General features: G+C 69.3%; 47 protein-coding genes and 1 tRNA gene (2 of these 48 only partly in view). 36 read left to right on the forward strand and 12 right to left on the reverse strand.

Annotated features, from left to right (window positions below; genetic code table 11):
• The 3 genes in view from ABIC25_RS05225 to ABIC25_RS05235 are tightly spaced (at most 45 nt apart) and all read left to right on the forward strand, a layout consistent with a single transcriptional unit that may run on beyond the window.
• Window positions 1-651, forward strand: partial view of a daunorubicin resistance protein DrrA family ABC transporter ATP-binding protein gene (locus tag ABIC25_RS05225; RefSeq protein ID WP_004021151.1) — the 3' portion only. The gene continues 351 nt to the left of window position 1, outside the view; the window shows 651 of its 1,002 coding nt (coding positions 352-1,002); its start codon lies off the left edge, out of view; its stop codon occupies window positions 649-651.
• Complete coding sequence (locus ABIC25_RS05230) at window positions 648-1,475, forward strand: ABC transporter permease (RefSeq protein ID WP_004021150.1); 828 nt, start codon at window positions 648-650, stop codon at window positions 1,473-1,475. Before ABIC25_RS05225 ends, ABIC25_RS05230 begins: the two co-directional genes overlap by 4 nt.
• 45 nt (window positions 1,476-1,520) lie before the next feature.
• Window positions 1,521-2,399: a glycosyltransferase family 2 protein gene (locus tag ABIC25_RS05235; protein ID WP_354560290.1), complete on the forward strand. Its 879-nt coding sequence runs from the start codon at window positions 1,521-1,523 to the stop codon at window positions 2,397-2,399.
• Window positions 2,400-2,424: 25 nt separating this feature from the next.
• On the opposite strand, the gene ABIC25_RS05240 is transcribed toward ABIC25_RS05235, so the two are convergent.
• Window positions 2,425-3,744 (reverse strand): glycosyltransferase, encoded by a 1,320-nt coding sequence (locus tag ABIC25_RS05240; RefSeq protein WP_354560343.1) that lies wholly within the window; start codon window positions 3,742-3,744, stop codon window positions 2,425-2,427.
• 113 nt (window positions 3,745-3,857) lie between these two features.
• Here ABIC25_RS05240 and ABIC25_RS05245 point away from each other — a divergent pair, with 113 nt between their 5' ends.
• Genes ABIC25_RS05245 through ABIC25_RS05260 form a run of 4 tightly spaced genes read left to right on the forward strand, consistent with a single transcriptional unit; the run spans window position 3,858 to window position 9,419 of the window.
• Complete coding sequence (locus ABIC25_RS05245) at window positions 3,858-5,243, forward strand: glycosyltransferase (RefSeq protein WP_354560291.1); 1,386 nt, start codon at window positions 3,858-3,860, stop codon at window positions 5,241-5,243.
• Window positions 5,240-6,718: a hypothetical protein gene (locus tag ABIC25_RS05250; RefSeq protein ID WP_354560293.1), complete on the forward strand. Its 1,479-nt coding sequence runs from the start codon at window positions 5,240-5,242 to the stop codon at window positions 6,716-6,718. The genes ABIC25_RS05245 and ABIC25_RS05250 overlap by 4 nt, the downstream gene beginning before the upstream one ends.
• A 32-nt stretch (window positions 6,719-6,750) precedes the next feature.
• Window positions 6,751-8,124: a hypothetical protein gene (locus ABIC25_RS05255; RefSeq protein ID WP_354560294.1), complete on the forward strand. Its 1,374-nt coding sequence runs from the start codon at window positions 6,751-6,753 to the stop codon at window positions 8,122-8,124.
• Entirely contained in the window at window positions 8,121-9,419 is a 1,299-nt protein-coding gene (locus tag ABIC25_RS05260) for a glycosyltransferase (RefSeq protein ID WP_354560295.1), read from the forward strand. The genes ABIC25_RS05255 and ABIC25_RS05260 overlap by 4 nt, the downstream gene beginning before the upstream one ends.
• Before the next feature lie 61 nt (window positions 9,420-9,480).
• Here the strand turns inward: ABIC25_RS05260 and ABIC25_RS05265 are convergent, their stop codons facing one another.
• From ABIC25_RS05265 to ABIC25_RS05280, 4 genes are all read right to left on the reverse strand, one after another.
• Window positions 9,481-13,317: a multifunctional oxoglutarate decarboxylase/oxoglutarate dehydrogenase thiamine pyrophosphate-binding subunit/dihydrolipoyllysine-residue succinyltransferase subunit gene (locus tag ABIC25_RS05265; RefSeq protein ID WP_248645571.1), complete on the reverse strand. Its 3,837-nt coding sequence runs from the start codon at window positions 13,315-13,317 to the stop codon at window positions 9,481-9,483.
• Between the two features lie 183 nt (window positions 13,318-13,500).
• On the reverse strand, window positions 13,501-17,418 hold the full coding sequence (locus ABIC25_RS05270; protein ID WP_354560344.1) for an ABC transporter ATP-binding protein: 3,918 nt from the start codon (window positions 17,416-17,418) through the stop codon (window positions 13,501-13,503).
• The gene (locus ABIC25_RS05275) at window positions 17,412-18,170 is read right to left on the reverse strand and encodes a hypothetical protein (protein ID WP_101819002.1); all 759 of its coding nucleotides are present in this window, start codon (window positions 18,168-18,170) and stop codon (window positions 17,412-17,414) included. The genes ABIC25_RS05270 and ABIC25_RS05275 overlap by 7 nt, the downstream gene beginning before the upstream one ends.
• A complete protein-coding gene (locus tag ABIC25_RS05280) occupies window positions 18,167-19,237 on the reverse strand; it encodes a glutathione S-transferase family protein (RefSeq protein ID WP_004021140.1) in 1,071 nt (356 codons plus the stop codon). The genes ABIC25_RS05275 and ABIC25_RS05280 overlap by 4 nt, the downstream gene beginning before the upstream one ends.
• Before the next feature lie 150 nt (window positions 19,238-19,387).
• Between ABIC25_RS05280 and ABIC25_RS05285 the strand changes: the two genes are divergently transcribed.
• The 4 genes from ABIC25_RS05285 (at window position 19,388) to ABIC25_RS05300 (ending at window position 25,297) form a co-directional block, all read left to right on the forward strand.
• Window positions 19,388-20,914, forward strand: coding sequence for an MFS transporter (locus ABIC25_RS05285; protein WP_004021139.1), 1,527 nt, complete (start codon window positions 19,388-19,390; stop codon window positions 20,912-20,914).
• A 79-nt stretch (window positions 20,915-20,993) separates the two neighbouring features.
• On the forward strand, window positions 20,994-22,184 hold the full coding sequence (locus ABIC25_RS05290) for an exonuclease SbcCD subunit D (protein WP_239403673.1): 1,191 nt from the start codon (window positions 20,994-20,996) through the stop codon (window positions 22,182-22,184).
• On the forward strand, window positions 22,181-25,165 hold the full coding sequence (locus ABIC25_RS05295) for an AAA family ATPase (protein ID WP_354560297.1): 2,985 nt from the start codon (window positions 22,181-22,183) through the stop codon (window positions 25,163-25,165). Before ABIC25_RS05290 ends, ABIC25_RS05295 begins: the two co-directional genes overlap by 4 nt.
• A gap of 56 nt (window positions 25,166-25,221) precedes the next feature.
• Window positions 25,222-25,297: transfer RNA gene (locus ABIC25_RS05300), tRNA-Arg, on the forward strand.
• A 121-nt stretch (window positions 25,298-25,418) separates the two neighbouring features.
• Here ABIC25_RS05300 and ABIC25_RS05305 read toward each other — a convergent pair.
• Entirely contained in the window at window positions 25,419-25,787 is a 369-nt protein-coding gene (locus ABIC25_RS05305; protein WP_354560299.1) for a VOC family protein, read from the reverse strand.
• A 140-nt stretch (window positions 25,788-25,927) separates the two neighbouring features.
• Between ABIC25_RS05305 and ABIC25_RS05310 the strand changes: the two genes are divergently transcribed.
• Window positions 25,928-26,818 (forward strand): alpha/beta hydrolase, encoded by an 891-nt coding sequence (locus tag ABIC25_RS05310; RefSeq protein WP_354560300.1) that lies wholly within the window; start codon window positions 25,928-25,930, stop codon window positions 26,816-26,818.
• Window positions 26,819-26,833: 15 nt separating this feature from the next.
• On the opposite strand, the gene ABIC25_RS05315 is transcribed toward ABIC25_RS05310, so the two are convergent.
• From ABIC25_RS05315 to ABIC25_RS05325, 3 genes are all read right to left on the reverse strand, one after another.
• Entirely contained in the window at window positions 26,834-27,262 is a 429-nt protein-coding gene (locus tag ABIC25_RS05315; RefSeq protein ID WP_239403669.1) for an SAM-dependent methyltransferase, read from the reverse strand.
• A gap of 80 nt (window positions 27,263-27,342) precedes the next feature.
• Window positions 27,343-28,221 carry a DUF305 domain-containing protein gene (locus tag ABIC25_RS05320; RefSeq protein ID WP_354560302.1) on the reverse strand — a complete coding sequence of 293 codons (879 nt, stop codon included), beginning with the start codon at window positions 28,219-28,221 and terminating at the stop codon, window positions 27,343-27,345.
• Window positions 28,222-28,297: 76 nt separating this feature from the next.
• Window positions 28,298-29,122: a thioredoxin-like domain-containing protein gene (locus tag ABIC25_RS05325; protein ID WP_033205431.1), complete on the reverse strand. Its 825-nt coding sequence runs from the start codon at window positions 29,120-29,122 to the stop codon at window positions 28,298-28,300.
• A 149-nt stretch (window positions 29,123-29,271) separates the two neighbouring features.
• Between ABIC25_RS05325 and argS the strand changes: the two genes are divergently transcribed.
• The 6 genes from argS to rho all read left to right on the forward strand — a co-directional run bounded on the left by argS (window position 29,272) and on the right by rho (window position 38,220).
• Complete coding sequence (gene argS / locus ABIC25_RS05330; protein ID WP_354560303.1) at window positions 29,272-30,924, forward strand: arginine--tRNA ligase; 1,653 nt, start codon at window positions 29,272-29,274, stop codon at window positions 30,922-30,924.
• Complete coding sequence (gene lysA, locus ABIC25_RS05335; RefSeq protein ID WP_354560305.1) at window positions 30,921-32,342, forward strand: diaminopimelate decarboxylase; 1,422 nt, start codon at window positions 30,921-30,923, stop codon at window positions 32,340-32,342. The genes argS and lysA overlap by 4 nt, the downstream gene beginning before the upstream one ends.
• Entirely contained in the window at window positions 32,339-33,679 is a 1,341-nt protein-coding gene (locus ABIC25_RS05340; protein WP_064571526.1) for a homoserine dehydrogenase, read from the forward strand. The genes lysA and ABIC25_RS05340 overlap by 4 nt, the downstream gene beginning before the upstream one ends.
• Window positions 33,672-34,757: a threonine synthase gene (thrC, locus tag ABIC25_RS05345; RefSeq protein WP_004021239.1), complete on the forward strand. Its 1,086-nt coding sequence runs from the start codon at window positions 33,672-33,674 to the stop codon at window positions 34,755-34,757. The genes ABIC25_RS05340 and thrC overlap by 8 nt, the downstream gene beginning before the upstream one ends.
• Window positions 34,738-35,748, forward strand: coding sequence for a homoserine kinase (thrB, locus tag ABIC25_RS05350; protein ID WP_064571525.1), 1,011 nt, complete (start codon window positions 34,738-34,740; stop codon window positions 35,746-35,748). The genes thrC and thrB overlap by 20 nt, the downstream gene beginning before the upstream one ends.
• A gap of 339 nt (window positions 35,749-36,087) precedes the next feature.
• A complete protein-coding gene (gene rho / locus ABIC25_RS05355; RefSeq protein WP_354560307.1) occupies window positions 36,088-38,220 on the forward strand; it encodes a transcription termination factor Rho in 2,133 nt (710 codons plus the stop codon).
• Window positions 38,221-38,325: 105 nt separating this feature from the next.
• Here rho and ABIC25_RS05360 read toward each other — a convergent pair whose 3' ends face one another.
• Together ABIC25_RS05360 and ABIC25_RS05365 are read right to left on the reverse strand one after the other, a co-directional pair.
• Entirely contained in the window at window positions 38,326-39,273 is a 948-nt protein-coding gene (locus tag ABIC25_RS05360; RefSeq protein ID WP_248645193.1) for a heme transporter, read from the reverse strand.
• Between the two features lies 1 nt (window position 39,274).
• The gene (locus ABIC25_RS05365; RefSeq protein ID WP_354560309.1) at window positions 39,275-40,477 is read right to left on the reverse strand and encodes a sulfite reductase subunit alpha; all 1,203 of its coding nucleotides are present in this window, start codon (window positions 40,475-40,477) and stop codon (window positions 39,275-39,277) included.
• Window positions 40,478-40,789: 312 nt separating this feature from the next.
• Here ABIC25_RS05365 and rpmE point away from each other — a divergent pair, with 312 nt between their 5' ends.
• The 16 genes from rpmE to ABIC25_RS05445 all read left to right on the forward strand — a co-directional run bounded on the left by rpmE (window position 40,790) and on the right by ABIC25_RS05445 (window position 55,345).
• The gene (rpmE, locus tag ABIC25_RS05370) at window positions 40,790-41,002 is read left to right on the forward strand and encodes a 50S ribosomal protein L31 (protein WP_010842972.1); all 213 of its coding nucleotides are present in this window, start codon (window positions 40,790-40,792) and stop codon (window positions 41,000-41,002) included.
• Between the two features lie 135 nt (window positions 41,003-41,137).
• Window positions 41,138-42,214 (forward strand): peptide chain release factor 1, encoded by a 1,077-nt coding sequence (gene prfA / locus ABIC25_RS05375; protein WP_064571521.1) that lies wholly within the window; start codon window positions 41,138-41,140, stop codon window positions 42,212-42,214.
• A gap of 5 nt (window positions 42,215-42,219) precedes the next feature.
• The gene (gene prmC, locus ABIC25_RS05380) at window positions 42,220-43,095 is read left to right on the forward strand and encodes a peptide chain release factor N(5)-glutamine methyltransferase (protein WP_354560311.1); all 876 of its coding nucleotides are present in this window, start codon (window positions 42,220-42,222) and stop codon (window positions 43,093-43,095) included.
• Window positions 43,096-43,132: 37 nt separating this feature from the next.
• Window positions 43,133-43,792: an L-threonylcarbamoyladenylate synthase gene (locus ABIC25_RS05385; protein WP_004021247.1), complete on the forward strand. Its 660-nt coding sequence runs from the start codon at window positions 43,133-43,135 to the stop codon at window positions 43,790-43,792.
• On the forward strand, window positions 43,789-45,048 hold the full coding sequence (glyA, locus tag ABIC25_RS05390; RefSeq protein ID WP_004021248.1) for a serine hydroxymethyltransferase: 1,260 nt from the start codon (window positions 43,789-43,791) through the stop codon (window positions 45,046-45,048). The genes ABIC25_RS05385 and glyA overlap by 4 nt, the downstream gene beginning before the upstream one ends.
• Before the next feature lie 51 nt (window positions 45,049-45,099).
• Complete coding sequence (locus ABIC25_RS05395; protein WP_004021249.1) at window positions 45,100-46,296, forward strand: glycosyltransferase family 4 protein; 1,197 nt, start codon at window positions 45,100-45,102, stop codon at window positions 46,294-46,296.
• Window positions 46,297-46,580: 284 nt separating this feature from the next.
• The gene (locus ABIC25_RS05400; protein WP_004021250.1) at window positions 46,581-46,994 is read left to right on the forward strand and encodes a hypothetical protein; all 414 of its coding nucleotides are present in this window, start codon (window positions 46,581-46,583) and stop codon (window positions 46,992-46,994) included.
• Entirely contained in the window at window positions 46,991-47,740 is a 750-nt protein-coding gene (atpB, locus tag ABIC25_RS05405) for a F0F1 ATP synthase subunit A (RefSeq protein WP_004021251.1), read from the forward strand. Before ABIC25_RS05400 ends, atpB begins: the two co-directional genes overlap by 4 nt.
• Before the next feature lie 135 nt (window positions 47,741-47,875).
• A complete protein-coding gene (locus tag ABIC25_RS05410) occupies window positions 47,876-48,127 on the forward strand; it encodes a F0F1 ATP synthase subunit C (RefSeq protein ID WP_004021252.1) in 252 nt (83 codons plus the stop codon).
• Between the two features lie 47 nt (window positions 48,128-48,174).
• Window positions 48,175-48,663: a F0F1 ATP synthase subunit B gene (locus ABIC25_RS05415; RefSeq protein WP_004021253.1), complete on the forward strand. Its 489-nt coding sequence runs from the start codon at window positions 48,175-48,177 to the stop codon at window positions 48,661-48,663.
• Window positions 48,664-48,665: 2 nt separating this feature from the next.
• Window positions 48,666-50,090, forward strand: a complete 1,425-nt coding sequence (locus ABIC25_RS05420) for a F0F1 ATP synthase subunit B/delta (protein ID WP_248645197.1) — start codon at window positions 48,666-48,668, stop codon at window positions 50,088-50,090.
• An 89-nt stretch (window positions 50,091-50,179) separates the two neighbouring features.
• Window positions 50,180-51,808 (forward strand): F0F1 ATP synthase subunit alpha, encoded by a 1,629-nt coding sequence (gene atpA / locus ABIC25_RS05425; RefSeq protein ID WP_004021255.1) that lies wholly within the window; start codon window positions 50,180-50,182, stop codon window positions 51,806-51,808.
• 45 nt (window positions 51,809-51,853) lie between these two features.
• Window positions 51,854-52,777: a F0F1 ATP synthase subunit gamma gene (locus ABIC25_RS05430; RefSeq protein WP_004021256.1), complete on the forward strand. Its 924-nt coding sequence runs from the start codon at window positions 51,854-51,856 to the stop codon at window positions 52,775-52,777.
• A 70-nt stretch (window positions 52,778-52,847) separates the two neighbouring features.
• On the forward strand, window positions 52,848-54,296 hold the full coding sequence (gene atpD, locus ABIC25_RS05435) for a F0F1 ATP synthase subunit beta (RefSeq protein ID WP_004021257.1): 1,449 nt from the start codon (window positions 52,848-52,850) through the stop codon (window positions 54,294-54,296).
• A 9-nt stretch (window positions 54,297-54,305) separates the two neighbouring features.
• Window positions 54,306-54,686 carry a F0F1 ATP synthase subunit epsilon gene (locus ABIC25_RS05440; RefSeq protein ID WP_004021258.1) on the forward strand — a complete coding sequence of 127 codons (381 nt, stop codon included), beginning with the start codon at window positions 54,306-54,308 and terminating at the stop codon, window positions 54,684-54,686.
• Between the two features lie 218 nt (window positions 54,687-54,904).
• The gene (locus ABIC25_RS05445) at window positions 54,905-55,345 is read left to right on the forward strand and encodes a DUF2550 domain-containing protein (protein ID WP_004021259.1); all 441 of its coding nucleotides are present in this window, start codon (window positions 54,905-54,907) and stop codon (window positions 55,343-55,345) included.
• Here ABIC25_RS05445 and ABIC25_RS05450 read toward each other — a convergent pair.
• Complete coding sequence (locus ABIC25_RS05450; RefSeq protein WP_248645198.1) at window positions 55,342-55,986, reverse strand: cob(I)yrinic acid a,c-diamide adenosyltransferase; 645 nt, start codon at window positions 55,984-55,986, stop codon at window positions 55,342-55,344. The genes ABIC25_RS05445 and ABIC25_RS05450 overlap by 4 nt on opposite strands.
• Before the next feature lie 110 nt (window positions 55,987-56,096).
• Here ABIC25_RS05450 and murA point away from each other — a divergent pair, with 110 nt between their 5' ends.
• Together murA and mdo are read left to right on the forward strand one after the other, a co-directional pair.
• Window positions 56,097-57,353 (forward strand): UDP-N-acetylglucosamine 1-carboxyvinyltransferase, encoded by a 1,257-nt coding sequence (murA, locus tag ABIC25_RS05455; protein WP_064571519.1) that lies wholly within the window; start codon window positions 56,097-56,099, stop codon window positions 57,351-57,353.
• A 139-nt stretch (window positions 57,354-57,492) separates the two neighbouring features.
• Window positions 57,493-57,671, forward strand: partial view of an NDMA-dependent methanol dehydrogenase gene (gene mdo / locus ABIC25_RS05460; RefSeq protein ID WP_004021262.1) — the beginning only. Its footprint extends 1,093 nt past the window's final position; the window shows 179 of its 1,272 coding nt (coding positions 1-179); it begins with the start codon at window positions 57,493-57,495; its stop codon lies beyond the right edge, outside the window.

Raw genomic sequence — 57,671 nt, forward strand, 5'->3', positions numbered from 1 at the left:
CGGGCCGACGAACTGCTGGACGAGTTCGGTCTCGGCACGGTCGCGACCCGGCGCGTGGGGCACTTCTCCGGCGGTATGCGCCGTCGCCTCGACCTCGCGGCGTCGCTGATCACACGTCCGCGCCTGCTCTTCCTCGACGAGCCCACCACCGGGCTCGACCCCCGCACGCGGGCACAGATGTGGCAGACGGTGCGCGACATGGTGGCGCGCGGATCGACCGTCCTGCTCACCACCCAATATCTCGACGAGGCCGATGAACTCGCCGATCACATCGCGGTCATGGACCGTGGCCGGGTGGTCGCCGACGGGACGGCGGACGACCTGAAGGCCGGCGTCGGCGACATGAGTGTGCGACTCGAGCTCGCCGACGCCGACGATCTGACGGCGGCGGCCCAGGTGTGCGCGCCGTTCACCTCGAGCGGGGAGCCGACGATCGCTCGCCGCGAGGGGGTCCTCGTGCTGCCGATGGCCGACATCGACCCGCTCGCCGACATCCTCGGTGCTCTCCGCGCCCGTGGGCTCGCACTCACGTCGGTCAACGTGGTCCGGCCGACCCTCGACGAGGTGTTCTTCGCGCTGACCGACGGAGGCGACCCCACCCGAACCGCACCGGCTGCAGCGGAGATCGATTCGACGGGAGTGCGGGCATGAGCACCGGTTCGCTGCACACGAACTCGCTTGCCGCCGAGCCCGCGCCCGAGCCCCCCGACCGGGTCCGGCCGACCGCGGCGGTGATGCAGTCCCTCACGATGACGCACCGGGGTCTGCTGAAGATCAAACACAATCCGCAGCAGCTGTTCGACGTCATCGTCCTGCCCATCGTGTTCACGGTCATGTTCTCTTCGATCTTCGGCGGGGCGATCGCCGGGAACGTCGTGGGATATCTCCCGCTGCTGATCCCCGGGGTACTGGTCCAGGTGTGTGTCGCGGCGTCGGTGGTCACCGGCGTCCAGTTGCGCGAGGACCTCGATCGCGGGGTCTTCGACCGGTTCAAGTCGCTGCCGATCGCGCGCATCGCACCACTGGCCGGCGCGCTGATGGCGAACACCCTGCGCTACGTGGTCGCCTCGGCCATCACGGTGTGCGTCGGGGTGATCATGGGATACCGGCCGGCGAGCCCTGTGGGTGTCGCGGTCGCGTGCGTCCTGATCGTGGTGGTGGCTTTCTCGTTGAGCTGGATCTTCGCGCTTCTCGGCGTGCTGCTCGACAAGGCGTCGACCGTCCAGGGTGTCTCGATGCTCGTGCTGATGCCGATCACCTTCGTCTCCAACGCGCTCGTCCCGGTCGACACCATGCCCGGGTGGATGCAGGCCTGTGCGTCGGCGAACCCGGTCTCACATCTCGTGACGGCGGCGCGCGGACTGGCCGCCGGCGAGAACGTGGGGACCGACATCGTCTACACGCTTCTCGGCGCGGCGGCTGTCCTCGCCGTGGTGGTGCCGGTGACCCTGCGGACCTACATGCGGCGGACCTGAGTGTCCGCGCCGATGACCGATCGATCAGCGCGAGGAGCAGACACCATGAGCACGCCGATCACCTTCTCGGTGGTGGTACCGGTCTACAACGAGGAGGACACGATCGGCGAGTGTCTCGCCCGGTTGGCGGCACAGTCCGACCGGATCACCGAGATCGTGGTGGTGGACAACAATTCGACCGACGGCAGCCGTGCGGTGATCGACGCCTGGCGTTCGACTCACCCGTGGATCCGCGTGATCGACGAGGCCCGACAGGGGCTGGTGTACGCGCGGAACTCCGGACTCGATGCCGCGACGGGAGATCTCGTCGCCCGCATCGACGCCGACACCCGGGTGCCTCCGGACTGGGCGAGCACGATCGTGGAGTTCTTCGCCGCCGACGTCGGGGAGGACTGGGCGGCACTGTGCGGGCGAGGGGAGGCCTACGACGTGCCCCTGGCCGGACGATTCGACCGGTGGAAGACCCGCCTGCACCCGCTGAACCGGTTGCGGCGCGAGAAGCCCGTGACCGAAGTGCCGGTGCTCTACGGCTCGAACATGGTGCTGCGGCGCACGACCTGGGCGGCGATCCGGGACCGGGTCAGCATGCGCCGGAACATCTTCGAAGACGTGGACATGGGGCTCTGCGTGGGTGACGCGGGCGGGCGCAACGCCTTTCTCCGCTCGCTGACCGTCGGGGTGTCGCCGCGTCGGATGGAGACCGGCATGGTGCCGTTCGTCCACTACATGAGCTTCCTCCCGCGAACGTTCCTGCTGCATCGGCGCTTCGGGCTGGCAGCCGGCGCGGCGGCGGTCTATGTGCCCGCGATCGCGGTCGCGCACGCGATGCGTCTCGTCGTGCTGCGGTCCTATGACTCCCGGACGGGTCGGATCGATCCGCGAAACCTGCTGCGGGGCGGTGGTTCCGATCGTGTCCTGCCGTGATCGCGGGAGTCCGCCCGCCCCGGGATCAGCCGGCGCGCCGACGCGTGGCCGGCGTCGAGACCGTCTGTTCGACGATGTCGGCCGCCGACCGTATGGCCTCGGCAGGGGGTATGAGCCGGTCGCGGAGATGGTCGGATCGCCCACGCGTGTCCGCGTCCAGGATTCGGTCGAGTGTCCGAGTCAGCGACTCCGCGGTCACTCGCGCCATCGGCAACGTGGCGCCCACCCGCGCGCTGCTCAGGGCCCGTCCCCAGATCGGCTGATCGGCTCCGACCCAGGTGACCAGGGTGGGCAGTCCGGCGCGCAGGCCCGCCGCCACCGACCCGGCGCCGCCGTGATGGACCGCGGCACGGCACCGCGGCAGTACGGCGTCGTGATCGACGTGCCCGACCACGCGCACGGCGTCCCCGGATGTCGATGCGTCCGAGACGGATTCGCTCGACATGAAACCGCTCCAACCGCCCGACACCAGCAACCTGATCCCGAGCCGCCGCGCCGCGGTTCGGAATGCGTCGGCCAGGCCGTCGGGGTCGGCCGGCAACATGCTGCCGAAGCCGACGTACACCGGGGCGTCGCCGGCGTCGAGCCAGTCGGCGAGGCTTCCCGGTCCCGACTCGTCATCGAGTCCGGCATCACCCACCCCGGCTCGTTGCGGTGCGGCGAGAGTGAAGAATCCGACCAGCGGCCGACGCCGGCCCCACTGCGTCGTGAGGCTCTCGAAGAGGGCCGGATCATAGGCCTGGATCTCGGGAACCCCGGTGCGGGAGATGAGTTCGGCGTAGGGGCGGGTCAGGGGGGACAACCCCAGGTCGGATCGCAGGGTGTTCTCGGCCGAGCGGGTGGCGAGCCAGAGGGCTCGCTCGGCGACCCGCCAGCTCAGGTCATTGATCGCCGCCGGCGCATCGATGCCGAGGTGGGCGAGCAGGGACACCGAGCCGTTGCGTCGAATGGGGCAGTAGTGCAGCGGGATGTGGGGGATCCCGAGGACCGCCGAGACATTGTGGGCGCGTTCCTGACCCGCGCTGCTCGCGACGAGCGCATCCGCCCCGTCGGCGAGTTCGAGCAGGCGTTGCTGCATCACTCGGCCGCCGCGCACCGACATGGCCGACACCGCGCGCAACCGGGTGCGCGGGTTCTTGGACCGCATGTCCTCGCGTACCAGATCCGAGGCCAGCAGGTCGCGCGTGCTCGCACCGTAGGCCTCGGTGGGAATGCCTGCGCCGCTGCCGAATCCGACCAGATCGGGTGGCGCGGCGAGGGTCACCCCGTGGCCGCGTCCCAGGAGTTCGGCGGCGAGGGCGACGGCCGGCTGGACATCGCCGCGGCTGCCGTTGACCGCGATCACGAACCTCAACGTCGAACCCCTCGCGTGTCGGTGTGGTCGGATGGGCGACCGATTCTAAACACGACCGGTCGCCGCGGCGCGCGGCCCGAGACGCGGATCACCGGGACGGTGTCATGAGGATCTCGTTCGTCATCAACGGAACCCGCGGGGACGTCCAACCGGCATCGGTGCTGGCGAGGGCGCTCGCACTCCGTGGCCACGATGTGCGTCTCGCGGTGCCGCCCAACATGGTCCGGTCCGCCCGGACCTGGGCGGACGGCGCCGTGCGGCCGGAGGTCGTGCCGCTCGGCCAGGACACGCGTGCCCACCTCGAGATGGTGGCACGGGCCCGCGCTCAGGCTGGGCGTCACCCGCTGCGACGTCTGCGCGTCCTGCTGTCGCTGCGAAACGCCGGATGGGACCACCTCGTCACCGACATGGCAGCGGTCGTCGACGGAGCGGACGTCATCGTGACCGGGTTGATCACCGAGCAGCCCGCGCTCGCCTTCGCCGAATCGGCCGGTGTCCCGTTGGTATCGATCCACCACGCCCCCGTACGCCGCAACCACCGGGTCGGCCCTGTTCCCGGCCGGCTTCCGGGCGGCCCCCGTGCCGTCCGTGCGCAATGGGTCGCCTACGACGCCGTTTTCGGGCTGCTCACCAGGCGACGGGAGCGTCGCCTCCGCGCCGCACTGGGTTCGACCGGGACGTCAGAGCCCTACTCCGCTCGACTGCGGGCGGCGGCGGGTCGGGAGTTGCAGGCCTACGACCCGTTGTTCGGAGTGCCCGACGACCGGTCCGGACCGCACGATCGGTTGTGGGTCGCCGACTCGACGGCTCGCCCGCGACCGACGGTGGGGTTTCTCGGGTTGCCCGGGGACTGTCCGGTCACCGGCTCCGACGCACTCGCGTCCTGGCTCGACGCCGGCGACGCCCCGGTCTACGTGGGTTTCGGCAGCATGCCGTTGCGGGGAGAGGAGAGCATCCTGCGCGCCGTCGCAGAGCTCGGCCGCCGGCTCGGTCGTCGGATTCTGGTCTGTGCCGGCTGGACCGAACTGAGCGCCGAGGTGCGCAGCGGTGTGGAGTCCGACGCGGTGCGGGTCGAGACCCAGGTCGACCACCGCACGGTCTTCGGCCGGTGCGCGGTCGTGGTCCACCACGGGGGCGCCGGGACCACCGCGGCCGTGCTGCACGCCGGCCGGCCGTCGGTGATCTGCTGGTACGGCGCGGATCAGCCGTTCTGGGGTGCCGAACTCGAACGGCTGGGTGTCGGCGTGTCGATGCCGATGGCCCGTGTGGGACGTGACCTGGACGTGGATCGGCTGTGCGATGCCGTCGCGGCGATGCTCGACCCCGCGGTCGCCGATCGGGCCGCGCGACTGACGACGGTCCTGGTGAGCGAGGACGCGGCGCTGGTGGACGCCGTGCACGCGGTCGAGAGTTCGGTGACAAGCTCATGCACGAGGGAACCGTGTTCGCGGGGACCGCAGACGCGTAGCGGAACGAAGGTGGACGTATGACGACGATGCAGTCGCACGCGGGAGGACGACCCGAGGGCGAGCGGGCGGCCGGGGCAGAGCGGGGCGTGCGTGGCCTCGCGACACGCGTACGCGCCGAGGGGTCGGCGATCCGTGGCGACCGGCTGACGTCGGAAGACGCCCCGTTCTGGTTCGTCACACCGGCACTCGGCTGGTCGGTCGTGCTCCAGCTGGTCTGGGTGTTCGACGAGGAGGTCTCGATCGAGGCACTCACCGCGATGAACGCGGCACTGGCGCGCGGTCGGCTGAACCGCATGCTCGTCGTGCCGGATGTCCGCGGGGCGCGTCCGCGCTGGGTCGAGGCGCCCGACGCACCCGGACTGGCAGCCGACAGCGAGCCGGTGTCGGAGACGGAGATCGACGAGTGGGCGACCGCCGAGATGTCCGCTGTTCCTCTCGATGCCGAAGGTGGGCGGTGCTGGCGATTGCGGTCGGTCCCCACCGCGGACGGCGGCACCGTGGTCTCCCTGTGCGCCCTGCACGTGGTCACCGACGGTCGTGGCATGCTCGCGGCCGCAACCGAGGCCGCCGAGGCCTCAGCGGTGCCGCTGGACCCCGCGTCCGGTCCCGGGGCCGCGGCGGCCGACGAGCCGACCCTCCCGTCGGTCTCGTGGCGTCGCCGGCGGGCCGGCGATGTCGTGGATGCCGGGTCGCAGGTCGTGGCGGTCGTCGCCGGACTCGCCCGGGCGGCACTCGAACAGCGCAAGGCCGGCGGCCCCGAACCCGACCCGCGCCCGGCCCGGCCCCCGATCGCCGAACGGTCGCCCGCCGCCGAGTTCACCTGGGCCACCGCAACCGTGCCGGCGGCGGACTTCGACCGGGTCGCCGCCGAACACGACGGCACCGCCAACACCCTCTTCATCGCCGTGGTCAGCGGCCTGTTGCGCTCGAGTGGCCATGCACCGCTGCCGAATCCGATCAAGGTCGGGGTTCCGGTGGACCGCCGCGAGAGCGAGGCGGACACCAGGTCCAATCCGATCGCGGGCGTGTCGGTGTACCTGACCGACGAGCCGGTCGCCGGCGGCGACCTCGGCGGCATCAGGTCCGCGTGCAAGGCGGCCTTCGTCCGCCTGTCCGAGGGCCGGCGGGCCCCGCACATCCATCTGCGACCACTGGCCTGGTTCCTCCCGCCGGCCGTGATCGTCAAGATCGTCAGCGCCGGCAACGGGATTCCCGACGCGGTGATCTCCAACCTCGGTGACGTGCCGCCCGCGGCGACGGTGCTGGGCGGCAGGCCGGCGCGCAAGATCGCCTTCCGGGGAATGGCGCAGGGCGTCGACGCCTCGGCGGGACAGCGATTCGGCGACGGGGTCCAGTCGTGGCTCGTCCGCACGCGGGACCAGGTGACGTTCACCGTGCTCGGTTGCGACGAGTCGAGTTTCTCCTCCGACGCCGTCGTCGCGGACCTGCTCGACCGTGAACTGACGGCGTGGGGGCTGCCCCACGAGATCTGGTGACCCATTGAACCCGGTGATACCGAGGAGAACACATGACTGCAACGGTGACCGACATCCCACCCGCCCAGGTGCTTCGCGTGACGGGCCCCGACGAGTCCTATCTGCTCGTGGCGGAACTGTTCGGGATGGGTGCCCCGATCCAGATCACGTGGGTCTTCGACGACGATCCGGGGGATGAGGCGATCGACTCGCTGCGGGCCGGCCTCGCGGCCGGACCGCTGCACCGTGCCGTGTCCCGCCGTCGGGTCCCGTTCGCCCGCCACCGCTGGGTTCGGTCGCCGCATCCGGCGCAGGCCGGGCGGGTGGAGGTCGTCGACGCCGACAGGGTCGGGGAATGGGCCGATTCGGTGCTCCGCGCGAGTCGTCTCGATCCCGTGCACGGGTCCGGATGGCAGCTCGACTCGGCGCGGATCACCGGCGGCGGCCGTGCGGTGTCGTTGCTCGCCTCCCACATGATCACCGACGGCCACGGTCTGTACCGGCTGGTGGCCGACGCGGCGGCAGGGCGGACCGCGAGCCTTCCCACGACCGGCAGCGGACGCTCCTGGGACGCCGTGCGCGCCGATGCCGCCGACGCCGCGCTGTCGATACGGGCCGCCGCGCGATCCGTGGGGATTCTGCTCCGCGAGGCCCGGGCGGCGCGGTCTGCCCGCTCCGGCGACGACCAGGCCGATCCGCGGTCCGCACGAACAACCCCGAGGCGGGTCCCACCAGGGTCCGACCCGGACACGACGCTGGCGACGGTCGACGTCTCGGCGACCGATTGGGCCGCGCGCGCCGCGGAACACGGCGGCACCGGAAACTCGTTGTTCACTGCGCTCCTGGCCGGGATCGTGCACCGTTCGGGTCGTCCGCTCGACGGCCCGATGACGGTGTGCATCGCGGTCAGCACGAGAGACGGCGACGACGACCACCGCGCCAACGCATCGGGCGGGGTGTGGGTCCGGATCGCCGATCCCGTCGAACCGGGCTCCGACCTCACCACCATCCGGTCGTCGAGCAAGCGGGCCTTCGTCGAGTACGCCGAGTCCGGTGGCGATCAGGCAGCCGACAACCTCCAGCCGATCGTTCGCATGTTGCCGCGGCGACTCATCGGCCGGCTGATGCGCGCGATCCCGGGACCCGACACGACCGTGTCGAACCTGGGGACGACCCCGGAGTCGGCGTTGCGCATCGGCGGCCGCACCGCGTCCCGGTTCGCCATCCGAGCGGTCATGCAGGGCATGCCCGCGCAGGAGCGGCGGGTACGCGGTCCGGCGATCGCCGCCTGGGCGGTCACCTACGGCGACACGGTCACCCTCACCTTCTTCGGCATCGACCCCGACCACTTCGGCGACGCCGGGCGGTTGCGCACCCTGATCGCCGACGAGCTGACCGCCTGGCGGGTCGGGCACCGGTTCTGGTGACGGCGCACCACATCTCGATCGTCCTGTACGGCAGTCGGGGCGACATCCAGCCGGGGGTCTGTCTGGCCCTCGAACTGCAGGCGCGCGGCCATCGCGTCAGCGTCCTCGTCCCGCCGAACCTCTCCGGCCTCGCGCGGGCCACCGGGGTCGGGGACGTCCACGAGATCGGCCTCGACTCCGATGCGGCATGGTCGTCGCATGGCGCGCGGTCGGCGCGCTCGAGTCGTAACCCGCTGGCGCGGATCGCATTCGCGCTGCGCACCGTCCGAGGCGGATTCGACGCCCTCGACGCCGACCTCGAGCGTCTGTTCGTCCCGGAGTCGGCGCCGCTGCACGGCACCGGTCTCCTCGTCGCCGCGCCACTGTGCCAGGACCGCGTGATCGCGGTGGCCGAACACCTGGGCGTCCCGCTGACCGTGCTGCGATACGGCCCGATGTCGGAGAACGGACTCATCGGTGCCGTGCCCGGCCTCACCGAACGATGGTCACCGGCCGCCAAGCGCCGGTCCTGGCGCGTCGCCGACCGGCTGACCTGGGCCGCGACCGGCTGGAACGAGAACCGCTTCCGGCGCCGGATCGGACTCCGCCCGAGCCGCGGGCCGCTGCCGCGGCGTCTGGTCGCCGACCGAACCCCGCAGATCCAGGCCTACGACGCGGAGATGGTGCCGGGTCTCGCCGCCGAGTGGGACGACCGCAGACCCCTTGTCGGCTTCTTCGACCTCCCGGCGTCGAGCCGGCCCGGCATCACCGAGATCGGCGCGGACACAACCGAACTCGCCGAGTGGCTGGACGCCGGCGAGCCGCCGCTGTTCCTCACCTTCGGCAGCATGCCGATCCTCGACCCGCACACGCTGGTCGCACGCTGGCGTACCGCTGCGCGTGCGCACGGGGTGCGGTGCCTCATCGCCATGGGAGAAGCGACCGGCATCGACCCCGACGACCCCGATGTCTTCCACACCGCCGGCGTCGACCACGCGTCGGTGCTACCGCGGTGTGTCGCCGCGGTCCATCACGGCGGCGCCGGGACCACCGCGGCCGGCCTGCGGGCCGGACTCCCGACCCTCGTCTGCGCGGTCACCGCCGATCAGCCCTTCTGGGGCGAGCGGGTCCGGGCGCTCGGTGTGGGGGCGACCGTCCGGCTGTCGACGTTCACCGACGAGGATGCACACGCGGGCCTGCGAACCGTGCTCGCCGCCGAGACCCGTTCGGCGGCCGCTGCATTCGCGCGAAGGATGACGTCCCCTGGCAAGTCCGTCGCCGCCGCGGCGGACATCTGCGAATCCCGGCTGAGATGACGACATCGACGACCGCGGCCACCAACCCCGAAGGGCTGGTGGCCGCGGTGCGACGGTCGTCCTACTCGCCGAACGCCTCGTCGAGGATCTCCTGCTGCTCGACCGCGTGGACCTTGCTCGATCCCGAGGACGGCGCGGACATCGCACGGCGCGACACCCGGCGCAGTCCGCCGAGCACGTCCGGCAGCACCTCGGGCAACCAGAGGCCGAGGAACGGCCACGGGCCCTGGTTGGCGGGTTCTTCCTGTACCCAACGGAATTCGCTCGCGTTACCGTACTGCTCGAGCGTCTTGCGGAGCCGGCGGTGCGGAACCGGGTAGAGCTGCTCGATGCGCACGACGGCGATGTCCTCGCGCTTCTCCTTGTCGCGGCGGGCGGCCAGCTCGTAGTAGAGCTTGCCGCTCACCAGCAGGACGCGCTTGACCTTGCTGCGGTCGGCGCTCGAGTCATTCGACCCGCTCGCTCCGCTCCCGGCGTCGGCCTTCTCGAAGTGCGGGTCGTCGATCACCGAGCGGAACTTGTCGTCGGTGAAGTCCTCGACCGGGCTCACCGCGGCCTTGTTGCGCAGCATCGACTTCGGGGTGAAGACGATCAGCGGGCGGCTGATGCCGTCGAGGACGTGGCGGCGCAACAGGTGGAAGTAGCTCGCCGGCGTCGACGGCAGGGCCACCGTCATCGAACCCTCGGCACACAGCTGCAGGAAGCGCTCGATGCGGCCCGAGGTGTGGTCGGGTCCCTGCCCCTCGTGACCGTGCGGCAGCAGCAGCACGACGTCGGAGAGCTGGCCCCACTTGGCCTCACCCGACGAGATGAACTCGTCGATGATGGACTGCGCGCCGTTGACGAAGTCGCCGAACTGCGCTTCCCAGACCACGAGCGCGTCCGGGTTGCCGACCGAGTAGCCGTATTCGAAGCCGACGACCGCGAACTCCGAGAGCGGGGAGTCGTAGACCATGAACCGGCCGCCGTTGCTCTCCTCGTCGGCGGGCTGCAGATGGTTGAGCGGGGTGTACTCCGAGCCGGAGCTGCGGTCGATGAGCACCGAGTGACGCTGGGTGAAGGTACCGCGACGCGAATCCTGGCCGGACAGACGCACTGTGCGCCCCTCCATGACCAGCGACCCGAACGCCAGCAACTCGGCGAACGCCCAATCGATGTTGCCCTTGCGTGCGGCCTCGGCACGACGCTCCAGGACCGGCTTCACGCGGGGGTGCGGGGTGAAGCCGTCGGGCACGTTGACGAAGGCGTCGCCGATCAGCTCGAGCGTCGTGCTGTCGACCGCGGTCACCAGCTTCGTCGGCAGTGTCTGGTCGGACTCGACGGACGGCGACGGCTCGACGCTGAACTTCTCGAGTTCCTTGACCTCGTTGAAGACGCGCTCGAGCTGACCCTGGTAGTCGCGCAGTGCGTCCTCGGCCTCCTTGGTCGAGATGTCGCCGCGGCCGATCAGGGCTTCGGTGTAGCTCTTGCGGACGCCGCGCTTGGTGTCGATCACCTCGTACATCGCCGGCTGCGTCATCGACGGGTCGTCGCCCTCGTTGTGTCCGCGGCGGCGGAAGCACACGAGGTCGATGACGACGTCCTTGTTGTAGGCCTGGCGGTAGTCCACGGCGAGCTTGGCGGCCCAGACACAGGCCTCGGGGTCATCGCTGTTGACGTGGAAGATCGGCGCACCGATCATCTTCGCCACGTCGGTGCAGTATTCGGTCGACCGCGAGTGCTCGGGTGCGGTGGTGAAGCCGACCTGGTTGTTCACCACGATGTGCACGGTGCCGCCGGTGCGGTAGCCGGGCAGCATCGCCATGTTGAGCGTCTCGGCGACCACGCCCTGACCGGCGAACGCGGCGTCGCCGTGCAGCATGAGCGGCAGGATCGGAAACCGATCGTCGTCGTCCATGAGGTCCTGCTTGGCGCGCACCAGACCCTCGAGAACCGGGTCGACGGCCTCGAGGTGGCTCGGGTTGGCCGTGAGCGACACGTTGATCTCGTTGTCGCCGAACATCTGGTAGTACTTGCCCTCGGCACCGAGGTGGTACTTCACGTCGCCCGACCCGTGCGCCTGCGACGGGTTCAGGTTGCCCTCGAACTCCGTGAAGATCTTCGAGTACGGCTTGCCGACGATGTTGGCGAGCACGTTCAGGCGGCCACGGTGCGGCATGCCGATGACGACCTCGGAGAGGTTGTGCTCGGCGCTCTGGTCGATCACCGCGTCCATCATCGGGATGACCGACTCGGCGCCCTCGAGCGAGAAGCGCTTCTGCCCGACGTACTTGGTCTGCAGGAACGTCTCGAACGCCTCGGCGGCGTTGAGCTTGCTCAGGATGTACTTCTGCTCGCCGACCGGCGGCTTGACGTGCTTGATCTCGACCCGTTCCTGCAGCCATTTCTGCTGCTCGGGTTCGAGGATGTGGGTGTACTCGACACCGACGTGCCGGCAGTACGCGTCGCGCAGGATCGACAGCACGTCCCGGAGCTTCATCTTCTCCTGGCCGTGGAACCCGCCGACCTTGAAGCTGCGGTCGAGGTCCCAGAGGGTCAGGCCGTAGTTCTGGATGTCGAGGTCCGGATGGCTGCTGCGCGCGTCGCTGTCCATCATGAGCGGATCGATGTCGGCCATCAGGTGGCCGCGGCTGCGGTAGGCCGCGATCAGCTCCAGGACCCGGGTGCTCTTGTCGACGAGGCCCGCGGGCAGGTCGCGACGCCAGCGGATCGGCTCGTACGGCACGTGGAACGCGGTGAAGATCTCGTCGTAGAACGCGTCGTCGATCAGGAGTTCGTGGATCGTGCGCAGGAAGTCGCCCGACTCCGCGCCCTGGATGATCCGGTGATCGTAGGTCGACGTGAGGGTCATGAGCTTGCCGACGCCGAGCTCGGCGATCTGCTCCTCGCTCGCGCCCTGGAACTCGGCCGGGTACTCCATCGCGCCGGCACCGATGATGGCGCCCTGGCCCTTCATCAGGCGGGGGACCGAGTGCACGGTGCCGATGGTGCCCGGGTTGGTCAGCGAGATGGTGACCCCGGAGAAGTCGTCGGCGCCGAGCTTGCCGTCGCGGGCCCGGCGGACGATGTCCTGGTAGGCGGTGTAGAACTCGGCGAAACCCATCGTCTCGCACTGCTTGATCGCGGCGACGACCAGCGTGCGGTTGCCGTCCTTGCCGACCAGGTCGATGGCCAGACCCAGGTTGGTGTGTGCCGGCGTGACGACGTTGGGCTTCCCGTCGATCTCGGCGAAGTGCCGGTTCATGTTCGGGAACGCCTTGATGGCCTGAACGATCGCGTAACCCAGGATGTGGGTGAAGCTGATCTTGCCGCCGCGGGTACGCGCGAGGTGGTTGTTGACGACGATCCGGTTGTCGATCATCGCCTTGGCGGGCACGGCCCGGACGCTGGTGGCCGTCGGGATCTCCAACGACAGCGCCATGTTCTTCGCGATGGCCGCGGCGGGACCGCGCAGCACCTTGTTGCCATCGGCGTTCTCGGACTTCTGGCCTTCGGACGCGCTCGCCTTGCCTGCTTCCGGCTTGGTGGGCTTGGGCTGCGATCGCGCCGAACCGTCGCGACTGGCGACGCTGTGGCCCGATGCGGCCTTCGTCGCGGTGGACTCCTTGGCGGGGGCGGGCTTGCGCGGCGCGGTGCGGGCGGGCGTCTGATCCAGGGTGACCTGCTTGCGCGGTGCGGCCTCCGCGGCCGGTGCGGACGCGCTGCGCGCGGACCCGTTGGTCGACGAACTCGAGGACGAGGAGGTGGTGGAAGTCGTTGTGGCGGAGCGCTTTGCGGAATTCGAGGGCGGGGAGGCGGCCGCGGCGGAGCCGCCGTTGTCGCCGGGCTCGTAGTTCTTCAGTAGTTCGTGCCAACTCGGGTCGACCGAGTTCGGGTCTTCTTTGTACTGCTGGTACATTTCCTCGACCAGCCACGTGTTCTGTCCGAAGTCTGAAATCGAACTGCTGCTCACAGCGGTATCTCGCCTCAATTCCCTGAAGGTGCCGGGTTCTCTGCCACGCGTCGTCTCTTGTGGAGACTATCGGTGAACCACCTGACGATGCTACGCGTCGTCGACTCGCTCGCGCTGACCGACCTGTTACTACGGAGTCAGGTCCGAGGTGGCCCGCGTGACCGTCGTGGCGGCGGTCCGTGCGCTGGTCGGAGCGGGTGGATCGTTGTCGGGCACCGCCGGCTCGTCGGGATCGACACCGGCATCCCAGAAGCCGCGGTACCTCTCTCCCAACGCGAGCAACTCGTCGTGTGTTCCGAGCTCGACGATCCGCCCGCCGTCGACCACGGCGATGGCATCGGCGCGGGCGGCGGTCGCCAGCCGATGCGCGACGATCACCGAGGTGCGGTGCCGGGTCACCGCGCGGCCGGCGGCGAGCACCTGGGCCTCGGTCGCCTGGTCGAGGGTCGCGGTCGCCTCGTCGAGCAGGAGCAGATCGGGTTCGACGAGCTCGGCCCGCGCCAGCGCGATGAGCTGGCGCTGCCCCGAACTCAGTCCCTGTCCGCGCTCGCCGATCGGATGATTCATCCGGCCGGGGAGGACGGCGATCATGCGCAGCGCGCCGACCGCGGCCGCGGCGTCGACGATCGCGGCCCGATCGGCACCGGGCCGGCCGTAGGCGATGTTCTCGGCGACCGTGCCGGTGAACAGGTGCGGCTCCTGCGGGACCAGACCGAGTCGCCTGCGGTATCCGGCGAGGTCGTAGTCGCCGATGTCGGTGCCGTCGACGACGACGCGGCCGGTGGTCGGGTCGTAGAAGCGGGCCAGGAGCTTGACGATCGTGGACTTCCCGGCGCCGGTCCGGCCGACGAGTGCCAGCGACGACCCGGCCGGGATGTGCAGGTCGACGCCGGCCAGCGCGTCCGTCGAGGAGCCCTGATAGCGGAAGCCCACCCGCTCGAAGTCGACGACGCCGTCGAATCCGGTGTCGGGCGGGGACTCGGCCCGCGCCGAGGTACGCAACGAACTCGGCGTGCGCAGCAGGTCACCGATGCGCCGGAGACCCACCGCCGCCTGCTGGTAGCCGTCGAACACCTGCGACAGCTGCTGGACCGGACCGAAGAGCATCGTCAGGTAGAGCACGAAGGCGACCAGGGTGCCCGCCGAGAGCGACCCCGAGGCCACCTGACCGGCGCCGACCCCGAGCGCGATCGCGGTGGCGACGTCCGACATGAGCTGGATGAGCGGGAAGTAGGCGGCGATCGCGCGCTGCGACACCATCCGCGCCTCGACCCATTCCGCCGACCGCTGCGCGAACCGCGTCTGGGCGCTGTCGGTGCGCAGGTAGGTCTGGGTGGTCTTGATGCCGGCGATGTTCTCCTGGAAGTCGGCGTTGACGACGCTGATCAGTTCGCGCGAGCGGGTGTATGCGCGACTCGCCACACGCCGGAAGACGATCGTCGCGCCGATCAGCAGCGGGAAGACGGGCATCACCAGCAGCCCGAGGACAGGACCGGTGACCAACAGTGCGACCCCGACGCCGACCAGGGTCAGGACAGCCACGATCGCCGAGGTGAGCCCCGTCTGCAGGAACGTCGACAACGCGTCGATGTCGGTCGTCATGCGCGTCATGATCCGCCCCGACAGCTCGCGCTCGTAGTAGTCGAGTCCGAGTCGCTGGATGTGGGCGTAGCTGCGGATGCGCAGGCCGAACAGCACGCGTTCGCCGGCCCGGGTCGAGGTGATCGTCATCGACTTCGCGGCGACCCAGCCGACCGCGACCAGCGCGCCGCCGCCGAGCGCGGCCCACAGCAGGGTCGACCGCTCGGTGTGCCCCGTCGCGTCGATGACCGCCCGCGCGATGCTCGGGAAGGCCAGACCGACGAGGGTGTCGACCGCGATGGCGAGCAGTGCGGCGGCGAGCAGCCACCGAACCGGCGCGAGGAGGCCGCGCAGGGTGAAGACCGGGTTCTCGCGCCGAGCGGCGTCGACGTCGACCTCGGGACGCTCCACCGCAGGCGGGAGGGCGTCCACGGACGCCTGGAGTTCGGGGGTGGCCGGCATGGAACCCAGTGCGCTGGCGACGCCACCCCCGCGACCGGTCCGGGAGCCCGCCCCGGCCGCGGGCGAGGTCCGGGCTGCGACGCCGCCGGACTCGGATTCGACTGTCGGCCAGAGGTTCTCGATGTCGGTCGCGGTCGGGCCGCGCAGCGGCGGCGCGGTGTCGACCACCGCGGCCTCACCGGGTGTGCCGTCGGGGGGCGCCGTGCTCGACATCAGCTCGCGGAACCGCGGTGACGTGGCCTCGAGCTCGGCGAGGGTGCCCAGCGCCGTGATCCGGCCGTCGTCGAGCACGGCGACGCGGTCGGCGAGGACGAGCGTCGACCGGCGGTGGGCGAGCACCAGCATTGTGGCGCGCCGGGTGCGCAACCCGCCCAGGATGCGGGACTCGGTGGTCGCGTCGACCGCGGATGTCGCGTCGTCGAGGACGAGGATGCGGGGATCGGCGAAGAGCGCCCGTGCCAGCGCGATGCGCTGGCGCTGACCGCCCGACAGGGTGAGCCCGCGCTCGCCGATGACGGTGTCGTAACCGTCGGGCAGTGCGTCGATGAACTCGGCGGCGTCGGCGGCGGCGGCCGCCACTCGGACCCGGTCGGCGACATCGGGTGCGGTCGCGGCCGGGCCCATCGCGATGTTGGCGGTGATGGTGTCCGAGAACAGGAACGGCTCGTCGAAGACCACGGCCAGGGCGCGGTGCAGGGCCTCGGGCGCCAGGTCGTCGATCCGGTACCGGGGGCGGTCCGCGTCGGCTCCGGTGCCCTCGCCGAGCAGGGAGATGGTCCCGGTGTCGGGTCGTTCGAACCGGCTGACCAGGTCGGCGACGGTCGACTTCCCGGAGCCGGGGGGACCCACGATCGCCACGCATTCGCCCGGTTCGATCCGGAGGTCGATCCCGGACAGCACCGCGGGCGGGTCGTCGGCGTCGTGCGTGTGATGGGCGAATCCCACCCCGGCCAGTTCGACGCCCAGGGGGCCGTCGGGAAGTGAGCCGGTCGCGGCGTCGCCCGGGTCGTGGGGATGGTCGATGACGTCGTAGACGCGTTCGACCGCCGCGCGCGCGAGTTGCGCGTTGACGATGAGGTTCGTCAGCAACCGGGCGATACCCGTCATCGTGGCGACATAGGTGCTGAACGCGAGGAAGGTGCCGGCGGTGATCGCGCCGGTCATCGTGAGATAACCACCCACCACGATCACCCCGACCATGCCCAGCTGCGGGATCGCGGCGAGCGTCGGGGCGAACCGCGAGTTGATCCGCGCGGCGCGCAGCCGTCGCGCGAACACCGTCCGGCAGCGGGTGATGAGGTCGTCGACGGCACGGTCTTCCTGCCCGAAGCCCTTCACGACCCGTACGCCGGTGACGGTCTCCTCGACGTGCTGGGCGACGTCGGCGGCCGACTGCTGGGCCGACCACGTCGCGGCGAACAGGCGGCGTCGCGTCCGCCACACCTCGACGGCGATCAACGGGACGATCAGCAGCGCCACGCCGGTCAGGAGCGGCGACAGGTAGGCCATGATCGCCAGGGCCACGACCATCTGCACCGCGGCGCCCAGGGACAACGGCGCCATGGCGAGCAGGCTCTGCACCACCTGGATGTCGGTGATGGACCGGGACACGATCTGACCGGTGCGGATCTGGTGCTGGCTGCGACCGTCGAGGTGCAGCAGCGTGTCGAGCAGTCGGAGTCGGAGCGAGTTCTGCACGCTCACGGCCAGTCGCCCGGCGAACACCCGCCGGCCCATGTGGCACGCGTACCGCACGACGGCGAAGACGACCAGGGCGACGATGACGGTGCGCAGGGACAGACCGTCGTCGACGACGCCGGTCGCATGGTCGACCGCCGCCTTGGTCAGCAACGGCATGAGCACGTCGACCCCGACCGCGATCAGCGTGACGGTCATCGTGATGACCACGACGCGCCGGTATCGCCACGATTCGCCGACGAGCCGGCGAATCCACCCGGGCGCGGGCGCGGACGGAGTGGGTAGTGGGGGTGCCGCGATCACCAGGAACCGGGCGGGAGCGGATCCGGGGTGGGTGTCTCGGTGAAGTCGACGTCGATGACCCACGCCCGGGGAGCCGGTCCGAAGGCATCCCGGGCGTTGTGTACCACCTTGCGGCCCAGGGCGCGGCTGCCCGCGCCGCCGATGACCGCGCCGATCCCCGCGGGCATCAGCTTGCCGAAGATCAGTGGCGCCCGGCGGATCGCGTACTTGCGGACGAGTTTGTTCACCAGGGTCTTGTTCAGCTTGGTGATCGCCCCGGACGGCAGAGCCGCGCCGCCGAGCCTGCGCAGGGCGCCGCCGCCGGTGCCGACCACCCGACCGAGCGCCAGCACGCCCTCTTCGCCCAGTGCGACGGTCATGACGAGTGCCTTGCGGCGTTCGGATTCGTGCACCGGGATGCCGTGCACCTCGGCGATCGACAGCGCGAGCAGCGCCGAGGCCTCGAGGAAGAACGCCGTGTCCCCGGTCATCGCGCCGAAGGCGGTCATCGTGCCGACTCCGGGCACCGCGGCGGCCGCGCCGACCGCTCCGCCGGAACCGGTGACCGCGTTCAGATAGCGCTTCTCGAGCCGCTCGATGATCTGCGCGGGGGAGTCGTCGGGGTACTTCCGCCGCAGCGAGTCCACGTACTTCTTCACCGCGGGCGCCTGCAGCCGCTGCGCCCGGTCCAGGAGACCGCCGGTCACCTCGACGGCCTTGCCCGGCGGCGTGCGACCCTTGTCCGTCGACAGTCCCTGTGTCGTCTTGTCTTTCATGTCCGGTCTCTCTCGCTCTGGGGTACCCAATCCTGTGCGGGCACGACTTCGGCGGGTCGTGGGGGGCCGGGTGGCGTGCCGTCGCCGAACGGCCGACCGCCGAGGTCGGCACGATGGTGTTCGGTGAGCCAGCCACGCAGATCCGGCCCCTTGGGCACGATCTGGGTGGGATTCACATCGGTGTGCACGATGTAGTAGTGCTGCTTGATCTGCGTGAAGTCGGTCGTGTCGCCGAAGCCGGGCGTCTGGAACAGGTCGCGGGCATAGGCCCACAGGACCGGCATCTCGCTCAACTTGCTGCGATTGCACTTGAAGTGACCGTGGTAGACCGCGTCGAACCGCGCCAGGGTGGTGAACAGGCGCACGTCGGCCTCGGTGATCGTGTCGCCGACCAGGTAGCGCTGCGTCGACAGTCGGTCCGACAGCTCGTCGAGCTTGGTGAACAAGCGATCGTAGGCCGCGTCGTAGGCCTCCTGGCTGCCGGCGAAACCGCAGCGGTACACACCGTTGTTGACCTCGGTGTAGACGCCGTGGCTGACCTCGTCGATCTCGTCGCGCAGACGTTCCGGGTAGAGCTCCGGTGCGCCGTCCCGGTGGAAGGCGGTCCATTCCAGGGAGAAGTCGATGGTGATCTGCGGGAAGTCATTGGTGACGACCTCGCCGGTCGGCACGTCGACGATCGCGGGCACGGTGATCCCCTTGGGATAGCCGGGGATCCGCTTCTCGTAGGCGTCCTTGAGCCGCGGGATCTGCAGGACCGGGTCGACTCCGCCGGGGTCGAGATCGAAGGTCCACGAGTTCTTGTCGTGCGTGGGGCCGCACAGTCCGAGGGAGATGGCGTCCTCGAGCCCGAGGAGCCGCCGGACGATCAGCGTCCGGTTGGCCCACGGGCACGCGCGGGCGGCGACGAGCCGATAGCGGCCCGCCTCGACCGGGTAGCCGTCCCGGCCGTCGGCGGTGATGCGGGTCTCGATGTACTTCGTGTCCCGGACGAATTCCTCGCCGGTCATCACGTACGAACCCTGTTCGTCCTCGGATGCGGTGCTCTGGTCGGACTCGGTGGTCATGGGTTCCACAGTAATGATGTCCGGCGACAATGATGTCCGGCGACGATGACGTCCGACGACGATGATGTCCGGCGACAGACGACCCGGTCGCGGTCGAACCCCGCGATCGTGCGGGTCGTCGGCGAATCGGACAGGTCTAGCATCGGGAAAATGCGATCGAGCGACGCCACCCGCGGCGAGAACGCGGGTACCGACGAGATGGTCACCACCCGGCCGTGGGCCGCGATGCTGGCGCTCTGTGTGGGCTTCTTCATGATCCTCGTCGACATGACGATCGTGGCCGTGGCCCAGCCGCGAATCCAGGCCGATCTCGACACAAACGTCAACGGCGTCGTCTGGGTCACCAGTGCGTACCTGCTCACCTACGCGGTGCCGCTGCTGATCACCGGCAGGCTGGGTGACAAGTTCGGTCCCAAGACGATGTACCAGATCGGTCTCGCGGTCTTCACCGTGGCGAGTCTCTGGTGCGGGTTGTCGTCGTCGATCGGGGAGCTGATCGGCGCGCGCGCACTCCAGGGTGTCGGCGCGGCGCTCATCACCCCGCAGACGATGGCACTGATCACGCGCATCTTCCCGGCCGAGAAGCGCGGCGCCGCAATGGGTGTGTGGGGCACCGTCGCCGGCGTCGCGACCCTCGTCGGACCGCTGCTCGGCGGTGTCCTGACCGACGCATTCGGCTGGGAGTGGATCTTCTTCATCAACCTGCCGGTCGGCGTCGTCGGTCTCGTCCTCGCCGCGATCCTCGTCCCACGGGTCGGGACCAACGACCACCAGTTCGACTGGATCGGCGTCGCGCTGTCCGCCGTCGGTCTGTCCGCGCTGGTCTTCGGCATCCAGGAGGGGGAGACCTTCGCCTGGGATGCCTGGATCTGGCTGCTCATCGTCGGTGGTCTGGTGGTCCTCGGGGTCTTCGTCTACTGGCAGTCCCGGATCCGCACGGAGCCGCTGGTCCCGCTGTCGCTGTTCCGCGACCGCAACTTCTCGCTGTCGACCATCGGCATCGCCTCGATGGGTTTCGCGGTGTCCGCGATGATGATCCCGCTGACCTTCTTCCTCCAGCTCGTCGGCGGGATGTCGCCGACCGAGTCGGCGGTGGTCCTGGTGCCGATGGCCGTGCTGACCGGTGTCCTGGCCCCGTTCGTCGGGCGGATGGTCGACCGCGTGCACCCGCGCACGATCGTGTCCTCGGCATTGCTGCTGAACGCGATCGCGATCGCGTGGCTGGGCTTCGTGGCGCGTCCGGAGACCCCGGTCTGGCTGATCGTCGTCCCGCTGTGCCTCATGGGTGTGGCCTCGGCCGGAATCTGGGCGCCGCTGGCGGCGACGGCCACCCGCAACCTGCCGTGGCATCAGGCCGGTGCCGGTGCGGGCGTGTACAACACACTGCGGGTCATCGGCTCGGTGCTGGGTTCGGCGATGATCGGCGCGCTCCTGCAGACCCGGCTCGCGGCCGAGCTGCCCGGGGTCGACGCCGAGAACGCGCAGGACGGCGCGGCGGGCCAGCTGCCGGAGTTCCTCCGCGAGGGTTTCGCCGCCGCGATGGGACAGTCGCTGTACCTACCCGCGGCCGCGCTGCTGATCGGCGTCGTCGCGACGTTCTTCTTCGTGCGCCCCGCGCACCAGACCGTTCCACCCCAGGTCGTCGATCCACACGCGGTGGCCACCGACGCCCGGTAGCCGACCGCCGTCCCGGGGTCCGGGCGCCGGCGAGCGCGCGTCCCACGATCTGTCGGGACCCGACCGTAAGGTTGCGCCCATGCGGATCGTGCACACCTCCGACTGGCACCTGGGCCGGACGTTCCACGGGGTCGAGCTCCTCGCCGACCAGCGCCGCGCGCTGACCCACCTGGCCGAGCTCGTCGCGGCGGAGTCGGCCGACGCCGTCATCGTCGCCGGGGACGTCTACGACCGGTCTGTCCCGTCCGCGGACGCGGTGCGGGTGTACGACGAGGGCCTGGCCGAGATCGCCGCTGCGGGAGCGCAGATCGTCGTCACCTCGGGCAATCACGATTCACCCACCCGGCTCGGCGCCGGATCGGGGTTCGCGGCGGCCGGCGGCCTGCACCTGCGGACCTCGATCGCCGACATCGACCGGCCGGTCCTGCTCGCCGACGCCCACGGCGACGTCGCGATCTACGGCATCCCGTATCTCGAACCCGACACCGCGCGCCGCCACCTCGGGGTCGAGTCGGCCGGCGGCCACACCGCGGTGCTCGACGCCGCCATGACGCGGGTCCGCACCGACCTCGCCGCGCGCCGCGCCCGGTCCGTGGTGGTGGCGCATGCCTTCGTCAGCGGGGCCGCCGCCTCCGGGTCGGAGCGCTCGATCAGCGTCGGCGGTGTCGAAACCGTTCCCGCCGAGACGTTCTCCGGGGCAGACTACGTGGCACTCGGTCATCTGCACTCGCCGCAGCGCGTCACCGACACCGTCCGGTACAGCGGGTCGTTGCTGCCGTACTCCTTCGGCGAGCGAACCCATCGCAAGGCCGCCCTGGTGATCGACCTCGACGCCGACGGTGTCGCGGAGGTTCGTCCGCACGAGCTGCCCGTCGTTCGCGAACTGAGCTCCCTCACCGGCGTTCTCGGCGATCTGCTGACTGATCAGCAGTACGACGCGGCGCAGGACCACTACGTCGAGGTGACGCTGACCGACCCGGTCCGCCCCACCGATGCGATGCGACGCCTGCGTGAGCGTTTCCCGTTCGCCGTCCACGTGCAGTGGGAGCGTCCGCATTCCGGCTCCGGGGTCGACTACCGGTCCCGTGTGCGTGGGCGGAGCGACGCCGAGATCGTCGCCTCGTTCATCTCCGACGTGCGCGATGAGCCGACGAAGGGGGAGCGGGTGCTCCTCGAGCGGGCACTGCGCGCCGTGGTCGGCGAGCCCGAATCCGACGCCGCCGAACTGACTCTCTTCGACATCGAGGCGATCGTCGCGGAATCCGCATGAGGTTGCATCGCTTGCGCATCCGCGCGTTCGGCCCCTTTGCCGACGAGATCACCGTCGACTTCGACGACCTCGGCGGCGACGGACTGTTCCTGTTGCACGGCCAGACCGGTGCGGGTAAGACGACGGTGCTCGACGCCGTGGCCTTCGCGTTGTTCGGGCGGGTCCCTGGCGTGCGTGACGTCAATCGGCGACTGCATTCGGATCACGCGGCGGCCGACGAGATCCCGGAGGTCGAACTGGAGGCGACCATCGCGTCCCGTCGTCTGCGGATCACGCGGTCGCCCGAGCACGAGCGACCCAAGAAGCGCGGGAACGGCACCCGTAAGGTGAACGCCCGGGCGACGCTGATGTGGGTGGACGGGTCAGGTCCCGACCTGACCCGTATCCCCGAGATCGGTGACGCGGTGGTCCGGCTGCTCGGGATGAGTGCCGACCAGTTCTTCCAGGTGGTGCTGCTGCCCCAGGGCGACTTCGCACGGTTCCTGCGCGCGCACTCCGATGAGCGGGAAGCGTTGCTGGAGAGGCTGTTCGACACCGAACGTTTCGGTGATCTGGAGGAGTGGCTGCGCGAGCGGGCCCGCGAGAGCGCGGCCAGGCTGACCGAGCAGACCGCGGTGCTCGACCGGATCGCCGGCCAGATCGTGGCGGTCGGTGGTGCCGACCCGGCCGCCGAGCCAGACTTCGACTGGGCGCAGGAGTGTCTCGAGCGTGCCCGGGCGGTCGCGGAGCGCACGCTCGCGGAATCGACTGCGGCACAGGCTGCGGCGGACCAGGCGCAGGCCGCCCACGAGAGCGGGAGCCGGCTCGTGGAGCTGCGACGCCGGGGGCGTGCGGCCACCGAGCGTCTGGCCCGGCTCGCCGACGGGGAGCAGTCGCTGGCGGCCGCCGCGCACGCTCGCCGGCTCGCGCTGCGGGCGGCGCCGATCGTGCCGCTCGCCGACGACTCCGACCGGGTGGCGCGCGAACTCTCGGCCGCCGAACAGTCCGTTGCCGCTGCGCGTGCCGAACTGTGCCGGATGCCCGAGGGCGAGATCCTGTGTGCCGTCGAGCCGGACGCGGACCTCGACGAGCGCCTGGACGCCGCGATCGACCGCTGGACCGAGGAATCGGGTCGATGGGAACCCCTCGCCCAGCGGGTTGCGCAGCGGCCGGCACTGGTCGCCGAGATAGATGCACTCGACACGGCCCTCGCCGACGCCGATCGCCGGGTCGCCCAGACGCGGGAGTCGCTCGAGGCCGCACCGGGTCGGCGTGCCGAGGCCGCCGACGCGCTCCAGGCAGCCGGAGACCTGCGCATACAGGCCCCGAAGCTGCGGGCCGAGCGTGACGCACTGCGACGGGTCCGCGACGCCCTGACCGACCGGGACGAGGTCCTCGTGCGGCTCGCCGCCGCCGACAAGGAGCTGCTCGGCGCACGCGACGCGCATACCGACGCCCGGGAGCGGGTGCTCGACGCCCGGGAACGCCGCCTCGCCGGGATGGCCGTGGAACTGGCAGGCGAGCTCGTCGACGGAGAGCCGTGCGTCGTCTGCGGTTCGGTTGCGCACCCGCAGCCGGCAACGGATGTCGCCGCCTCGCTCGAGACGGCCACCGACGAGGAGGAGGCGACCGCAGCCGAGGAGCGGGCGAGTGCGATCAAGGCCATCGCGCAATCCGCGGTGGCCGCGCTCGGCGAACGCCGCGCCCATCTCGACGCCGTCATCGGCGGTGCCGACGCCGCGACCGTCGATGCCGACCTCACCCGTGTGAGTGCCGAACTCGCGGCGGCGGAGCGTGCCGCGTCTCGACTTCCCGCACTGCAGAAGGCCGTCGACCGGATCGACGCCGAGATCGATGCGTGGCGCACCGTCATCGCCGACACCGAGGCGGGACAGTCGGCGCGTCGCGAGCGCGTGAACTCCTTGCGCGAGAACCTCACCGAGCTCGACGCGGCAGTCCGCGAAGCGACCGGTGGGCGCGGCGGGGTCGCCGAGCGGCGACGTGAACTCGCCGACCTGGTCCGCCGCGCACGTCGGTTGCGCGACGCCCGCCAGGAGGCCGCGCGAACACGGGATCGGGTGGCCGAGGCGACCGACCGGTTGTCCGCTGCCTGCGCCGGCGCGGGATTCGACGACGTCACGGCGGTTCGGGCGGCGTTCGCCCCGGATACCCGCATCGCCGCGTGGGACGCGATGCTGCAGGAGGCGGCGAGTCTGCGCGCCGCCGCGGAGGAGACCCTCGCCGACGACGATGTGCGGGCTGCGATGACGGCTCCCGAGCCGGACCTCGACCGCCTCACCGCCGATCGCGATGCCGCGCGCCGCCGCCTCGACACCGCGTCGAAGGCACACGCCGTGGCCGGTCGGCAGGCGGCGGGGCTCGAGGAGTTCGTCACCCAGTTCTGGGCGGCCCTCGACGCCCTGGCGCCGATGCGGGACCGTCACGCCGAACTCCAGGGACTGGCCGAGCTGGTCAGTGGGCGAGGCCAGAATGCGCGCCGGATGTCCCTGCGGTCGTACGTGCTGGCCGCGCGCCTCGATGAAGTGCTCGTCGCCGCGTCCGGACGGTTGCGTGAGATGTCCTCGGGCCGTTACGAGTTCGTCCACACCGACGCCGCGGGTGTCCGGGGCCGGCGCGGCGGCCTGGGCATCGAGGTGCGCGACGAGTACACCGGTGCACTCCGGGCGACGACGACCCTGTCCGGCGGGGAGACGTTCTTCGCATCGCTCGCTCTCGCACTCGGCCTCGCCGACGTCGTCTCCGCGGAGTCGGGCGGACGCGTGCTCGACACCATCTTCATCGACGAGGGATTCGGCACCCTCGACCCCGAGGCGCTCGACCTCGTGATGGGTGTTCTCGACGACCTCCGGACCGGTGGGCGTGTCGTCGGCGTGGTGAGTCATGTCGACGAACTCCGGGCACGAATCCCGGCCCAACTGCATGTCCTGCGCGGTGAGCACGGGTCGTCGGTGCGGGTGCAGAGCCCCCTCGGCGTGTCGTGAGCTGCCCGATTGGGACGCCGGTGGAACAGTGCGCTACGCTGAGTCCCGCCCGATGAGCCCCCGTAGCTCAGGGGATAGAGCGTCTGCCTCCGGAGCAGAAGGCCGCAGGTTCGAATCCTGCCGGGGGCACCATTTCCGCAGAAGCGCCACCTGGGATCAGAAGCGCCGGTGACAACCGGCGCACTTGGCCTCGAGTGGCGCTTTTGCTTTCGTCAAACTCTCCGGCATTGTCGAGCCGACCCGGACGACCACCTCACAGATACGGCTCGGTGAGCATCTCCAGCAACTGCCCGGACGGGTCCTTGAAATACACCCGGCGGCCCTCCTCGGTCGAGATCTCGCCGGGTCGTCGCATCTGCGGATCGGCCCAGTGTTCGATGCCTTGACGACACAAAGCGTCGTACCCGCGATCGAAGTCGGCGTCGTCCATGAGAAAGGCCATGTGTATGGGCTCCGCGACCGGTGCCGGTGCGAACTGCAACAGCGTGTCGTCGTCGAGAAGGATGTTCACGAACGGACCCCAGTTGGGGGCCGGCCGCGCGCCGAGTACGTCGAGGTAGAAGTCGGCGGATTCCTGCGGATCGTGCGCGCCGATGATGATGTGGTTGAAACTGACTGGCATGACGAAACTTTCGTCCCGGCGCCTCCATGCCTGACGCGGTCCGCCACCGGCACGCGACGCTGGGGCAGAGCTTGCCACAGTCTCTCCGGAATCGCCACAATCCGGCGCGCGGGCGCCGACTGGGCGAATAGTCTCCATCTGTGCTGATCCGCTGGAGAATTCGCAATGACTTCGCTCCCGACCTCCGCCGGGTCGCCCTGATCGCGCCCGCACAGCTCGTGTCACGACGCACGCTCCCTGTCGTCCGTCGGCTGTACCGGGTCCGCAACGGACGGGCGCCGGTCACCACCGCGACGACGCCGAGCGGGGTCGCGATGCGCGTGTTCCGTCCGGCACACTCCTCGGGACGGCTACCCGCACTCCTGTGGATTCATGGCGGCGGTTACGTCACCGGCAGTGCCGCGCAGGACGATCGCTGGGCGCGGGCGATGGCCGAACGTGCCGGCATCGAGGTGGTCACGGTGGATTACCGTCTGGCTCCGGAACATCCGTACCCCGCGGCGATCGAGGACTGTCTCGACGCACTGCGGTGGATGACGGACCAGCCGGACACCGACACCACCCGGATCGCGATCGGCGGCAACAGTGCCGGCGGGGGACTGGCGGCGGCACTGGCCTTCCGGGCGCGCGATGACGGGGTGGCGGTGCGGTTGCAGCTGTTGACCTACCCGATGCTCGACGACCGCACACGCGAACCCGATCCGCACCATCGCCTCTGGAACGCCTCGGCCAACGCCTTCGGATGGTCCAGCTATCTGGGCGACGCCGACACCCGCGAGGCGGTCCCGGCGCGGCGTACGGACCTCGCGGGGTTGCCGCCCGCGTGGATCGGTGTCGGCACCCTCGACCTGTTCGCCACCGAGGACCGCGACTATGCCGAGCGGCTTCGCGCGGCAGGGGTCGAGTGCCAGGTCGACGTGATACCCGGCGCATTTCACGGATTCGACATCGTCGCGCCCCGGACGGCGACCGCGCAGGACTTCTTCGCCCGTCAGTGCGAGGCCGTCAGACGCGCTCTCGCGCACGACTGACCGGACCGGGCCGCCTCAGCCCGTCGGCAAGTCGATGCGCCGCAATGGGTCTCCCTCGTCGACGAACAGCATTCCGCCCGGACGCAGGGCCCGGGCCACGGCCCGCACGGCCGCGTCGTAGAGACCGGGGTGTCGCCCGTCGAGAGCGCCGACCCGCAGCGCGAACGCCAGGTCGAACGGAATGCGATCGCCGAGGACGAAGTCCTCGACCGCGCTGCACTCGACGTCGAACCGGTCGGGAGCGAGCCCATCGGCGATCGCCGACCGACGAGCGGCGCTCACGGCCCGCGTCGACCGGTCGACACCCAGCACGAAACCGGACGGACCGACACGCCGCGCCACCTCGCGTGCGGCCGCCCCGGGTCCACAACCGATCTCGAGCACGCGCAGACCGGGCGTCAGCGGCAACGCGTCGACGGCGTCGGCGAGGCGTGGGGAGAGCATGGTCCCAGTATCGTTCGTCGGGCGCGCGGACGGCCCGACCGAAGTTGCTCAGTGCACGGCGCGGACGGGTAGGTCGCCGCTCAGTTCATCGGAAGCGGTTGCGCGCCACGCAGTGCCAGCATCTGGGTGATGATGGCGATCTCCTTGTCCTGGGTTCGCTTCATGCTCGACGCCAGGTCACGGACATAGGCCTGATCGACGTTGGCCGGGTCGGCGGCGTACTCCATCATGTGCAGGCCGCCCTCGTGGTGGCGCAGCATCAGCTGCAGGAACCTGATGTCGACCTCGGGACCCCGCATCGCACGGAACTGTTCCATCTCCGTCGACGTCGCCATGCCCGGCATCGCGGGCTGTTCTGCTGCGTCGGAGTCCGCGCCACCTGCTGCGGGCGCCCCGGACGCCGGCATCGTCATGTCGCCGTGGTCCATGCTGCCGTGGTCGCCGTCCCCGTGGTCCATGTTGCCGTGATCATGGCCGCCCTCGGTGTGATCCGCGGGATCGGAATGGTCGTGTCCGGAGTCCGAGTCCCCGTGGCCCATCCACGCCATGGTCGCGCCGGGATTGGTGACGGGCTGCCCCCAGCGCGACAGCCATGACTGCATCTGGCCGATCTCGTTGCTCTGGGCGGTGAGGATGTCGAACGCCATGCTCCGCACCTCGGGGTCGGTGCCGTGCTCGAGTTCGATCGCCGCGAGTTCCACACCCTGCTCGTGATGGCGGGTCATGTCCTGGGCGAAACCGACGGCCGCCGAATTCGCCGCGGGCGAGTCCTCACCGGTGGAGTCGTCGGCGAGGCTGGCCTGGATGAGAAGGCCGAGACCGACGCCGAAGAGCAGGAGGGCGGCCCCACCCAGAGCGAGCAGGATTCGAGGGCGCGACGATGTCTCCGCGGTGTGCTCGGGAGCCTCGGGTGTCGGTGTCTCGTCCGGGGTGTGCGGACGATCGCTGCTGTCGGTCATCGTTGGGTCCTCGTCGTCTCGTCGGGGCGTCGGGCCCCGGGGAGGTGCCTGGACTGCCGTTCGGGTGTGACCCGCGTCAGCCCGCGGGCATCGGGTTGGCGCTGCCGCCGTTCATCGGAACCGCGTCGGGGCCGGGCTCACCCTGGTCTGCCGGCGGGGGATTCGACGGGTCGAAGCCGGGAATGGCCGTACAGGTCGCCTGGGTCTCCGGGTACGCGGCGGTCTGCGGATTCTCCGGGTAGACGCCGGGCATCATGTTGCGACGCAGCGCGGTGATGAACTGGTTGACGCGGGGGTCGCGGGCGGAGTCCAGCTTGAGCTGGTGCCCCCAGCTCTGCAGCGAGAGCGGCTTGTCGAGCCCGGGATAGGGAGACAGGAACAGGTACTGCTCGCCGCGGACGAGTTGCTTGAGGTAGTCGAGGTCTTCCGGCGAGATGGTGTCCGGGTTGTAGGTGACCCACACCGCGCCGTGCTCCAGAGCGTGGACGGCATTCTCCGAACGCAGCGGGTTCGGGTACACGACGCCGGTGCAGGTCGCCCAGATCTCGTCGTGGGGACCACCGAACGGCGGCGACTGGTCGTAGGCGACGCGCTGCGTGGCGGTGACGTGGCGGGCGGCTTCGTAGTACCGCTTCGTCACACCCGGGATGGCGGCCGCCGGGTCCGGGTTCTGCGGTGTGGGCACGAACTCGGACACCGATTCGACGGCGACATCGTCCTTCTGCTCGGCGCGCTGCTCGTTGAATTTGGGGACGAGATAGATCGCGAGACCCGCGATGAGGCCGATGACCACCACGACGGCGCCGATCAGCATCCAGTCGACCTGCCGTCCCGTCGCCGAGGGAACGGATCCTGCTCGTTTGCGGGACTTGGGGACGTTCGCCCCGGGTTTGCGCGCCATTGACTTCTTTCCTCATCCGACTGCGGGTGCCGGCGGGCGGGCGGAAGGCCCGGCGCGCGCTCGGCGCCCACGAGTGTACTGGTGGGCCCGGTGGGTCGAGCGGGGTGCGATTGTCGGTGATCAGGCGATGGCCAATAGGATGATGTCCTGTGACTCCCGCCGACCTGGCCGCGCTGCTGCGCGCCGTGACCCTGACCGTGGTCCGCGACCGCGGACTGGACGAGAACCTGGTGCCCGACTCCATCGTCGTCGAGCGCCCCCGTCACGCTGACCACGGCGATTACTCCACCAATGTCGCCCTGCAGATGGGCAAGCGACTCGGCGTGAACCCGCGGGAACTCGCGGGTTGGCTGGCGGAGGCCTTCGCCGCCGCGGAGGGCATCGCGAAGACCGACGTCGCGGGTCCGGGATTCGTCAACGTCTGGCTCGGCGCCGCCGCGCAGAACACCGTCGTCGCCGCCGTGCTCGCGCGGGGAGCGGACTACGGGCGCGGAAACGAACTCGCCGGGTCGGTCATCAACCTCGAATTCGTCTCGGCGAACCCGACCGGCCCCATCCATCTCGGCGGTACGCGCTGGGCGGCCGTCGGCGACGCGCTCGGACGCGTCCTGGCCGCCCGCGGTGGAGCGGTCACGCGCGAGTACTACTTCAACGATCACGGCGCCCAGATCGACCGGTTCGCCCGGTCGCTGGAGGCCGCGGCACTGGGCGACCCGACCCCGGAGGACGGCTACGCGGGCGATTACATCGCCGACATCGCCGCGCAGGTCGTCCAGGCGGCCCCCGACGTGCTGTCGCAGCCCGAGGCCGACCGTCTGGAGACGTTCCGTTCGGTCGGCGTGGACCTGATGTTCGCCCACATCAAGCAGAGCCTGCACGACTTCGGTACCGACTTCGACGTCTTCACCCACGAGGACAAGATGTTCGCCACCGGCCTGGTCGACGAGTGCATCGGCGAGCTGAAGGCCAACGGCAACCTCTACGAGAAGGACGGCGCGTGGTGGCTGCGGTCCACCGAGTTCGGTGACGACAAGGACCGCGTCGTCCTCAAGAGCGACGGCAACGCGGCCTACATCGCCGGCGACATCGCCTACTACCGGGACAAGCGCAACCGCGGATTCAACCTGTGCATCTACATGCTCGGGGCCGACCACCACGGCTACATCAGCCGGCTCAAGGCGGCCGCCGCGGCGCTGGGAGACGACCCGGCCACCGTCGAGGTGCTGATCGGCCAGATGGTCAATCTCGTCCGCGAGGGCAAGCCCGTGCGCATGAGCAAGCGTGCGGGCACCGTCATCACCCTCGACGATCTCGTCGATGCGGTGGGGGTCGACGGTGCGCGCTATTCCCTCATCCGCTCGTCCGTCGACGTCAACATCGACATCGACCTCGACCTGCTGACCAAGCAGTCCAACGACAACCCGGTGTACTACGTGCAGTACGCCCACGCGCGGATGTCGGCGCTGGCCCGCAACGCGGCCGACCTGGGCGTCGTGTCGTCGCTGGAACATCTGGACCTTCTCGACGATCCCGCCGAGGGCGAACTGATCCGGACCATCGGCGATTTCGACGACGTCGTCGCGACGGCGGCCACCCTGCGCGAGCCACACCGGGTGTGTCGCTACCTCGAGGTACTCGCCGGCACCTATCACCGCTTCTACGCGAAGTGCCGCGTCCTGCCGCAGGGTGACGAGAAGCCGGCCGACATCCACCGCGCCCGACTCGCCCTGTGCGAGGCCACCCGTCAGGTCCTGGCCAACGGCCTCGGCCTGGTCGGCGTCACCGCACCGGAGCAGATGTGAACGCGCACCCCGCCGGCCCCCGGCACGCCGAACTGCTGGGCGCACCGCATCTCGCCGAGCGCCCGAACGACCCGGCCGTGCTGGCGGAGATCCCCGCGCAGGTGTGGCCGCGCAACGCATCCCGCGACGACTCGGGCGAACTGCGGCTCGCCGGCGTGCCGGTGAGTGAGCTCGCCGAGGAGTTCGGCACCCCCGCGTTCTTCGTCGACGAGGCCGACTTCCGGTCGCGGTGCCGGGACATGATGGCCGCGTTCGGTCCGTACGGACGAGTGCATTATGCGTCGAAGGCGTTCCTGTGCACCGAGATCGCACGGTGGGTCGACGACGAGGGGCTGTCCCTCGACGTCTGCAGCGGCGGCGAGCTCGCGATCGCGCTGCGCGCCGGATTCCCGCCGGAGCGGATTGCGCTGCACGGCAACAACAAGAGCGTCGACGAGTTGCGCGCGGCGGTCGACGCCGGCATCGGGCACGTCGTCCTCGACTCGATGATCGAGATCGAGCGACTCGACGCGGTCGCCCGCGAGCGCGGTGTCGTCGCCGACGTGCTGGTGCGCGTGACCGTCGGTGTCGAGGCGCACACCCACGAGTTCATCTCCACCGCACACGAAGACCAGAAGTTCGGCTTCTCCCTCGCCGGTGGGGTGGCGATGGCGGCCATCCGACGCGTGTTCGCCACCGACAACCTGAGGCTCGTCGGCCTGCACAGCCACATCGGCTCGCAGATCTTCGACATGGACGGCTTCGAACTGGCCGCCCACCGTGTGCTCGGACTGCTACGCGACGTCGTGGGCGAGTTCGGCGTCGAGAAGACCTCCCAGATGTCGATCCTCGACCTCGGTGGGGGACTGGGCATCTCGTACCTCCCCGAGGAGCGTCCGCTGCCGGTCCAGCAGGTGGCGGAGACACTGGCCGCGATCGTCGAACGGGAGTCGGCGGCCGTCGGCCTTCCGATGCCGATCATCGCGGTCGAACCCGGCCGCGCGATCGCGGGTCCGGGTACGGTCACCCTGTATCGCGTCGGCACCGTCAAGGACGTGGAACTCGGCGGTGGGGCCGTCCGACGCTACGTCTCGGTCGACGGCGGTATGAGCGACAACATCCGCACCGTCCTCTACGACGCCGAATACGACGTCCGGCTCGTGTCCCGGGTGTCGCAGGCGCGCGCCGTGGTCTGCCGCGTCGTCGGAAAGCACTGCGAGAGCGGCGACATCGTGATCAAGGACTGCTGGCTGCCCGAGGATCTCGGACCCGGTGACCTGATCGCGGTGGCGGCCACCGGCGCGTACTGCTACTCGATGTCGAGTCGCTACAACATGACCATGAGACCGCCCGTGGTGGCGGTGGCCGACGGGAACGCCCGGCTGCTGCTGCGCCGGGAGACCATCGACGACTTCCTCAGCCTGGAGGTGGGCCTGTGACCGGATCAATGGAGAACACCAGCGGCGCAACCGAGGTCGACCCGCGCACCATCGGTGTCGCGGTGCTCGGCATGGGCAACGTCGGCGCCGAGGTGGTGCGCATCATCACCGACAACGCCGACGATCTGCGTGCGCGCGTCGGGGCACCGGTGGAGATCCGTGGTGTCGCGGTGCGCGATCTGGGACGTCCGCGCAAGATCGCGCAGGACCTGTTGACCGACGATCCGGCATCCCTCGTCGCCCGCGACGACGTCGACATCGTCGTCGAGCTGATGGGTGGCATCGACCCGGCGCGTGGCCTGATCCGGTCCGCGCTCGAGAGCGGCAAGTCCGTGGTCACCGCCAACAAGGCGCTGCTCGCCGAGTACACCGGCGAACTCGCGACCGCCGCGGCCGATGCCAAGGTGGACCTCTACTTCGAGGCCGCCGTCGCCGGTGCCATCCCGGTGATCCGGCCGCTGATGCAGTCGCTGGCCGGCGACACCGTCGAGCGGGTCAACGGAATCGTCAACGGCACCACCAACTTCATCCTGTCGGCGATGGACGAGACCGGCGCCGACTACGCCGACACCCTCGCCGAGGCCGGTCGACTCGGGTACGCCGAAGCCGACCCCACGGCCGATGTCGAGGGTTACGACGCCGCGGCCAAGGCGGCCATCCTCGCCTCGATCGCCTTCCACACCCGGGTGACGGCGGCCGACGTCCACCGCGAGGGCATCTCGTCGGTCACCGCCGCCGACCTGGTCGCGGCCAAGAAGTTCGACTGTACGATCAAGCTGCTCTCGATCTGCGAGCGGGTCCGCGATGCCAGTGGCGCGCAGCGGATCTCAGCGCGCGTGTATCCCGCGCTGATCCCGCTGACCCATCCGCTTGCAACAGTGAACGGCGCGTTCAACGCCGTCGTCGTGGAGGCCGAGAACGCCGGCCGGCTGATGTTCTACGGCCAGGGTGCCGGTGGGTCGCCGACGGCGTCGGCCGTTCTCGGCGACATGGTCATGGCCGCCCGCAACCGCGTCCACGGTGGCCGGGGACCGCTCGAGTCGACCTACGCCTCGCTGCCCGTCGCCCCGATCGACGACGTCTTCACCCGCTACTACATCTCGATGAGGGTGGCGGACCGACCGGGTGTGCTCGCCCAGGTCGCCGGTGAATTCACGAAGCGGTCGGTGAGCATCGCCGCGGTGCGTCAGGAGGGTGCGGGTGACGATGCCCGGCTGATCGTGGTGACCCACCGTGCGCCCGACCGTGCGCAATCGGATTGTGTTGCGGCGCTTGAAGACATGGACGCCGTCATCAAGGTGTCGAGTGTGTTGCGATTGGAAGGTACCGATGACTGAAGCGACTTCTACGCCCGTGCACCGCGCGTGGCCGGGCCTGATCGAGGCATACCGGTCGCGGCTGCCCGTCGGTGACGACTGGAAGGTCGTCACGCTGCTCGAGGGCGGCACCCCGCTGATCAGCGCACCCCACCTGTCGTCGCTGACCGGGTGTGAGGTGTACCTGAAGGTCGAGGGCCTCAACCCGACCGGCTCGTTCAAGGATCGTGGCATGACGATGGCCGTCAGCAACGCGGTCAACAACGGCAAGACCGCCGTCCTGTGCGCCTCGACGGGCAACACCTCGGCGTCGGCCGCCGCGTACGCCACCCGGGCCGGCATCACCTGCGCGGTGCTGATCCCGCAGGGCAAGATCGCGATGGGCAAGCTGGCGCAGGCGGTCATGCACGGCGCCAAGATCATCCAGGTCGAGGGCAACTTCGACGACTGTCTCGAGCTCGCCCGCAAGGCGACGGCGGAGTTCACCGAGATCGAGCTCGTGAACTCGGTGAACCCCGCGCGGATCGAGGGTCAGAAGACCGCCGCGTTCGAGATCGTCGACGTCTTGGGTCGCGCACCCGACGTCCACGCGCTGCCGGTCGGGAACGCGGGCAACATCACCGCGTACTGGAAGGGCTACACCGAGTATCACGCGGATGGTGTCTCGTCGTCGGTGCCGCGCATGCTCGGCGTGCAGGCGGCGGGCGCCGCGCCCCTGGTGAACGGTGCGCCGGTGAAGGAGCCGGAGACCATCGCCACCGCGATCCGCATCGGGTCGCCGGCGAGCTGGAACCAGGCCGTCGCGGCGAAGGACGAGTCGAACGGCCAGTTCCGGGCGGCGACCGACGAAAAGCTGCTCGAGGCCTACCGTCTCGTCGCAGGCAAGGAGGGCGTCTTCGTCGAGCCGGCCTCGGCGGCGAGCGTCGCGGGTCTGCTCGCGGCCAGTGCCGACGGTTGGATCGAGCCCGGATCGACCGTGGTGTGCACGGTGACCGGTAACGGGTTGAAGGACCCCGACACCGCGCTGGCGGGCATCCCGGCGGTCGAGGCCATTCCGGTGGACCCGGTGGCGGTCGCGAATGCTCTCGGTGTCGGCTGACGGGGCCGGGCGTCCGGTTGTCGGATCGGACGCCGACGGTGACGTGACCGGTGCGGAGCCGACCGTGCGCACGGTGCCGGTCGGGCTGTCGGCGCGGGTCCGGGTGCCGGCGTCGAGTGCCAACCTCGGTCCCGGATTCGACTGTCTCGGAATGGCTCTGGGGATCTACGACGAAGTGATCGTCGAGACCGTCCCGGCAGGGGTGACCCTCGAGGTCGAGGGTGAGGGTGCCGGGGACGTGCCGCGCGACGATTCGCATCTCGTCGTCCGCGCCCTGCGCCGTGGTCTGGCACACGCCGGTCTCCGGGCGCCCGGCCTGACGCTGCGCTGTGTCAACCGGATTCCGCACTCGCGAGGTCTCGGGTCGTCCGCCGCCGCGGCGGTGTCGGGGCTGGCCGCTGCGTCCGGCCTCATCTCGGCCGCCGGTCTCGGGCCCGGTCTGTCGCACGACGAACTCGTACAGCTGTCCAGCGAATTCGAGGGACACCCCGACAATGCCGCCGCGAGCGTGCTCGGCTCGGCCGTCGTCACGTGGACCGAATCGGCCGACGGGGTCGCGTCGTACCACGCGCACCGGCTCACGGTGCATCCCGACATCTGCGCGACGGTCTTCATCCCCGACACCGAGTCGTCGACCTCCTTCACCCGCGGACTGTTGCCGGAGGCGGTTCCGCGCGCCGACGCCGTGTTCAACCTGAGCCGCTCGGCCCTCGCCGTGGTCGCCCTGACGGCCGACCCGCGCAATCTCATGGCCGCGTCGCAGGATCGACTCCATCAGCCCTACCGCGCCTCGGCGATGGCGCCGACGAGTGACCTCGTGACCGCGCTGCGGGCGAGGGGACACGCCGCGACGGTGTCCGGGGCCGGACCGACCGTCCTCGTACTCGGAACGTCGCCGGTGCCGGCGGACATCCGTCAGCTTGCTCAGGGCCTCGGATTCGACGCCCGGTCGGTGGCAGTCGCCGGCGGAGTCGAGATCTCCGTCGGCTGACGCCTTCTCCACCGGTGGATCCCCGCCGGCCGTCGCGCGCTCGTTTGGCGCTTCCGGCGTGTTGCCCCTATCATGCGAACGGGGTTACCATATTCTGGTCTAGCCGCGCAGGCTTGTCCTGCCGCTTCTCATCCTTCACCGATCGGAGATGGCCGGCTGTGTATCCGGGCCGGGGTCATGGATCTCTGTCGACGGTGCCGAAGCGCAGGTGTTTCCGAGCACGCTCGCAGCGGACCGCACATTCTCACCGTCCACCGCGGACGGACTCCCTAGCGCACCGAAGCAGGGAAACGTAGACCTCACGCAGTTCTCGTCTGTGGGAGGAACGAAAGGACTTCCGTGACCGATACGGACCTGATCACCGCACCTGCCGAGCAGGAATCCGCGGGTTCGGCCGGCCCCGACTCGGGACGACCGGCCACCAAGACACGTGCACGTACCGGCCTGTCCGGCATGGTGCTGAGCGAACTCCGGACGGTCGCCGGTGAACTCGGCATCAAGGGCACTTCCGGGATGCGCAAGGGCGACCTGATCGCGGCCATCAAGGAGCGCCAGGCGGGCGGCGACGCCCCCGCCGCGAAGAGCGCCCCGGCCCGGTCGAAGGCCGGCGCGTCGAAGCCGGCCGCCGCGGCCGAGGAGCAACTGACCATCGGCGAGTCCCCGGCGTCGTCCGGTGGGGACACGACCGAGAAGACCGACGCCCCCCGGGGCGGCACGCGCGCCGCACGCGGCGCCGGCCGCAAGGCCGCTGGTGCCGACGCACCGGCAGAGGCGCCTGCGGCCGACAGCGCGAAAACCGACGGCCCCCGGAACGGCGCCGCCGCGACCGACTCGGCCAAGGCCGACGAGTCCCAGGCCGCAGAAGCCCGCACGGGCGACAACGCCGCCGATACCGACTCGTCGGAAACCGGCGGAGATCGTAGCCGACGCCGCGGGCGGGACGGGTCGACCGACGCCGCGGGCGATGCCGACGGCGGTGAGCAGCGTAATCGCCGCAACCGCAACCAGAATCGCGACAACCAGAATCGCGACAACCAGAACCGTGATGGCGGCCAGAACCGCGACAACCAGAATCGCGACAACCAGAACCGTGATGGCGGCCAGAACCGCGACAACCAGAACCGCGATGGCGGCCAGAACCGCGACAAGCAGAACCGCGACGGCGGTCAGGGTCAGAACCGTGACGGCGGCCAGAATCGTGACGGTGGCCAGGATCGTGATGACGACGGCGAGGGCGGCGGTCGCCGGCGCGGCCGGCGGTTCCGCGAGCGTCGCCGTGGGCAGAACCGCGACACCCCGAACGAGCCGCAGGTCTCCGACGACGACGTGTTGCAGCCCGTCGCCGGCATCCTCGACGTTCTCGACAACTATGCCTTCGTGCGCACCTCGGGCTATCTCGCCGGACCGAACGACGTCTACGTCTCGATGAACCTGGTTCGCAAGAACGGGCTCCGGCGCGGCGACGCGATCACCGGTGCGGTGAAGGTGCCACGTGAGGGCGATCAGCAGAACCAGCGGCAGAAATTCAACCCGCTGGTGCGCCTGGACACCATCAACGGCGGCGACGTCGAGACGGCGAAGCGCCGTCCCGAGTTCAACAAGCTCACGCCCCTGTACCCGAATCAGCGCCTGCGGCTGGAGACCACCCCCGAACGGCTCGACACCCGCGTGATCGACCTCATCATGCCGATCGGCAAGGGGCAGCGCGCCCTGATCGTGTCGCCGCCCAAGGCCGGCAAGACCACGATCCTGCAGGACATCGCCAACGCCATCGCGACCAACAACCCCGAATGCCACCTCATGGTCGTCCTCGTCGACGAGCGTCCCGAGGAGGTCACCGACATGCAGCGTTCGGTGCGGGGCGAGGTCATCGCGTCGACCTTCGACCGGCCGCCGTCAGACCACACCTCGGTGTCCGAGCTGGCGATCGAGCGCGCGAAGCGACTCGTCGAGAGCGGGAAAGACGTTGTGGTGCTGCTGGACTCGATCACCCGTCTGGGTCGTGCGTACAACAACGCGTCGCCCGCGTCGGGTCGCATCCTCTCCGGCGGTGTCGATTCGACCGCGCTCTACCCGCCGAAGCGGTTCCTCGGCGCGGCGCGCAACATCGAGAACGGTGGATCGCTGACGATCATCGCGTCGGCGCTCGTCGAGACCGGCTCCACCGGCGACACGGTGATCTTCGAGGAGTTCAAGGGGACCGGCAACGCCGAGCTCAAGCTCGACCGCAAGATCTCCGAGCGTCGGGTGTTCCCGGCGGTGGACGTGAACCTGTCGAGCACCCGTAAGGACGAGCTGCTGCTGTCGCCGGAGGAGTTCTCCATCGTGCACAAGCTGCGTCGCGTGCTCTCGGGTCTCGATTCGCAGCAGGCCATCGATCTGTTGATCAGCCAGCTCAAGAAGACCAAGACGAACATCGAGTTCCTGATGACGGTGCAGAAGACCGCACCGGGCGGGAACAACGACGACTGAGTTCGTCCGCACCCCACGCCCCCTGAGGTTGCGCGAAGCGAACGCTTCGCCCGCACCTCAGGGAGCGTGGGGTGGCTTCGTCGGATGGGGCGGAGACAGCGTCGCTCAGCCGGCGAGATCGGTGGTCAGATGCTCCCACGCCTGCGCGACCGCCGGAGCCTGCGCCCCGGTCTGGGTGACGACCAGCGCACACTCGCCCCGGCGGTTGTAGATCTCCAGTGATCCGGTGCGACCCCACACTCCGTGGGGCCACGTGACCCAGCACTCGCCCACCAGGTCGAAATTGACCATGACGCGGGTGGAGCCCGCGGCCAGCACCATCTGCCCACGATGCTCACGGGCGCCGTCGAGGCGATCCTGGCGCATCTGCATGCATCCCGGGGCCGCCGTCGCGAACGTCACGGTCAACCCCAGCCGGGCCGCGTGTTCGAGTGCCGCGATCACCGCGCGGGTCTCGAGGCGGACGGTGCGCCGGCAGTCGAGGTGGGGCAGGCTCGCCAGGCGTGCACCGCCGCCGTCGGTGAGTATCGCGTCCAGCTGGGCCACCTGGTCGTCACGGCGCGATGCAGTCGTGCTCACCCGTTGCGGCCCAGAGGAATTCTGGGCAGACGAATCCGACCCCGACCCGTCGAGGCCCGCGCCGCCGCCGTCGAGAGCCAGGGCCTCGAACGCCAGCCGGTCGGAGTTCTCGGTCAGATAGGTGGCGTGCGCGGTGTTGCCGCGATGGTCGAACAACCGCAGGGTCGGTGGAACATGGGCCGCCGGATCGCTGAGCAAGGTCGACGACAGGCGAGAGGGGTTGAGCCGCAGAGCTATCCGATGGGAGTCGGCCCGGATCGGGCCGCCGACCGATACCGGGTCGTCGTGGACCCCGACCGCGTTCATGATCACCGGACCGGCGACCGTGACGCCGACGACCTGGGCCAGTCCCGGTAGCCGGGCCGCGACCGCCGGGACGTCGTGGTTCACCGAGGAGTCTCCGAATCCGGCTGTCCGCAGCAAGATCTCGAGATCGCTGCGGGCGGGCGGATCGTCCCCGGCGGAATCGGCCATGTCAGTAGACGTCGCGCAGGTAGCGATTCTCCGAGCGAAGGCCGTCGACGTAGCCGGCGGCCTGGTCGGCGTCGAGACCGCCGTGTTCGGCGACGATCTCGTGCAGCGCCGCGTCGACGTCATCGGCCATCGTCGCGGCGTCGCCGCAGACGTACAGGTGCGCGCCGGTCTCCAGCCAGGCGAACAGCTCTGCGCCGTGCTCGCGAATCCGGTCCTGGACGTACACCTTGTGTTCCTGATCGCGAGAGAACGCGAGATCGAGCCGATTTAACACACCACCGGCGACGAGCCGGTCGAGTTCCTCGGCATAGAGGTGGTCGTGCTCACGATGCTGATCACCGAAGAACAGCCAGTTGCTCCCGGTGGCGCCGGTCGCCGCCCGCTCGTGCAGGAAGGCCCGGAACGGCGCGATTCCCGTGCCCGGACCGATCATGACCGCCGCCACGTCGTCGGCGGGCAGACGGAATTTCTTGTTGGGGGAGACGAAGACGGGGACGGTGTCACCGGGGGCGCACCGGTCGGCGAGGTGTGTCGAGCAGACACCTCCGCGATCCCGGTCGGCGACGGTGTAGCGCACGGTGGCCATCGTGATGTGCACCGTGTCGCCGTGGACCCGGGGGCTCGACGAGATCGAGTACTCCCGATGGGCGAGCGGACTCAGCTCCTCGAGCAGTTCCTCGGGGGTCGGGGCGAAGGTCGGGTCGAGATCCAGGAGATCGAGGACGTCGAGGCCGTGCAGCCATGCGTCGAGCGCCTGCGGATCGCCGGCATCGAGCAATCGCGACAACTCGGGGTGCCCGGTGCGATCGGCAACCGCTCGGACCAGGTACTTCGACGGTGCGGAGATCTCGTACCTGCTGGTCAGCGCCTCGCGCAGGGTGTAGGTGGCCTTGCGGTCGGCGATGATCTCGTCGCCGGCCGCGCCGAGTCGGTTGAGGAGGAGGTCGACGAGTTCCGGATCGTTGGCGGGCGCGATGCCGATTCCGTCGCCGGGCTCGTAGCTGATGCCGCTGTCCCCGAGGTCGAGTTCGAGATGCCGGACCTCCTTGGCCGAGCCGGGGCCGGAGAGCAGCTCATTGGTCACGACGGTCGCCGGGTACGGATTGCGCCGGTTCCACGGCGAGCGGACTGCCTTGCCGGTGCGGCGCGCGGGGGATGCCGGTGCGGTGTCGACTGCGAGGCTGCTGCCGGTGGCGTCGTACATCGATGATCCTTCGGAGACGGTGTGCGGGTGCGTGCGCCGCGGGACAAACCGGCGGGCGACGCCACGGTACTACACTTAGGCAACCCTTACGAGGATCGCGATGTGTATCACGTGTACGGGATGCCGCTCGGTGCGGCGGACAGTGCCGGGAATGGATTCGACGTGCCCGCCGTTGAGGCATCTGCGACCGCGGTGATCGGGATTTTTCCCGGTGATGCCCTCCGTGGCATACTGATCGGTCGAGTCCGGTTCCGGTTCACACCGTCGACAAGCGACGGTGACCCGGCGACCACAGAAAGGGACGTACCAGACATGAAGCAGGGAATTCACCCCGAGTACGCGACGACCACCGTCGTCTGCGGCTGCGGCAACACCTTCGAGACCCGCAGCACCGCTGCCAACGGTCGGATCAACGTCGAGGTCTGCTCGCAGTGCCACCCGTTCTACACGGGCAAGCAGAAGATCCTCGACACCGGCGGCCGCGTTGCCCGGTTCGAGAAGCGCTACGGCAAGCGCGCCAAGTAGACCACGCTGCGACGCCCGCCCGACGATTGTCGGGACGGGCGTCGCTGTGTTTCCGGTCCGTGTTCTTCCCGGTGCCGTTCTCTCCGGCGCCACTGCCCGCCGGTGTGCCGCCGGACGACAAGTGAGGTCGCCTTCATGAGTACGCAGAGTCCCTCGGCCATCGACGACATCCTCGCCGAGCACTCGGGCCTCGAACGTCAGCTGGCCGACCCCGCCCTGCACGACGACCCGGCCGCGGCCCGCAGGGTGGGCAAGCGATTCGCCGAGCTCGCGCCGGTCATGGCGACCTACACCAGGCTGCAGACGGCGCGCGACGATCTCGAGGCCGCCCGGGAACTGGCCGCGGACGACGCATCGTTCGCCGCCGAGATCCCCGCGCTCGAGGAGGCGGTCGACGAGCTCGACGCCACCCTGACCGACCTGCTGGCCCCGCGCGATCCCCACGACGCCGACGACGTGGTCCTGGAGATCAAATCCGGTGCCGGCGGCGAGGAGTCGGCGCTGTTCGCCTCGGACCTGGCCCGCATGTACCTCAAATACTGTGAGCGGCACGGCTGGAAGGCGCAGGTGCTGGGAGTCACCGAGTCCGATCTGGGCGGGTACAAGGAGGCCACGTTCTCCATCAAGTCGAAAGAGGCCGTCCGCGACGGGGTGTGGTCGCGTCTGAAGTTCGAGGGCGGCGTGCACCGCGTGCAGCGTGTGCCGGTCACCGAGTCGCAGGGACGCATCCACACGTCGGCGGCCGGGGTGTTGATCTACCCCGAGCCCGAAGAGGTCGCCGAGGTGACCATCGACGAGTCCGAACTCCGCATCGACGTCTATCGCTCGTCCGGCAAGGGCGGGCAGGGTGTGAACACCACCGACTCGGCGGTCCGGATCACCCACCTGCCCACCGGGATCGTCGTCACCTGCCAGAACGAACGCTCCCAGTTGCAGAACAAGGCCCGGGCGATGCAGGTCCTCGCCGCCCGGCTCCAGTCCGCGGCCGAGGAGGAGGCCGAGGCCGCCGCCGCGCAGGGGCGTGCCGCGCAGATCCGCACCGTCGACCGGTCCGAGCGGATCCGTACCTACAACTTCCCCGAGAACCGCATCACCGACCACCGCATCGGATACAAGGCCAACAACCTCGACGCGGTGCTCGCCGGCGACATGGACAACCTCCTCGACGCCCTCGTCGCCGCGGACCGGCAGGCCCGCATGGAAGCGGAATAGACCCCGTGACCGGAACGCCGACCCCGGTGTCGGACGAACTGCGCGCGGGGACCGCCTGTCTCGCCGCGGCCGGGATCGACTCCGCACGCCATGACGCCGACTGGCTGATGGCGCACGTGCTCGGGGTCGATGCGGGCCGCCTTGTCCTGATGGACGCGATCGACGACGCGCAGGCCCGCGCCTTCCGGGCGGCCGTCGATCGGCGTGCCCGACGGATCCCGTTGCAGCACATCGTCGGGACCGCCGCGTTCGGCCCGGTGGAGCTCGCCGTCGGGCCGGGTGTGTTCATCCCCCGACCGGAGACCGAGTATCTCCTCGAATGGGCAGTCGACCGGCTCCGCGAGCGGCCCGGGTCGGCACTCGCAGCCGACTTCTGCAGCGGCAGTGGCGCATTGGCGATCGGTGTCGCGGCGATGAGTCCCGGGACCCGGGTGGTCGCGGTCGAGGCCGACGAGGACGCCCTGGTGTGGTTGCGCCGCAACGTCACCGACGCGGCGACGGTGGTCGGATCGCGGGTCGAGGTGGTCGCCGCGGACGTCACCGATCCCGAGCAGATCGCCGATTCCGTCCCGATGGGCAGTGTGTCGGTCCTCGTCACCAACCCGCCCTACGTCCCGCTGGATGCGGCGGTCGGACCCGAGGTCGCGCACGATCCGGCCCGCGCGGTCTTCGGCGGGGCCGACGGGATGTCGGTGATCGAGCCGATGGTGCCGGTCATCGCCCGCACACTGGCTCCGGGTGGGGTCGTCGGGATCGAACACGACGACACGACCGCGGACGCGGTGGTGGCGTGCCTGCACGCGCACGGCGACTTCGAGGACGTGACCCGGCACGCGGATCTGACGGGTCGGCCACGGTTCGTGACGGCGCGCCGACGGTAGGCCGGGGGCACCGGGCACGGCATGGCAGGATGATCGCGTGAGCACTGTTTTCGACTGCAACGATCCACAGAACCGCTCGTCGGGGATTCGGGCGGCGGTCGGGGCGGCGAAGGCCGGACGGCTGATCGTGATGCCCACCGACACGCTCTACGGAGTCGGTTGCGACGCCTTCGATTCCGACGCCGTCGGCGCCCTCCTGGCTGCCAAGCACCGTGGACGCGACATGCCGGTCCCGGTACTGGTGGGTTCCTGGCATTCGATCGACGGACTGGTCCTGTCGGTCCCGCAGCCCGCGCGTGATCTGATCGAGGCGTTCTGGCCCGGCGGTCTGAGTCTGGTTGTCCGGCAGGCGCCCTCGCTGGCGTGGGACCTCGGGGACACCGACGGGACCGTCATGCTGCGGATGCCCCTGCACCCGGTCGCGATCGACGTGCTGCGCGAGGTGGGCCCGATGGCGGTCTCGAGCGCCAACGTCTCGGGACGCCCGCCGGCGACGACCGCCGACGAGGCGCGCGAACAACTCGGCGACGAGGTCTCGGTCTATCTCGACGGTGGCCCGGCGCCGGCCGCGCAGGCGTCGACGATCGTCGATGTCTCCGGGCCGAGTCCGCGCATCCTGCGTGAGGGCGCCGTCTCGACCGACGCGGTCGCCGACGTACTCGACACCGACCCGGCCTCGCTGCTCGCGGAGCCATGAGTCCGGACGCGCCGGAGTTCGGACCACACGGCTTCGAGGCGGGCGACGCCCCGACCGGTGACGCCGCGGTCGATGCCCTGCTGGGCCGCGAGGTGGATCGTCGCCGCGACACGCTCCAGCTGCTCGCCGGCGAGACCGAGCCGACGCCGGGGGTGCGAGCCGCGATGGCGTCGGTCTTCGACGCGAAGTACGCGGAGGGGTACCCCGGGACGCGGTACCACGGCGGATGCGACGTGGTCGACGAACTCGAAGAGCTCGCGATCACCCGCGCCCGGGCGCTGTTCGACGCCGAGTACGTCAACGTCCAGCCACTGTCGGGGAGCGCGGCCAATCTCGCCGTGTACGCCGGCTTCGCCCAGCCCGGGGATCCGGTGCTCGCGCTGCGCCTCGAACACGGCGGCCACCAGACACATGGTTCGCGGGCGAACTTCTCCGGCCGATGGTTCTCGCCCCTGCACTACGAGGTGCGCCCGGACGATGAACTCGTCGACTACGACCAGGTCCGTGATCTCGCCCTGGTGCACCGGCCACGGATCCTGGTCGCCGGGGCGGCTTCGTATTCGCGCACGTTCGATTTCGCGGCACTGCGCGAGATCGCCGATGAGGCCGAGTGCATCCTGTGGGTCGACGCCGCGCACCTCGCCGGGCACATCGCCGCCGGCCTGCTCCCGTCACCGGTGCCGTACGCCGACATCGTCACCCTGTCGACCAACAAGGTGATCCGGGGCCCACGCGGCGGTGTCGTCCTCGCCCGTGCCGAGCACGGCGAGGCGCTGCGCAAGGCGGTCTTCCCGTTCGTGCAGGGCGGCCCGGCGATGCACACCGTGGCCGCGAAGGCGGTGGCGTGCGCGGAGTCGGGGACCGACGAGTTCGCCGGGTACGCGCGCCGCACCGTGGACAACGCCCGGGGTCTCGCCGGCCAGCTCGCGGCCCGGGGTGCCCGGGTGGTGTCCGGGGGGACCGACATCCACCTCGCCGTCATCGACGTGAGCGGCTTCGGTATCTCCGGGATGGAGGCGCAGTACCGGCTCGGCGCGGCCGGCATCGTCGTCGACAAGGCCGTCCTGCCGTTCGAGACCCGACCCGTCTCCGAGGGTTCGGCGATCCGGATCGGTACGCCGGTCGTCACCGAGCGGGGCATGACCCCCGCCATGCATCCGCCGATCGCCGACGCGATGGTCGCCGCGATGACGACGGACGATCGTGAGACGCACCGGCGGATCCGTCGCGAGATCGCCGAACTGGCCTACGGGTAGCGTGGTCGCAATGTTCGAGACCCTGCCCCGCCGGACGCCGGTGGTGACGCGATGACCGGTGCCGCACCGGTGTTGCTCGCCGCCTCGGACGGGGGAGGGACGGGCGTGCCTCTGCGCGAGCTCCTGCTCGTGGGTCTGACCGCCGCGGCGATGACGTATCTGCTGACCTCCGCGGTCCGCGTCTTCGCCATCCGCGCCGGTGCGGTCGCCGTACCGCGAGTCCGCGACGTGCACGTGATCCCGACGCCCCGCCTCGGTGGGCTCGGGATGTTCGGGGGAGTGGTCGCGGGTATCGCCCTGGCCGCCAACCTCCCGGCGCTCAACCGCGGGTTCGCCTACACCACCGACATGACGGCGGTGATCGCCGCCGGCACGGTCATCGTCCTCGTCGGCGTCGTCGACGACCGCTGGGGGCTGGACGCGCTGACGAAGTTCGTCGGACAGCTGACCGCGGCGGGAGTGCTGGTGCTGCTCGGCATCAGCTGGCTGCAGCTCTACATCCCGTTCGCCGACATCGGCACGCTCGTGCTCGACCCGCTGCAGGCCGGTCTGCTGACTGTCGCGATCACGGTCGCGACGATCAACGCGATCAACTTCGTCGACGGACTCGACGGTCTCGCCGCCGGACTGGGCCTCATCGCGGCGGCCGCGATCTGCATGTTCTCCCTGGGTCTGTTGCGCGACCAGGGGGGCGATGTCAGCTACTACCCGCCGGCCCTCATCTCGATGGCGCTGGCCGGTGCGTGCCTCGGCTTCTTGCCGCACAACTTCTCTCCCGCAAGGATTTTCATGGGCGACTCGGGTGCGATGCTGATCGGGCTGCTGCTCGCCGCGGCATCCACGAGCGCGTCCGGCCGCATCGCCGTCAATGCCTACGGCCCGGCGGACATCTTCACCCTGTTGTCCCCGCTGATCCTCGTCGCCGCCGTCGTCTTCATCCCGATGCTCGACATGTTGCTGGCCGTGATCCGGCGGACCCGGGCCGGGGTGGGCTTCTACACCCCGGACAAGATGCACCTCCACCACCGGCTGCTCGAGCTCGGGCACTCGCAGCGTCGCGTCGCGCTGATCATCTACCTGTGGGTGGGGGTCCTGGCGTTCTCGGCGGCGGCGAGCACGCTGTTCCCGCTCTCGGTCGTCGCCCCGGCCTTCGGAGCGGGACTCGTGGTCGCCATGCTGGTCACGATGGCGCCGCGGCTGCACCGGCGCTTCGCCGAACTCCGTACGGCCACCAAGGCCTATCGCTGAGCAGGCGAGCGGGACCTGGCGTTTGCCGAGAATGCTTCCGCTGGGCCTAAGGTAAGGAAACCGTAAATACTGGTGTACTATCGCCCGTAGTAGTCAGTGGGAGCCAGATCCGGACACAAAGCCCCGGTTCCGTCTCTTGCCACGTATACCCCCCGGTGAGACGCCAGGAATGGTGTTGGTAGGGTCACACCAAACGCGAGCTGACGCCCAGCGGCCATGTGTTGCTGCACGCACGCGGGTGCCCCGTGCCATCGGTATGGAGTAGGAGAGCTGAGGAGAGGGACATGACCGCATCTGCCCCTGATTCGGCCCCCGTCTATCCGCAGGCGCCGACCGGACTCCGCCGCCCCGCGCTCATCGCGGGCGGGTTCATCGTGGTCGTCGCCGCCGTCTCGCTCGCCGTCGGGCATCCGCTCTTCGCGGTCTTCTTCCTGCTCGGTGTCGCCGGCATCTTCGTCAACGCGATCCTCGTCCGACGCGCAGTCGACGTCGTGGTCGCCGACGAGAACCCTCGTAAGACCGCACTTGCTCTCAACTCCGCCATGCGACTCGGTGCCATCACGGCGCTCGCGCTGCTGGCGGCTTTTCTGGTCCAACCCGACGGGTTGGGCGCGATGTTCGGACTCGCCATCGGCCAAGTGGTCTTGGTGCTGAACACGGTCATTCCGGTGATGAAAGGACTTCGTAGCCAACCATGACGACCGCCTTCAACCTTGCCGCAGAGGATGGCGAACCGGCCATCCAGGTGGGTCATTACACCAAGTTCGAACTGTTCGGACTGACCTTCAACCTGGAGACCATCATCGCGACGGCGCTGGCCGCGGCGATCCTGCTCGCGCTGGCCTTCTACCTGAAGTCGAAGGTCACCTCGACCGGTGTGCCGTCGGGTGTGCAGCTGTTCTGGGAGGCCATCACCATCCAGATGCGTGGTCAGGTCGAGAGTGCCATCGGCATGAAGATCGCCCCGTACGTCCTCCCGCTCGCGGTCTCGCTCTTCACCTTCATCCTGATCTCCAACTGGCTGTCGATCCTGCCGGTGCAGGTCGGTCACCACGAGATCCTCAAGCCGCCCGCCGCGGACGTGAACTTCGCCTACGCCCTCGCGATCTTCGTCTTCGTCTGGTACCAGATCGCCGGCTTCCGGGCACGCGGCCTGCTGGGTCACCCCAAGCGAATCATCAAGGGCCACGTCGCATTCCTCGCGCCGATCAACGTGATCGAGGAATTCACCAAGCCGATCTCGCTGTCGCTGCGACTCTTCGGCAACGTCTTCGCCGGCAGCATGATGGTCGCCCTGATCGCCCTGTTCCCGCCGTACATCATGTGGGCGCCCAACGCGATCTGGAAGTCCTTCGAACTCTTCGTCGGTCTGATCCAGGCGTTCATCTTCGCGCTGCTGACGATCCTCTACTTCTCGCAGTCGATGGAGACCGAGGATCACTGACCGCCCGGACCGGGCACCCGCGCGGGGCAACTCACGACCGCGCCCACAACCGAACATGACGACCTGCTCCGGCACCTGTCGGCGCAACCAGAGACCTGACACACCAGATGTCAGCAACGAAAGGGAAATATCACAATGGATCCAATGATTGGCCTCGGCGCACTCATCGGTGGCGGCCTGATCATGGCCGGTGGCGCCGTCGGTGCCGGTATCGGTAACGGTCTGGCCGGTAGCCAGCTGATCGCCGGTATCGCCCGTCAGCCCGAGGCACAGGGTCGCCTGTTCACCCCGTTCTTCATCACCGTCGGTCTGGTCGAGGCGGCCTACTTCATCAACCTGGCCTTCATGGCGCTCTTCGTGTTCGCCACCCCGATCAGCGCCGGCTGATCGTCGCTCTCCCTTTTGTCGCCGAGTAGAAACGACACCTCACCACAATGACGCTTGCTGCAGAGAACTTCCTGCTCCCGAATGGAACGTTCTTCGTTGTCCTGCTCATCTTCGTGATTTTGCTGCTGGTCATCCGCAAGTTCGTGGTTCCGCCGATCCAGCAGGTCCTCGAGGAGCGGGACGCGATGATCCACCGCACCGTGGAGGACAACCGGACCGCCGCCGCCGAATTCGAGGATGCGGACGTGCAGTTCCGTTCGCTCCTCAAAGAGGCGCGCGGTGAGGCCACCGCCAAGCGCGACGATGCTCGCGCCCAGGGTCGTGAACAGCTGAACGAGATGAAGCATGCAGCGACCGCCGAGGCCGACGCCGCCCTGCAGTCGACCAGCTCCGAGCTGGCGGCGCAGGGTGAGCAGGCCGCCTCGACGGCTGCAGCTGATGTGGACGCACTCGCCAAGACACTTGCGGCGCGTGTGCTCGGTGTCGACTCGGCAACTCTTTCCGATACCCGATCGACGAGCGGAGCGGTGAACTGATCATGGCTGCCAACACTGAGACCGAGTCCGACCAGGGCCCCATCGGCACCTGGCTCCACGACATCGGTGCTGCGTTCGACCCCGCGATCTTCATCGCTCAGCTCTTCGGCTTCGCGGTCATCATCTTCCTGCTGTGGAAGTACGTCCGCCCGCCGGTGCAGAAGATGATGCGGGATCGACAGGAGACCGTCCGTCAGCAGCTCGCCGAGAGTGCGGCTGCCGCCAAGCGCGTCGACGACGGCAAGCAGGCACGTGAGAAGGCCGTCGCCGAGGCCAAGGCCGAGGCCGAGCAGATGCAGAAGGACGCCGCGGCCGATGCCGAGGCGATCACCTCCGACATCCGCGCCCAGGCTGATCACGAGGTCAAGCGCATCTCCGAGCACGGCCGCAACCAGGTCGCCCTGGTGCGTGCCAACCTGGTCCGTCAGTTGCGGACCGACCTCGGACTCACCGCCGTCGACAAGGCCGGCGAACTGGTGCGCAACCACCTGGCCGACGACTCGGCCCAGGCGGCCAGCGTCGACCGGGTGATCGACGAACTCGAGGAGATGTCGGCGGGTTCGTCGAACGCGGTCGCCTCGAGCGCCTCGCTCGTCGGTCTGCACGCCATGCGTGCGGCCAGCCGTGATGCCGCACTGGCCGTCTCCGAGAAATTCGATTCGGCGGCACTCGATCTCGACGGGTCGGCGCTCGCCGCCGCGTCGGGTGACCTCACCGCGGCGATCAACTTCCTCGGCGAGAACCCGGTGCTGCGCAAGCGTCTGGTCGAGGACGACGAGAACCCCGAGGGCAAGAAGGCCCTGGTGCACCGCCTGTTCGACGGCAAGGTCGCCCCGGTGGTCGTCGAGGTGCTCGCGACCGCCTCGAGTCAGCGGTGGTCGTCGTCGAGCGACTTCGTCGTCGGTCTGCGCCGCCAGAACTCACTGATCGTGCTCACCGCCGCCGAACGCGACGGGGTCATCGAGCAGGTCGAGGACGAGCTCTTCCGTGTGAGCCGAGTCCTCGAGGCCAACCCGCAGCTCTCCTCGCTGCTGTCGGACCACGGCAAGGACGCCGACAAGCGCGTCGACCTGCTCCAGAAGCTGGTCGGCGACAAGGTCGGCACCCACACCTGGACGTTGCTGTCCTCGACCGTGCGCCTGCTGCACGGCCAGGCCGCGGACGTCGCGGTCGATCAGCTCGCCGAGCTGGCCGCCGCCCGTCGCGGCGAGTCGGTCGCCCACGTGGTGTCCGCCTCACCGCTGTCGGACGCCCAGATCGATCGCCTGTCGAGCGTGCTCGGCGGAATCTACGGTCGGACCATCTCGGTGCAGACCGAGATCGCGCCGGAGCTGCTCGGCGGTCTCCGGATCAGCGTCGGCGACGAGGTCATCGACGCCGATGTCGCGACGCGACTGGCCAAGGCCGCGGAAACACTGCCGCGCTGACGAGTTCCTCACCCGACCACCCGAACCCACGAAGCCCCAGAGCTCAGACCTTTGAGTCTCAGAGCCACATCAAGGAAAGACGAGAACCCATGGCGGAGTTGACGATCTCACCAGACGAGATCAAGGGAGCGATCGAGCAGTACGTCTCGTCGTTCGAAGCCGAAGCGTCGCGCGACGAGGTCGGCATCATCACCGATACCTCGGACGGCATCGCTCACGTCAGCGGCCTTCCGAGCGCAATGGCCAACGAGCTCCTCGAGTTCCCGGGCGGCGTCCTCGGCGTCGCACTGAACCTCGACGAGGACGAGATCGGCGCCGTCATCCTGGGTGACTACGAGTCCCTGGAAGAAGGCCAGCAGGTCAGCCGTACCGGCGACGTGCTCTCCGTCCCCGTCGGCGACGCGTTCCTCGGACGCGTGGTCAACCCGCTGGGCGCCCCGATCGACGGTCAGGGCGACATCGAGGCCGACGAGCAGCGCGTCCTCGAGCTGCAGGCCGCGTCGGTGCTCGAGCGCCAGCCGGTCGAGGAGTCCCTCGCCACCGGTATCAAGGCCATCGACGCCATGACCGCCATCGGCCGCGGACAGCGTCAGCTCGTCATCGGCGACCGCAAGACCGGCAAGACCGCGGTCTGCATCGACGCGATCCTCAACCAGAAGGCCAACTGGGAGACCGGCGACCCCTCCAAGCAGGTCCGCTGCATCTACGTCGCCATCGGTCAGAAGGGTTCGACCATCGCGGGCGTCAAGTCGGCGCTCGAAGAGGCCGGCGCGATGGAGTACACCACCATCGTCGCGGCTCCCGCGTCCGACTCGGCCGGCTTCAAGTGGCTCGCCCCGTACACCGGCTCGGCCATCGGCCAGCACTGGATGTACCAGGGCAAGCACGTCCTCATCGTGTTCGACGACCTGACCAAGCAGGCCGAGGCCTACCGCGCGATCTCGCTGCTGCTGCGTCGTCCGCCGGGCCGCGAGGCATACCCCGGTGACGTCTTCTACTTGCACTCCCGTCTGCTGGAGCGTTGCGCGAAGCTGTCCGACGAACTCGGTGGCGGTTCGATGACCGGCCTGCCGATCATCGAGACCAAGGCCAACGACGTCTCGGCCTTCATCCCGACCAACGTCATCTCGATCACCGACGGACAGGTGTTCCTGGAGTCGGACCTCTTCAACAAGGGCGTCCGTCCCGCCATCAACGTCGGCACCTCGGTGTCGCGCGTCGGTGGTGCCGCACAGACCAAGGGCCTCAAGAAGGTCTCGGGTTCGCTGCGTCTGGAGCTGGCCCAGTTCCGCGAGCTGGAGGCCTTCTCGGCCTTCGCCTCCGACCTCGACGACGCGTCGAAGGCGCAGCTCGAGCGCGGTGCCCGGTGGGTCGAGATGCTCAAGCAGGACCAGTACAGCCCCTTCTCGGTCGAGGACCAGATCGTCTCGATCTACCTCTGCGGTGAGGGCCACTACGACTCGGTCCCGGTCGACGACGTGCGCAACTTCGAGACCCAGCTGCTGAGCCACCTGCACCACAACGCGACCGGTGTCTACGACTCGATCGCCGGCGGCAAGGTGCTCACCGACGACCAGGCAGAGGCCCTGATCGCCGAGACCAACAAGTTCAAGAACGGCTACCTCACCCACGACGGCCGTCGTGTCGTCAACGAGGCCGAGGCCGAGGCGATGGATGCCGACAACGTCGAGAACGAAGAGATCAAGATCCGCAAGTGATCTCACTCGTCAACGGACATCGCGAAAAGGAAGGGGTGAGGGCTCATGGCCAGCATTCGTGAGCTGCGCTCACGCATCCGGTCGGTCCAGTCGACCAAGAAGATCACCAAGGCTCAGGAGCTGATCGCGACCTCGCGTATCACCAAGGCCCAGGGACGGGTGGCCGCGGCCAAGCCGTACTCGCAGGAGATGACCGCCGTGCTCTCGGAGCTGGCGAGCAACTCGGGATCGCTGGACAACCCGCTGCTCAACGAGCGGGAGAACCCGAAGCGCGCCGCGATCCTGGTCGTGACCAGTGACCGCGGAATGTGTGGCGGTTACAACGCCAACGTGCTCAAGGCGACCCGCGAGCTCATCGCACTCCTGCGCGACGAGGGCAAAGAGGCGGTCCTGTTCGTGATGGGCCGCAAGGGTGTCGGGTTCTTCAGCTTCCGTGGTCTGGAGATCTCGGACTCGTGGACGGGCTTCTCGGAGTCCCCGCAGTACTCCGATGCCGCGACCGCGACCAGCTTCCTGGTGGATCTCTTCCAGGCCGGTTCGGGCACCGAGGTCGATCGTCCGGAAGGTGACGGCAAGCTCGAGGGCGTCGACGAGCTCCATCTGGTCTACACCCGCTTCCAGTCGATGCTGGCGCAGGTGCCCGAGGTCCGGCGGGTCGCCCCGCTGGTCGTCTCCGAAGACGATGACTCGTCCGACGACACCCCGTCGCGCAACTACACCTTCGAGCCCGGGGCCGAGACACTGCTCGACGCGCTGCTGCCGAAGTACGTGGCGACGCGGGTCTACGCGGCACTGCTGGATTCGTCGGCTTCGGAATCGGCCGCGCGCCGTACCGCGATGAAGGCCGCGACCGACAACGCCGAGGAACTGTCCAAGTCGTTGTCGCGCGAGGCCAACCAGCTCCGCCAGGCCCAGATCACCCAGGAAATCAGCGAGATCGTCGGCGGCTCGAGCGCACTGGCGAACTAGCCGTCTGCGCCAGACGAGCCCGGATCGACGAGAACCCATACTTCGATAAAGAGGAAGTGACCCAAGCACCATGACCGCAGCAGTAGAAACCCCCTCCGCGAAGTCGGCGGGTTCCGCCGACGGGCGGGTCGTCCGCATCATCGGCCCCGTGGTCGACGTCGAGTTCCCGCGGGGCTCGATTCCTGAACTGTTCAACGCCCTCCACGCCGAGGTCGCCCTCTCCTCGGTCGCCAAGACGCTGACCCTCGAGGTCGCCCAGCATCTCGGTGACAACCTGGTGCGCACCATCTCGATGCAGCCGACCGACGGCCTGGTCCGCGGCGCGGCTGTGTCCGACACCGGCAAGTCGATCGTCGTGCCGGTCGGTGACGTCGTCAAGGGTCACGTCTTCAACGCCCTCGGTGACTGCCTCGACAGCCCGGGCCTCGGCCGCGACGGCGAGCAGTGGAGCATCCACCGCAAGCCGCCGGCCTTCGACGAGCTCGAGGGCAAGACCGAGATCCTCGAGACCGGCATCAAGGTCATCGACCTGCTGACCCCGTACGTCAAGGGCGGCAAGATCGGTCTGTTCGGTGGTGCGGGCGTCGGCAAGACCGTCCTCATCCAGGAGATGATCACGCGTATCGCGCGTGAGTTCTCCGGCACCTCGGTGTTCGCCGGCGTCGGCGAGCGCACCCGTGAGGGCACCGACCTCCACCTCGAGATGGAGGAGATGGGCGTTCTCCAGGACACCGCCTTGGTGTTCGGCCAGATGGACGAGCCGCCGGGCACGCGTATGCGCGTGGCTCTCTCGGCGCTGACCATGGCGGAGTACTTCCGCGATGTGAAGCACCAGGACGTGCTGCTCTTCATCGACAACATCTTCCGCTTCACGCAGGCCGGCTCGGAGGTCTCGACCCTCCTCGGTCGTATGCCGTCCGCGGTCGGTTACCAGCCGACCCTGGCCGACGAGATGGGTGAGCTCCAGGAGCGCATCACCTCGACGAAGGGTCGCTCGATCACCTCGCTGCAGGCGATCTACGTCCCCGCCGACGACTACACCGACCCGGCGCCGGCCACCACGTTCGCTCACCTCGATGCGACCACCGAGCTCTCGCGTCCGATCTCGCAGCTGGGTATCTACCCCGCCGTGGACCCGCTGACCTCGACCTCGCGCATCCTCGAGGCGTCGATCGTGGGCGACGAGCACTTCCGCGTCGCCAACGAGGTCAAGCGCATCCTGCAGAAGTACAAGGAGCTGCAGGACATCATCGCCATCCTCGGTATGGACGAGCTCTCCGAAGAGGACAAGGTCACGGTGCAGCGCGCGCGCCGTATCCAGAAGTTCCTCGGCCAGAACTTCCTCGTCGCCGAGAAGTTCACCGGCCAGAAGGGCTCGGTCGTCCCGCTCGCCGACACCATCGAGGCCTTCGACCGTGTCGCCAAGGGCGAGTTCGACCACCTGCCCGAGCAGGCGTTCAACAGCTGCGGTGGACTCGACGACGTGGAGGCCGCCGCCGCCAAGATCAGCGGAAAGTAGCGATTCGCCATGGCTGAGAAGTCCTTCCACGTGGAGGTTGTCTCCGCGGATCAGAGCCTGTACTCGGGAGAGGCCACGTTCGTGATCGCGCAGACCACCGTCGGTGAGCTGGGTGTCCTGGCCAACCACGAGCCGCTCCTGGGCCAGCTGGTCCCGGGTGGCTTCGTGGTCATCGTCGAGGAGAACGGCAACCGTCGTGCGGCTGCGGTCGAGGGCGGGTTCCTCTCCGTCACCGGCGAGGCCGTGACGGTGCTGGCGGAGTCTGCCGACTGGGCCGACGACGTCGACGTCAACGCGGAGAAGACCGCGCTCGACGAGGCGGAGCCGGATTCGCCGGAGTACCACCGTGCTCACGCGCGTCTGACTGCGGCACAACACCTTTCACGCTAGAACGGCCCGCGCGAGCGGTCTGGGTTCAACAAGCGGCCTCGGCCGGCCATCGGGAGAGATCCGATGGCCGGCCGAGGCCGTTTGGCGTGTCATGTGCAGGTTCTGGCATGCTTGTCATCACAGCCCCCTGTCCCGCGTGTGCGCAGCCCGAGCCGTCTTGAGCCCTACCGGGTTCGACGCTTTCGCCCGCACGCGGTGACTGCACGAAGGAGTAGGTGATGTCGCTGGCGGTCGTGTTGCTCAGTGTGCTGCTGGCGGTGGCGGTCCTGTTGTGCGCCTTCTTGACGATTCGTCTCGCCCAGCTCCGGCGTGCCGGCACGCCGGTCCTGCTGCGCACCGTGCCCGCCGCGGTCGACGAGGGATGGCGGCACGGCACCGTGCACTACAGCGATCACTCGCTCCGGTACTACCGCCTCACGTCCCTGAAACCGGGACCGAACGTGACGTTCGCCCGACAGGGCATGGAGATCTCCGGTCGTCGAGCGCCGGAGGGGACCGAGACCGAGATCCTCGACGGGATGCTCATCCTGCAGGTGCAGTCGGCCGGCCAGGCCGACGACGATTACGAACTGGCGATGGGCCCGGGTGCGGTGACCGCGTTCCAGTCCTGGCTGGAATCCCGGCAGTCCGCGCGATCGCAGCGGCGCAAGAGCGCCTAGGACTCGCGCTTCGAGGCCGGCCGCTGTCGGCTACCGCCCGGAACCCACTTGACGTCACCGGGTGTGTCCGCGCCTTGCTGGTCGCCTCCCGCGGTGGGGCGAGTGCGGTTCGCGACCCGCGACAGGATGAACAGCAGGTCGGACAACCGGTTGAGGTACTTGGCCGGCAAGACGCTCGTGTCGTCCGGATGAGCCGACACCGCGGCCCACGCCGACCGTTCCGCTCGCCTGGTCACCGTTCGTGCCTGGTGCAACAGGGCGGCAAGGGGCGTGCCGCCCGGCAGGATGAAGGAGTCCAGCGCGGGCAGCTCGGCGCCGAAGGCGTCGCACCACCGCTCGAGTGCGTCGATGTAGTCCTGCGCGATGCGCAACGGCGGGTACTGGGGATCCTCGACGACGGGTGTGGACAGGTCGGCTCCGGCGTCGAAGAGATCGTTCTGGACGGTGGTGAGGACCGCTCGGATGTCGTCGGGTACCTCTCCGCCGAGTGCCAGGGCGAGACCGATGGTGGCATTCGCCTCGTCGCAGTCGGCGTAGGCGACCACGCGCGGATCGGTCTTGGGAACCCGGGAGAAGTCGCTCAGTCCGGTGGAGCCGTCGTCACCGGTCCGGGTGTAGATCCTCGTCAGGTGTACCGCCATGCGTCGAATGTACTGCGCGATGGCCGGGTGGCCCGACGCGCGGTCTCGGACGTGCGGGGTCGGACCCACTGGGCCGGGGGCCGCGAACCCGGGCGGTTAAGGTGGCAGGCGTGAGCGATCGGTTTCTGGTGTCCGGGGGAGCGCGTCTGTCCGGCGAGGTGGCAGTGGGTGGCGCGAAGAACAGCGTCCTGAAACTCATGGCCGCGGCCCTCCTCGCCGAGGGGACGACCGTGCTGACCAATGCACCCGAGATCGCCGACGTCCCGCTGATGGCCGACGTGCTCCGCGGTCTGGGTGCGGTCGTCGAGATGGATGGCGAGACGGTCACCATCACCGCTCCCGCCGAGCCGAAATTCCACGCCGATTTCGCGGCGGTCCGTCAGTTCCGCGCCTCGGTCTGCGTCCTCGGCCCGTTGATGGCGCGGTGCCATCGCGCGGTCGTCGCGCTGCCCGGCGGCGACGCGATCGGCTCGCGGCCGCTCGACATGCATCAGGCGGGTCTGCGCGCGCTCGGCGCCACGAGCACCATCGAGCACGGTTGTGTGGTGGCCGAGGCCGACACCCTGGTCGGCGCTCCGATCGCGCTGGAGTTCCCGTCGGTGGGTGCGACCGAGAACATCCTCATGGCCGCGGTGCTCGCCGAGGGACAGACCACCATCGACAACGCCGCGCGTGAGCCCGAGATCGTCGACCTCTGCGTGATGCTGCAGCAGATGGGCGCACAGATCGACGGTGCCGGCACCTCGACCCTGACCGTCGTCGGTGTCGACCGACTGCATCCGACGACCCACCGGGTGGTCGGGGACCGCATCGTCGGCGCGACCTGGGGTATCGCGGCCGCGATGACCCGCGGTGACGTCACCGTGCGCGGCGTGAAACCCGAACACCTGCAGTTGGTTCTGAACAAACTGGGCGACACCGGGGCCGTGGTCGACACCTTCGACGACGGCTTCCGGGTCCGGCACGACCGCCGGCCCACCGCCGTCAACGTGTCCACCCTGCCGTTCCCCGGCTTTCCCACCGATCTGCAACCGATGGCGATCGGTCTGGCCGCGATCTCCGACGGCATGTCGGTCATCACCGAGAACGTCTTCGAGGCCCGCTTCCGCTTCGTCGAGGAGATGGTCCGTCTCGGGGCCGACGCCCGGACCGACGGCCACCACGCGGTCATCCGCGGGATCGACCGCCTGTCGAGCGCGCCGGTCTGGTGCTCGGACATCCGCGCCGGCGCCGGCCTCGTGCTGGCCGGGCTCGTCGCCGACGGGGTGACCGAGGTGCACGACGTCGAGCACATCGATCGCGGATACCCCCACTTCGTGGAGATCCTGCGCAGTCTCGGCGGCGAGATCGAGCGCGTGCGCGACTGAACCCTGTCCGATCGGACAGGTGCCGGCCCGTCCGGCCGGGTGCACTGTAGTCGAGTACGGGCAGGACCCCTTGTCCCGGTTGTGATCTGGGCGACATTCTCGTTGTGACAGACCCAACCGTCACAAGGAGTTCACCACCATGGCCATTGAGCTGAACCAGATCTGGGACTTCCCGATCAAGGAGTTCCACCCGTTCCCGAAGGCGAAGCTGGGTGTCGGCGCGCACGACATGCTCGGTGTCGAGGCCAAGGATCTGGGCATGACCCGCGCACTGCTGATGACCACGGGGTTGCGCGGTTCCGGGATCATCGAGGAACT

It is taken from the genome of Gordonia sp. PvP123 (genome assembly GCF_040547295.1).
Lineage (GTDB): Bacteria > Actinomycetota > Actinomycetes > Mycobacteriales > Mycobacteriaceae > Gordonia > Gordonia terrae.

Excerpts from the sequence above, each read along its gene's own strand:
- ABIC25_RS05230 (WP_004021150.1), top strand. The coding sequence starts at position 648 with ATGAGCACCGGTTCGCTGCACACGAACTCGCTTGCCGCCGAGCCCGCG.
- ABIC25_RS05235 (WP_354560290.1), top strand. The coding sequence starts at position 1,521 with ATGAGCACGCCGATCACCTTCTCGGTGGTGGTACCGGTCTACAACGAG.
- ABIC25_RS05245 (WP_354560291.1), top strand. The coding sequence starts at position 3,858 with ATGAGGATCTCGTTCGTCATCAACGGAACCCGCGGGGACGTCCAACCG.
- ABIC25_RS05250 (WP_354560293.1), top strand. The coding sequence starts at position 5,240 with ATGACGACGATGCAGTCGCACGCGGGAGGACGACCCGAGGGCGAGCGG.
- ABIC25_RS05255 (WP_354560294.1), top strand. The coding sequence starts at position 6,751 with ATGACTGCAACGGTGACCGACATCCCACCCGCCCAGGTGCTTCGCGTG.
- ABIC25_RS05265 (WP_248645571.1), bottom strand. The coding sequence starts at position 13,317 with ATGTACCAGCAGTACAAAGAAGACCCGAACTCGGTCGACCCGAGTTGG.
- ABIC25_RS05275 (WP_101819002.1), bottom strand. The coding sequence starts at position 18,170 with ATGAAAGACAAGACGACACAGGGACTGTCGACGGACAAGGGTCGCACG.
- ABIC25_RS05280 (WP_004021140.1), bottom strand. The coding sequence starts at position 19,237 with ATGACCACCGAGTCCGACCAGAGCACCGCATCCGAGGACGAACAGGGT.
- ABIC25_RS05285 (WP_004021139.1), top strand. The coding sequence starts at position 19,388 with ATGCGATCGAGCGACGCCACCCGCGGCGAGAACGCGGGTACCGACGAG.
- ABIC25_RS05290 (WP_239403673.1), top strand. The coding sequence starts at position 20,994 with ATGCGGATCGTGCACACCTCCGACTGGCACCTGGGCCGGACGTTCCAC.
- ABIC25_RS05295 (WP_354560297.1), top strand. The coding sequence starts at position 22,181 with ATGAGGTTGCATCGCTTGCGCATCCGCGCGTTCGGCCCCTTTGCCGAC.
- ABIC25_RS05305 (WP_354560299.1), bottom strand. The coding sequence starts at position 25,787 with ATGCCAGTCAGTTTCAACCACATCATCATCGGCGCGCACGATCCGCAG.
- ABIC25_RS05315 (WP_239403669.1), bottom strand. The coding sequence starts at position 27,262 with ATGCTCTCCCCACGCCTCGCCGACGCCGTCGACGCGTTGCCGCTGACG.
- ABIC25_RS05320 (WP_354560302.1), bottom strand. The coding sequence starts at position 28,221 with ATGACCGACAGCAGCGATCGTCCGCACACCCCGGACGAGACACCGACA.
- ABIC25_RS05325 (WP_033205431.1), bottom strand. The coding sequence starts at position 29,122 with ATGGCGCGCAAACCCGGGGCGAACGTCCCCAAGTCCCGCAAACGAGCA.
- thrC (WP_004021239.1), top strand. The coding sequence starts at position 33,672 with ATGACTGAAGCGACTTCTACGCCCGTGCACCGCGCGTGGCCGGGCCTG.
- thrB (WP_064571525.1), top strand. The coding sequence starts at position 34,738 with ATGCTCTCGGTGTCGGCTGACGGGGCCGGGCGTCCGGTTGTCGGATCG.
- ABIC25_RS05360 (WP_248645193.1), bottom strand. The coding sequence starts at position 39,273 with ATGGCCGATTCCGCCGGGGACGATCCGCCCGCCCGCAGCGATCTCGAG.
- ABIC25_RS05365 (WP_354560309.1), bottom strand. The coding sequence starts at position 40,477 with ATGTACGACGCCACCGGCAGCAGCCTCGCAGTCGACACCGCACCGGCA.
- rpmE (WP_010842972.1), top strand. The coding sequence starts at position 40,790 with ATGAAGCAGGGAATTCACCCCGAGTACGCGACGACCACCGTCGTCTGC.
- prfA (WP_064571521.1), top strand. The coding sequence starts at position 41,138 with ATGAGTACGCAGAGTCCCTCGGCCATCGACGACATCCTCGCCGAGCAC.
- glyA (WP_004021248.1), top strand. The coding sequence starts at position 43,789 with ATGAGTCCGGACGCGCCGGAGTTCGGACCACACGGCTTCGAGGCGGGC.
- ABIC25_RS05395 (WP_004021249.1), top strand. The coding sequence starts at position 45,100 with ATGACCGGTGCCGCACCGGTGTTGCTCGCCGCCTCGGACGGGGGAGGG.
- ABIC25_RS05400 (WP_004021250.1), top strand. The coding sequence starts at position 46,581 with ATGACCGCATCTGCCCCTGATTCGGCCCCCGTCTATCCGCAGGCGCCG.
- atpB (WP_004021251.1), top strand. The coding sequence starts at position 46,991 with ATGACGACCGCCTTCAACCTTGCCGCAGAGGATGGCGAACCGGCCATC.
- ABIC25_RS05410 (WP_004021252.1), top strand. The coding sequence starts at position 47,876 with ATGGATCCAATGATTGGCCTCGGCGCACTCATCGGTGGCGGCCTGATC.
- ABIC25_RS05415 (WP_004021253.1), top strand. The coding sequence starts at position 48,175 with ATGACGCTTGCTGCAGAGAACTTCCTGCTCCCGAATGGAACGTTCTTC.
- ABIC25_RS05420 (WP_248645197.1), top strand. The coding sequence starts at position 48,666 with ATGGCTGCCAACACTGAGACCGAGTCCGACCAGGGCCCCATCGGCACC.
- atpA (WP_004021255.1), top strand. The coding sequence starts at position 50,180 with ATGGCGGAGTTGACGATCTCACCAGACGAGATCAAGGGAGCGATCGAG.
- ABIC25_RS05430 (WP_004021256.1), top strand. The coding sequence starts at position 51,854 with ATGGCCAGCATTCGTGAGCTGCGCTCACGCATCCGGTCGGTCCAGTCG.
- atpD (WP_004021257.1), top strand. The coding sequence starts at position 52,848 with ATGACCGCAGCAGTAGAAACCCCCTCCGCGAAGTCGGCGGGTTCCGCC.
- ABIC25_RS05440 (WP_004021258.1), top strand. The coding sequence starts at position 54,306 with ATGGCTGAGAAGTCCTTCCACGTGGAGGTTGTCTCCGCGGATCAGAGC.
- ABIC25_RS05445 (WP_004021259.1), top strand. The coding sequence starts at position 54,905 with ATGTCGCTGGCGGTCGTGTTGCTCAGTGTGCTGCTGGCGGTGGCGGTC.
- ABIC25_RS05450 (WP_248645198.1), bottom strand. The coding sequence starts at position 55,986 with ATGGCGGTACACCTGACGAGGATCTACACCCGGACCGGTGACGACGGC.